Annotated in this window: 25 protein-coding genes; 3 read left to right on the top strand and 22 right to left on the bottom strand. The window is 39.7% G+C overall.

Annotated features, from left to right (window positions below; translation table 11 throughout):
* Positions 1-604 precede the first annotated feature (604 nt).
* The 8 genes from MTBBW1_RS19675 to MTBBW1_RS30430 all read right to left on the bottom strand — a co-directional run bounded on the left by MTBBW1_RS19675 (position 605) and on the right by MTBBW1_RS30430 (position 7,693).
* A complete protein-coding gene (locus MTBBW1_RS19675) occupies positions 605-787 on the bottom strand; it encodes a hypothetical protein (RefSeq protein WP_080806310.1) in 183 nt (60 codons plus the stop codon).
* 147 nt (positions 788-934) lie between these two features.
* Positions 935-1,105, bottom strand: coding sequence for a hypothetical protein (locus tag MTBBW1_RS28545; RefSeq protein WP_186441530.1), 171 nt, complete (start codon positions 1,103-1,105; stop codon positions 935-937).
* A gap of 122 nt (positions 1,106-1,227) precedes the next feature.
* Entirely contained in the window at positions 1,228-2,637 is a 1,410-nt protein-coding gene (locus MTBBW1_RS19670) for a sigma-54-dependent transcriptional regulator (RefSeq protein ID WP_080806308.1), read from the bottom strand.
* Between the two features lie 498 nt (positions 2,638-3,135).
* The gene (locus tag MTBBW1_RS19665) at positions 3,136-6,378 is read right to left on the bottom strand and encodes a 6-bladed beta-propeller (protein WP_080806305.1); all 3,243 of its coding nucleotides are present in this window, start codon (positions 6,376-6,378) and stop codon (positions 3,136-3,138) included.
* A 30-nt stretch (positions 6,379-6,408) separates the two neighbouring features.
* A complete protein-coding gene (locus tag MTBBW1_RS19660; protein WP_080806303.1) occupies positions 6,409-6,813 on the bottom strand; it encodes a PD-(D/E)XK nuclease domain-containing protein in 405 nt (134 codons plus the stop codon).
* Positions 6,814-6,909: 96 nt separating this feature from the next.
* A complete protein-coding gene (locus tag MTBBW1_RS28540) occupies positions 6,910-7,050 on the bottom strand; it encodes a hypothetical protein (protein ID WP_186441529.1) in 141 nt (46 codons plus the stop codon).
* Positions 7,051-7,065: 15 nt separating this feature from the next.
* Positions 7,066-7,572 carry a P-loop NTPase family protein gene (locus tag MTBBW1_RS19655; RefSeq protein ID WP_245809479.1) on the bottom strand — a complete coding sequence of 169 codons (507 nt, stop codon included), beginning with the start codon at positions 7,570-7,572 and terminating at the stop codon, positions 7,066-7,068.
* On the bottom strand, positions 7,541-7,693 hold the full coding sequence (locus MTBBW1_RS30430) for an AAA family ATPase (protein WP_425430022.1): 153 nt from the start codon (positions 7,691-7,693) through the stop codon (positions 7,541-7,543). The genes MTBBW1_RS19655 and MTBBW1_RS30430 overlap by 32 nt, the downstream gene beginning before the upstream one ends.
* 578 nt (positions 7,694-8,271) lie before the next feature.
* On the opposite strand from MTBBW1_RS30430, the gene MTBBW1_RS19640 reads away from it, so the two are divergent.
* Both MTBBW1_RS19640 and MTBBW1_RS19635 read left to right on the top strand, forming a co-directional pair.
* Positions 8,272-8,538 carry a type II toxin-antitoxin system TacA family antitoxin gene (locus tag MTBBW1_RS19640; RefSeq protein ID WP_080806294.1) on the top strand — a complete coding sequence of 89 codons (267 nt, stop codon included), beginning with the start codon at positions 8,272-8,274 and terminating at the stop codon, positions 8,536-8,538.
* On the top strand, positions 8,539-8,988 hold the full coding sequence (locus MTBBW1_RS19635; protein WP_245809478.1) for a GNAT family N-acetyltransferase: 450 nt from the start codon (positions 8,539-8,541) through the stop codon (positions 8,986-8,988).
* A 95-nt stretch (positions 8,989-9,083) separates the two neighbouring features.
* Here the strand turns inward: MTBBW1_RS19635 and MTBBW1_RS19630 are convergent, their stop codons facing one another.
* The 12 genes from MTBBW1_RS19630 to MTBBW1_RS19575 form a co-directional block, all read right to left on the bottom strand.
* Entirely contained in the window at positions 9,084-11,321 is a 2,238-nt protein-coding gene (locus MTBBW1_RS19630) for a C13 family peptidase (protein WP_080806290.1), read from the bottom strand.
* Positions 11,318-14,053, bottom strand: coding sequence for a PKD domain-containing protein (locus MTBBW1_RS19625; protein ID WP_222424112.1), 2,736 nt, complete (start codon positions 14,051-14,053; stop codon positions 11,318-11,320). Before MTBBW1_RS19625 ends, MTBBW1_RS19630 begins: the two co-directional genes overlap by 4 nt.
* Positions 14,054-14,136: 83 nt before the next feature.
* Positions 14,137-15,120 carry a peptidase associated/transthyretin-like domain-containing protein gene (locus tag MTBBW1_RS19620; protein WP_080806286.1) on the bottom strand — a complete coding sequence of 328 codons (984 nt, stop codon included), beginning with the start codon at positions 15,118-15,120 and terminating at the stop codon, positions 14,137-14,139.
* A gap of 225 nt (positions 15,121-15,345) precedes the next feature.
* Positions 15,346-16,737 carry an OmpP1/FadL family transporter gene (locus tag MTBBW1_RS19615; RefSeq protein ID WP_186441525.1) on the bottom strand — a complete coding sequence of 464 codons (1,392 nt, stop codon included), beginning with the start codon at positions 16,735-16,737 and terminating at the stop codon, positions 15,346-15,348.
* Between the two features lie 23 nt (positions 16,738-16,760).
* A complete protein-coding gene (locus MTBBW1_RS19610; RefSeq protein WP_186441523.1) occupies positions 16,761-21,518 on the bottom strand; it encodes a 6-bladed beta-propeller in 4,758 nt (1,585 codons plus the stop codon).
* A 329-nt stretch (positions 21,519-21,847) separates the two neighbouring features.
* A complete protein-coding gene (locus MTBBW1_RS19605) occupies positions 21,848-22,285 on the bottom strand; it encodes a type II toxin-antitoxin system VapC family toxin (protein WP_080806278.1) in 438 nt (145 codons plus the stop codon).
* A complete protein-coding gene (locus MTBBW1_RS19600) occupies positions 22,285-22,536 on the bottom strand; it encodes a DUF6364 family protein (protein ID WP_080806468.1) in 252 nt (83 codons plus the stop codon). Before MTBBW1_RS19600 ends, MTBBW1_RS19605 begins: the two co-directional genes overlap by 1 nt.
* 90 nt (positions 22,537-22,626) lie before the next feature.
* Positions 22,627-27,303, bottom strand: coding sequence for a carboxypeptidase regulatory-like domain-containing protein (locus tag MTBBW1_RS19595; protein ID WP_080806275.1), 4,677 nt, complete (start codon positions 27,301-27,303; stop codon positions 22,627-22,629).
* Between the two features lie 164 nt (positions 27,304-27,467).
* Entirely contained in the window at positions 27,468-30,878 is a 3,411-nt protein-coding gene (locus MTBBW1_RS19590) for a beta-propeller domain-containing protein (protein ID WP_080806273.1), read from the bottom strand.
* Positions 30,879-31,014: 136 nt separating this feature from the next.
* Positions 31,015-33,393 carry a CsgG/HfaB family protein gene (locus MTBBW1_RS19585; RefSeq protein ID WP_186441521.1) on the bottom strand — a complete coding sequence of 793 codons (2,379 nt, stop codon included), beginning with the start codon at positions 33,391-33,393 and terminating at the stop codon, positions 31,015-31,017.
* A 93-nt stretch (positions 33,394-33,486) separates the two neighbouring features.
* A complete protein-coding gene (locus MTBBW1_RS19580) occupies positions 33,487-36,006 on the bottom strand; it encodes an adenylate/guanylate cyclase domain-containing protein (protein ID WP_080806268.1) in 2,520 nt (839 codons plus the stop codon).
* Between the two features lie 307 nt (positions 36,007-36,313).
* A complete protein-coding gene (locus tag MTBBW1_RS19575) occupies positions 36,314-37,930 on the bottom strand; it encodes a sigma-54-dependent Fis family transcriptional regulator (RefSeq protein ID WP_080806265.1) in 1,617 nt (538 codons plus the stop codon).
* Positions 37,931-38,943: 1,013 nt separating this feature from the next.
* Between MTBBW1_RS19575 and MTBBW1_RS19570 the strand changes: the two genes are divergently transcribed.
* Positions 38,944-39,555 carry a TIGR04211 family SH3 domain-containing protein gene (locus tag MTBBW1_RS19570; RefSeq protein WP_080806263.1) on the top strand — a complete coding sequence of 204 codons (612 nt, stop codon included), beginning with the start codon at positions 38,944-38,946 and terminating at the stop codon, positions 39,553-39,555.
* Positions 39,556-39,769: 214 nt separating this feature from the next.
* Here MTBBW1_RS19570 and MTBBW1_RS19565 read toward each other — a convergent pair whose 3' ends face one another.
* Together MTBBW1_RS19565 and upp are read right to left on the bottom strand one after the other, a co-directional pair.
* Positions 39,770-41,044, bottom strand: a complete 1,275-nt coding sequence (locus MTBBW1_RS19565; RefSeq protein ID WP_080806261.1) for a uracil-xanthine permease family protein — start codon at positions 41,042-41,044, stop codon at positions 39,770-39,772.
* 150 nt (positions 41,045-41,194) lie between these two features.
* Positions 41,195-41,821 carry a uracil phosphoribosyltransferase gene (gene upp / locus MTBBW1_RS19560; RefSeq protein ID WP_080806259.1) on the bottom strand — a complete coding sequence of 209 codons (627 nt, stop codon included), beginning with the start codon at positions 41,819-41,821 and terminating at the stop codon, positions 41,195-41,197.
* Positions 41,822-42,084 lie beyond the last annotated feature (263 nt).

Genomic DNA, 42,084 nt, shown 5'->3' with positions numbered 1-42,084 from the left:
CATAAGAGATAGGCTGCTTTTGAGGTGTTGGCGTAAAAATGCAATAATTTTAGGATGTTACTATAGGGGTGAGTTTTGTTGGGTTTATACGTATAAACTCAGCATATATCACCGAATGGGATTTATGCAATCCAACTGCATATACCCTATATAATAATGTTATCTTTTTGTCAATAGACAACATCAACATACTCTGTAAAATCAGCATTGTATCAGTTTAAGTGAGCAAAGCTGTATCAGTTTTGCTGAGCGCTATAGCATAAGTTCAGTAGATCACAAAAATTCATATGGCATAGGAAAAACCCTGATTCTAATTTATTTTTTGGCCATTGACAGTCAGGTCGTATAACCCGACATCGAAGTTGAAATCATGAGATTATGTAACCAATTTTGATGATAAACAAATCCGTTCAACTTGTGAACTGGAAGTTTGTGAACGAAAATCATCAGCATTCCCGGCACGATAGATGTTCCATATATATTTGGACAGAGACAAAAAAACATCTTTCAGATGTTTACCAGTCTTACGAATTTTAATATATGCGTGCAGGATGCATTCAATGCTTACAATCATTGGAAACAAGTTCAACCAGGCAGACTGAGTTTAATTCCAACCATCTGTATTGACTGTTTCCGGTGAATAGTCTGGTGACAACGATTGTGCCTCATCCTTGAAGTGCTTATAGGCTTCCGTAAGGTTTGCTGTGTCGGCACCAAGCGCAACAGATGCACCTAAAACACAGTCATTGCCTACTGTTCTTGCTACCGCAACTTTCTCACCGTTCAACCTTGTAATCTTCTCATCCGCTAACAGATGAGAAGGTAGTTTCTCAGGTAATCTTACCAATGCTTGTATAAAATTGTATCGTCCAAAATTGCCAAAAAAATAATTGCAGCAACCTATTCCCCGGTGGAGGTCTTTATTATTTCCGGTTCAATATACAGCATCCTGGCCAGCCTCCAAACGTGCCAGCTTTTCCGTAATCTCACGATCTGATATCCGTGGTGCAATATCTACAGCAAGCAGTGTAGCCGGCAACATAACATAAACAATTAGGCAGACACATATCCACATTGTCAATTTAATCATTACGCCGAATTTCATCTCCCTCCTCCTCCGTCTATCATTGCAATTTTAATATTAGTATAACCATCGGGACATAAAGTAATAATTAAAGCAATAGTATATTTTATGATAGGTTGCAAGGCGTTTCAAAAAGTATAATGTTACTGTTCAAGATCAAATTTCTTTATCTTCCGCCAAAGTGAAGCACGGTCTATTCCAAGGATTTCAGCGGTTTTTGTTTTTGCATTGTTGGTAATTTTAAGAAGGTGGGCAATGTAATCCCTCTCAAGCTCTTCAAGGGTCATCATATAATCTTCGGGTAGCTGAAAGCTGTGAAGCTCAAGTTCTGCAATATCCTGTGGAAGGTCACAGGCACGGATTTCACTTGAACTTGTTATGGCAGCAGCACGTTCCAGAATGTTTTCAAGCTCTCTGACATTGCCTGGGAATGCATAACCGGCAAGAAGAGACATTGCCCTTGAAGATATGCCTGTTACCCTTTTAAGCCCTTTTCTGTGAAAACTATCAATAATATGACATGCCAGAAGAGGTATATCCTCGGCTCTCTGGTTTAAAGGTGGAATTTTTATATTAACCACATTGATCCTGTAATACATATCCTTACGAAATGCACCGGCCTCAACTTCTGCCTTAAGATCCTTTGCAGTTGCAGATATTACTCGTATATCCACGGGAATAGCCTTGGTGCCACCAACCCTCAGAATCTCGTTTTCCTGGAGTACCCGCAAACACTTTACCTGCATTGAGTGGGGCATTTCACCAATTTCATCAAGGAAAATGGTACCTTTATCAGCAGCCTCCAGAAGCCCTGCCCTGCTTTTCACAGCACCTGTAAAAGCCCCTTTTTCATGACCAAAAAGTTCACTGTCAAGCAGGGTTTCATTGAAGGCTCCGCAATTTACCGCAACAAATGGCTGGCTGGAGCGATTGCTCAAGGCGTGAATTGACCTTGCAACAAGCTCTTTTCCTGTCCCTGAATCACCGGTAATTAGGACATTGCAGTCTGTGGGAGCTATCTGATGGATCAATGTCTGTATCTGGCGAATTTTTATATTTTTGCCTATTATGACCGGCGGTCGAGCAGTTTCCTGCATTGTTTGATGAATACAAGCATCGTTATTGTTTTCCGTGGAGCTGCTCTTTTTCCCTGTCTCGTTGCCTGCATTTAAAGCATTTTTCCAAAGTCTGTGGCGATCAAGAGCCTGTTCCACCCTTGCCATGAACTGCTCGGGGGTAAAAGGTTTTGCAAGATAGTGAAAAGCCCCTTCACGGGTGGCCTCAATTGCACTGTCAATGCTTGCATAGCCTGTCATGAGTATAACTTCAGTTTCCGGAAACCGGCTCTTTACAGTTACCATAAGTTCCATTCCATTCATCTCGGGCATTTTTACGTCTGTAACAAGAAGATCATAATGGGTTGATTCCATCTGTTCTAATGCCCCTGACGGAGATTTATATGAAGATACCTGGTAGCCGTTTTTTTCCAAAAGTCGTCTTAAACGCTTAAGAGTAACTGTTTCGTCATCCACAAGCATGATTTTGTGTTTCATGCAAAAGAACTCCATTTTATTTGAAATGCCATGATTGTTCACAGCTATAGTTTTAGCACCAGACTCCTCAATTTTGCTTAAAAAAAAACAAAAAATTTAGAAATGTTGGCATCCGTTTATATGAAAGTCTCTGTAACATCCTGTTTTTAAAACGACTTTCATCTCTTCGATTGTGGCGGTCATCAGCCATGTACGTTATATCAATTCAAAGTAGTGCATTGTCAAAGCTAAAAATTAGGGTTCGTTTAATTGTAGAGACAAGGCATGCCTTGTCTCTACGTTGCAGATAACCCTAAAATTAAGTCTTGACAGTACAGTAGTTTACATTTTTTTGAAATTTTGAACCATGATTAAAGGATTTGAGGATTAACATTATGAAAAATCAGGATAATCCCTTAATCATGAAAATCATAGTTCAAAAAAAGTGTAAACAGATAAATGAAAGATGCCGAGATGTTTATGGGTTTAATTGCCCGCGTTAGATTAAAAAAACACTACTTACATTATGATCACAGAGATATTTGACAATTCACTGCTGCCCGCACCATTATAGGCTCTCACTGCCACATAAAAACCAAGACCTTTTATCAAGTCGAAAGAGATAGTAGAAACATTTCCCATATCAATGGAACCAATAGTTTCTGCTCCTGGATATGGAGCATAAAAAAGCTCATAACCTGTTGCACTATTTGATATACTCCATGAAATAGTGACACTTGTATTATCCATCATTGTTGAGAGCACTGGTGCCGCAGGCGGAGTATCAGTTGCCGCTCCTTGCCTTTGAACAACTGATGTATTTTGAGGAAACGAAATAATTCCGCAGGTATCCATTGCAAAAACTGCAATTTCATATGTGCCTGTTACTGAAAAGTCGCCATAAGTTCCTTTATAAACTTCACCATCCTTTTGCAGGTCAATTGACGGAAGGGATAAAACAGGTTCATCTGGATCAACTGTTTTAAAGTCAGGCGGAGTAATTACTGCCCAGACCCTCACTATTCCATCGGCGTCAATTATATTTTCTGCCACAATGGATGCGCTTTTTTCGCCATTCAGAATCTGCATGGAAGAGACAGAGCCAATATTGGGCATATCTCCGGCTGAAATTATCCCTCTACCGAGATTGATATTTTTGGCAAGTTCACCTTCGTTATCCTCATTTCCCGTACCATTACCATTATCATCAATGACAGGATTTTGACTCTGGTATGTATATTCAATGGAATTTTTTGTGCCTAAAAATGCATCAAAAAGATTCATGCCATTCATAACAAAGCCCCAGAAAATATATGAAAAAGATAGAGACCCATGTGATGTAAAATATGCCTGCTGCCCCTCAGAAGAAGATGCAATTACAACCCTCTTTTTACCCTGGGGTGGCGTTAGTTTATCAAGAAAGCTTCCGGATTGACATGCATCATATACAACAATAACCTGTTCTGTTTTATTAGTCTGGATTGAGTCAAGCCACGAATCAAGATCTTCTGCACTCAAAATCTCTGTCTGGCTCATCCTGAAAGATGAATCCCCACCATGATCGGTTATATATACAAGAAGTTCGTCAGCATCAGATGCCCAGTCCGTGATTGCAAGGGAAAGATTCTCTTTTGTTGCATCAATGTCAACATCGTCATAAAGGCCGTTTCCATCAAGATCGAGTGTGGTATCAGAGGAAAGATAATGGATCTCATCCCTTGTATAACCCTGAAATGTCAGAACACGATATGCATAGTTTGTACAGAGCTGTGTGGCCTCCCATAAAACATTGCCCTCATATCCGCCTCCACCAGCAACAATAATTGCCTTTTTTATGGTGTTAGAAGTTTCATCAGAAGGCTTTGAAAAAATCTGGATTCTGTTATTGTCGTTTTCAGCAACATAGAGGTTATCATTGGAGTCAAAAGCAATGTTATCGGGACTACTCAACTGGTTCAAGTTAAAGCCCAGCTCTCCAAATGACTCCACACAAGTGCCATCTGAAGTAAATATCTGGATGCGATTATTTCCAGTATCTGCAACAGCAATGTTGCCTTTGGAATCAATTGCTATTCCCTGGGGAGAATTAAACTCTCCATCTCCATCACCCCCATTGACGTTTCCATACTTTCCAAAAGAGAAAAGAAATTCTCCATCTGAAGAAAATTTTACGACTCTATTGTTAAAAGTATCAAGAAGATAGATATTATCATTGCGGTCAATCTCTATATCAACAGGATAATTAAGCTTTTGGCCTGAATAAATAGAATCACCGAACAAGGAGATAAATTCACCTTTTTTTGAAAATTTTTGAATCCTGTTATTGCCGGAATCTGCAACCAGAATTTCATCTTTTGAATTTATTGCAATACCAAAGGGTTGATCCATCTGACCCCGACCTGAACCCAAACTACCAAAAGCTCTGATAAAAGTACCATTTGAAGAGAACACTTCAATGCGATGATTGTAGGTATCAGCAACATAGATGTTGCCGGAGGAGTCAACAGCAATTCCATGTGGAGCACTGAACTTTCCATTCTGACTACCTGTTTCTTCAATGGTGAACCTGTACTCCATCTGCGGAGAAAAGACCTGCACTCTGTCATTACCGCAATCCACCACGTAAACATTATCTGATTTGTCAATTGTTATACCAAAAGGAAAATGCAAATGATCATTATCTGTGCCTCCACTGCTCCATGACATTATAAAATCACCGTCCTGGCTGAACATCTGGAGTCTGTTGTTGTATGTATCAGCTACTATTAGCTCTCCGTTTTTTCCTGATGTCACGGCACCATAATTGTAGTAATAGTAATTGCCATCATCAGTCATACCTGCGGGAAAACTAAAGGAGAATCTTCCATCCTGATTTCCGATGTTTCCTCCCCACCTTTCAAGAAGATTCCCATCATTTGAAAATTTTAAGATTCCGCTCCAGTATGAAAATTCTTTTCCGTACATATAGGGCATATAGAGATAATCATTTTGATCAATATGGATATCTTCAAAGTGATAATAACGATCATCATAAAAAGAGCTTACAATCCACCAGTTGATCAGTATGCCACCTGATGTAAAAACCCTAATTGTTGTATTATCATTGTCAGCAATATAAAGATTATCATTGCTGTCAATTGCAATTCCATTAGGTCCTTCAAAGTGGTGTGGTTTGCCCCCTGTATTGCTGAAAACTTCAATAAATTCATTCTGACGTGAAAATTTCTGAACCCTGTTATTTCCCTTGTCTGCCACAAAATAATGTCCATCGCTGTCAAATGCGATTTGGCAGGGCAAATTAAAATCTCCTGGGTTGGAGCCTTTCTTTCCCACCGACTCAACAAAAATTCCATCAAGGGAAAATATTTGGATTCTATTATTAAATGTGTCTGAAACATATACAAAGCCATCAGGGCTTATGGCAATTGATGAAGGGCCTGAAAATTCGCCGTTATTGGTTCCTCTCTTTCCCCATCCCTTGATAAATTGACCTTCAGGAGAATATTTGTAAACATTGTCGGAAGAGTAGTTCAAAACATAGACATTTCCATCGTTATCCACCGCAACAGATGATGGAAGCCCCAAAAACCATTGCTGGGTGACAACCGGGAAAACGCCTGTGGATTGATATTGTTTGGCATAGGAAAGAGTAGTGCTTTGTATAGCAATTAATAAAAACGCCACTGTTATTACAAACAATAAAGATAATGATTTTAGTGGATTGCCGAGATTTGTTTTTGTGTAAAACATGGTTTCATTCATGGCAGTTTTTCCTATCGAAATATTATTTACTTAAGTATCGTTTAACAATGCTTCATGTTGCCAGTCATCAATATTTCCCGTGTTGCTGTTAAAATTGATACCCACAATAAATATCTTCTTTTTACCCTGCATATAGGGGAGATGATATTTTTTATCGACAATATGCTTCAATGCCACCTCAGCACTTTGATTGCATTTGAATTCAATGATAAACACTTTGTCATTGAACTCCATCACAAGATCTATTCTGCCGTCACAGGTGAGAACTTCACTTCTTGTTATCACACCTGATGCCGATACCATTAGATAAAAAGGCGTGTGAAAATAGGCTTCATCCCGTTTTATCTCCAGTGTATAGGGAATGAATGCGTAAATGGATCGTATTGTTTCAATAAATTTTTCCAGCTCCTCCTGCTTCAGATAACGGGAAAGCAAGGCAAAATGTGAACTTTTTTCATTTGTCCCTGCCCATTCATAAAACAGGGATTCTATAAAAGCACTTTTAACTTCCTGATTGGGATAGTCAAAAGTTTAAAGATTATCCTCGATTTCCTTTATGGTAACATATCCGGTCTGGAACAGAATGGCTTGAATTTGAAGGCTGTCAATTTCATAAACACTGAACAATGCTTCGGTTGCCTTCATATTTTCAATGACAGGAAAATGCGGCATCTTTCATTTGCCAGTTTACATTTTCCTGAACACAATGCCGATTTTTCTGGCAGCCTGTTCCGGAAAGTGTAAAGTACTTTCTGCATGATATGAAGGATGCCGAAAATGCCACTCTTCTTCCTTAAGCAGATTTATGAGAAAGGTTGGTGTGTCGGTCTCAAACCAGTATTTTTTAAATCTTTTTTCATCAAGTGATAAAATAACGGAATAGGGATTATAGACACGGATATCTTTTTCAGAAAAACGAATACCATCGTAATATAGACGCAATTTGTCAAGGATGCTATCTGAATCTTCGCCTGTTTCAATGGCAAATGCTTGAATATGATTATTAAAGAATTTTTCAAGCTCATTTCTGGTGTAGCCCATCATATCAGCATATTCACGGTGCATTGTAAGGTCAGTAAGATTGTTCAGCTCCGAGAATATTGATACCTGACTGAATTTGGAAACCCCGGTTATAAATACCAGGCGGAGCAATGGCATCACATCAATACCTTTTAAAACTCCAAAATTTTGCAATCCAAAGACCCTCAAACAGCTCTTTCTGACCCTGAAACAGGCATTTTAACGTGGAAACCGTAAGGGATTTGCCAAATCTTCTTGGTCTTGAGATAAAGTAAAACTCACCACTTTGAATCATCTGGAAAATATGGCTGGTTTTATAGACTTCCAGAAAAATATTTTTCCATCTCAACTTTGAAGGGCAGCTACATAGGGTTGCCCCTACGTTATGCTTGCCAATTTAATTATCTGGAAAACTATATCTACATAAACGGATTTGTTTTCTCTTATTTTTTCAAAGGAAAATTGTCCCTTAGGCAGATTTGGCAATTTTTTTTTCATAAGTATTTTGCTTTCAGTTTTATACTGGCTATACTTTTATATTTATTGCTTTTATTATTTTCCAAATTAAAAGAATCAATATGAAACCTCATTTAATGACATCATGTCAATTTTCCAGGAAAGCTCACCTACCAATGGGTTGCCGTTAAACTGAAATATAAAGCTGAATTGTGTTCCCATAAATGTTAAGGTTGATAATATTGCAATACATTGTGCATAAGGCGCACACACATCTGAAAAATTAAGCTTTGACAACGTACTACATACCCTTCCTTTGTAGGAAATTTGAATACAAAAGTCTAATAGTTGCACCTTCTTTATTGGGGTGTTAATATACAGCATACGCAATGAATCTTGCACATATGGAGGCAACTTATGGCAACTGCACACTTAAATCTTATGCTTGATGAAAAAATAAAGGCAAAAGCTGAAAAGGCATCTGCAATTTTAGGATTAAAAAGTTTAACCGAGTATATAGTCATACTAATGGATAAAGATGCAACAAGAGTTATTGATCAACATGAAAATATCATTATTGACAACGATATTTTTGACCAATTCATAACTGCTTGTAACAAGGTAAAAAAACCAGGCAAAGCCCTGTTTGAGGCTGTTGCTTTCTCTGAAGAAAATGGTTTTTAAATGAACTGGGCAAAAGATTTCAGTGAGTTAAACAAAGCAATCCATGATAGAATTTCATTTGATTGTGGAGAGCCGGAACTCAACACATTTATTAAAACTAAAGCGGCAAGCCACATGAAAGCTGGCATTAGCCGTACTATGGTATTGCCTGCAACTGACCTGCTTTCAAATCAAAAATACCCTATTTGTTCTTTTTATAGTGTGGCACCAGGTTCAATATCTCGTTGCACTTTACCTGAAAATATTGCAAAAAAACTGCCACATTACCCCATTCCTGTTTTTTTGTTGGCCCAACTCGCGGTTCATAAAAAACTCCATGGAAAAGGATTAGGCAAAATAACCTTGATTGAGTCGTTAAAGTATTTATGGAACGTCAACAGATATATGCATGCCTACTCTGTTGTAGTTGACTGCATAACAGATTCTGCACAGCTTTTATTCAAAATATGATTTTGAAGTATTGTGTGAACACAATAAACGTATTCGTATGTTTTTGCCTATGAAGACTATTGACCATCTGTTTTGTAAATAACAATATTCAACAATCAATCTGAAACCTCATTCACAGACATCATGTCAATTTCCCAGGAAAGCTCACCTGCCAATTGGTTGCCGTTAAACTGAAATATAAAGCTGAATTGTGTTCCCATAAATGACGCACAGGGTATGTTCAGGTTGAGATCCTGGGAAAGTGACGTACACAAAAGATCATCTGTTTTAATTCCAACCGATGCCAGATCCAGCTTCCAGGTAAAGCCCTCAACATAATCCAGGTACAAACTGTAGTCGTTACCGGCAAACTGTGCGCAGGGGATATCCAGCCCAAGGTCACTTGAAAACGCAAGGCATGAAGATGATATTGACGATGGAGAATATGTATATGTCAACCGGGCGGGAAAGGATGTGCTTCCATTAATATCTCTCACAAACAAGGCAATATTGTAGGTACCCTGTTTTAACTCTTCTGAGTAAATCTCCTGTGAGTAAATGCCCTCATATATGGAAGCACTACCTTCATTCTGAAACTCAATGACGGGCAAATCCAGCACAGGATCTCCTGAAGCTCCGCTATCCCAATCAGGTGGTGTGATAACTGCCCAGACTCTATCAATCGGAGTGCCGCTCACAAGTTTGTTCACTGTTATTAACAGGGAACTTTCTCCATTTTGAGTTACATTAATATCATCAGTGTTAATGCCAGGAATATCAGCAGCAGTTGCAACACCGTTTCCGATATAAATGTTGCGGGCAAGTTTACCGTCATCATCTTCATTGCCGATTCCGTTTCCATTGTCATCAATTAATGGAGTCTGGGAGCTGTGGGTAAATTGCGTGGAATTCTTTGCATTTATAAACGCATCCATCACATTCCCGCCATTAAAGATACCGTCAAAGAAAAATGACGAAAAGGAGAGCTGGCCAATTGATGTAAAAAATGCTACTTCATCTTCTCCTGTACTTGCAATGCTGATAATTCCATCTGATTTTATTTGAGGCAGAAAAGAACCTGAATAACATGAGTCATAAACCAAAACCACCTGACCGGAAACAGAGCTTTTAAGAGAGGAAAGCCAGCCCCCAAAGGCAGATGCTTCAACAAATTCATCCTCATTGATACGAAACAAACCGTCATTGCCATGACCTGTCATGAAAATGAGCACATCCTTTGCATCTCCTGCCCATTGGATTATGGCGTTTTCAAGGCGCTCTGAAGTGGCCTGATTATCAATCTCATTGAATTTCCCGTCTCCGTCAATATCCATGTTGTTGCTCTCATCAGCCGAGAGAAACAAGATGGTTTCGTGGGTATATCCTTGAGCCATCAGAATACGATATGTTTTTGCGCAGGAGGCAAGGGTTTGATCCCACAGCATGTTTCCCGGATATGGGCCGCTTCCGGCAACTAAAATGCCTTTTATAGGCTGAGTCACTTCAACAGGGATCAAAACGCTTTTACCTTCACTGTCTTGTACCGTAATGACAGCATTGCCCAAGGATTTTCCCGTGACAATAACCATATTATCTGTCAATGTATAGGAAGCTATATTTTTATCACTTGAAAACACCTTATAAAAACCTGTACCTCCTTCAATAGTTGTAAATGCATTGTTTTCCAAAGGAACTGTCAATTCAGAAGGCTGGGCTACAAGCTGATTATCAACAATTTCGCATACAATAGCCTTGATTGCTTGAGCTCTTATCTGACCCTCAAATACAGCTTCAAACCATTGAGATGACCAAGAATCAGAATAACGTCTTCCTACACTAAAACTATTATAAATATTATCGGGATCATATGTTGCACCAAGTGACGGATTGTTGCCAGGAGCACTTTCTGTCCAGCGCATACTGATATAAAAGTTGCTATCTGAAATTTCTATAGGAGTGGGTAACTCAACATCAACCCACTCATCACCAGTTGTTGCAGATGCGGTTATTAATTCCTTCGTAAGTTCATTTCCAGGATAACCAGCAGGTCCTGTGTCATCATAAACATGGACTGTAAAAGGCATATTAAAAATCCCATAAGTGTCAATATAGAACTGAGCTCTTTTTATTATAATCGAATGTGCTTCAGGGAAAAATTTTACAGCGATTTCCGAGACATTTGTCTCATCAGAATACTCTGAACCAAAATGATTTCCTCTATCAATTCTATTCTCATCACCTCTGAACAGTGTTGTTTCTCTGCAATCGTTCAAGTCAACTTCAGCATGTGTCTGAACCACAGTTATAGCCATATACATAATTACAAAAAATGACGATAATTTTTTTAATTTCATTTTACCTTCTCCATAATTGAATTTATATCAATCTCCCAGGAAAGCTCACCTGCCAATGGGTTCCCGTTAAACTGAAATATAAAGCTGAATTGTGTTCCCATAAATGACGCACAGGGTATGTTCAGGTTGAGATCCTGGGAAAGTGATGTACACAAAAGGTCATCTGTTTTCATTCCAACCGATGCCAGATCCAGCTTCCAGGTAAAGCCCTCAACATAAATAAGGTGCAAACTGTAGTCGTTACCGGCAAACTGTACGCAAGGAATATCCAGGCCAAGGTCTCTTGAAAACTCAAGGCATGAAGATGATGTTGACGATGGAGAATATGTATATGTCAACTGTGCGGGAAAGGACGTGCTACCATTAATATCTCTCACAAACAAGGCAATATTATAGGTACCCTGTTTTAAATTTTCTGAGTAAATCTCCTGTGAGTAAATGCCCTCATATATGGAGGCATTACCTTCATTCTGAAATTCAATGACAGGCAAATCCAGCACCGGGTCACCTGAAGCTCCACTATTCCAATCAGGTGGTGTGATAACCGCCCAGATTCTATCGATCGAAGTACCGCTCACAATATTGTTAACTGTCATTATCAGGGAATTTTCTCCGTTTTGAGTCACATTTATATCATCAGAGTTAATGCCAGGAATATCAGCAGCAGTTGCAACACCGTTTCCGATATAAACGTTGCGGGCAAGTTTACCGTCATCATCTTCATTGCCGATTCCGTTTCCATTGTCATCAATTAATGGAGTCTGGGAGCTGTGGGTAAACTGCGTGGAATTCTTTGCATTTATAAACGCATCCATCACATTCCCGCCATTAAAGATACCGTCAAAGAAAAATGACGAAAAGGAGAGCTGGCCAATTGATGTAAAAAATGCTACTTCATTCTCTCCTGTACTTGCAATGCTGATAATTCCATCTGATTTTATTTGAGGCAGAAAAGAACCTGAATAACAGGAGTCATAAACCAGAACCACCTGGCCGGAAACAGAGCTTTTAAGAGAGGAAAGCCAGCCCCCAAAGGCAGATGCTTCAACAAATTCATCCTCATTGATACGAAACAAACCGTCATTGCCATGACCTGTCATGGAAATGAGCACATCCTTTGCATCTCCTGCCCATTGGATTATGGCGTTTTCAAGGCGCTCAGAAGTGGCCTGGTTATCAATCTCATTGAATTTCCCGTCTCCGTCAATATCCATGTTGTTGCTCTCATCAGCCGAGAGAAACAAGATGGTTTCGTGGGTATATCCTTGAGCCATCAGAATACGATATGTTTTTGCGCAGGAGGCAAGGGTTTGATCCCACAGCATATTTCCAGGATATGGGCCGCTTCCGGCAACAATAATTGCTTTTACTTTTTCAGTGACAGTAACCGGAACGGACAGGATTTCCCCGGAACTGTCCTTAATCAGGATTTCAGTGTTTCCAAGTTGTTTTCCTGTTACAGTGACAATAACTTCTGACTCTTCATTTTTGGATTGGGAACAGGTTGCAATGTCATAATCTTCAGGAGAAGAGTCATAAAAACCGGAACCGCCGGAAATCCTGAAAGATGCAGTGTTATCAATCGGGACTGTAAGTGTCTTGGGAAATGCAGTGAGGGTTTGAGATGTTCCAGTCACTTTTACTGTCATACTGGCATCTGTTGAAGCACCCTGGTCATCTGTTGCTGTCAGCGTAACAGTATAAGTGCCTTGAGTGGCAAAGGTGTGGTTGACAGACTGGGATGGTGATTCAGTCTCTACATCAGAACCGTCCCCGAAATCCCATTTGCATTGTGTTACATATCCATCTCTATCCGATACTTCAGGAATAAAGGTGATAAAAAGAGGGGCGGAGCCGGTGGTGGGATTGTTTACGCTTATGTTTGCATGAGGGAAAAGGTTAATATTATTATCTTCACAAGGTTTTGTTATTTTGATTTCCGCTATTTCTGCATGATAACCAAGTATTGTTCCCTGCTCTTCGTTAAAAGCAGTTGCTCTAAGGGTTAAATACATATTGTCTTTAGTTGCATTGTCAAAACTGTGCAACAGTGTATCACCCATATAAACCTTAACATTGTCTTTAATACGCACTACTTTAATACTGTCAGTATCACCAGATACATCAGACTTATCCCAACAGCAATTTGTCCCATTATCATAATAACAACCAATATCTTGTGGCACACCATTCTTGAAATAACCTAAACCAAATACATTAAAGTCACCATAATGTTCATTTCCTTCTCCAATTCTCAAATGAATTCGTTCTCCTTCCTCCCATATTGTGCTTGTTCCTAACCATAGATAGAAACTGGCATACCATCCCTCGCCTGATATGATTCTATCTATTGTAAAGTCTTTTATATTGACGATCATTTCAAAATCACCAAAAACAGGAGAATTGATTGAGTGAATACTTATAGAAGCCGAGTTGTTATCATCAAGTGTAGGAAGGTTTCCATTGTCTTCAATAATCAAATAACCATTTGAGGTTTTCAAATTTTCAAAATACTGTGTGGTATCAAGATTATTTTGGTTCCACAAACTGCTATAATCCCATTTTGAAAAATCCATAATATCAAAACTATCATGAAAAAGAATTTCACCGCATTCTATATCAGACTGAGCTACTGAAATTGGCCATATAAAACTGACTATTAGTATGCTGAGAAAAAATAGGCCTTTTTTAAATTCATAATCGTATTTTGTGTTTGTTGCCTTTTGTTTCATGAGGATGCCTATAATGGTGATTATTTTGTATTTTTTTATAGTTGAAAAAAAATTGTAATTTTTGCAATAAAGGAACGTCCAGATCATGGAACCGTAATAAGCCCCTCATAACCATCTCCGCCATAACCAGATTCAGAGCGAACCTTCCACATGAACGTCAATCCGCTAAATGCTGAATCCGGCAAACCAAGGGTGATGTTGACAAAATCCTGTGCAGACCATGCATTAAGGTTTTCGCCGCAGGCAACGGATTCAAGAATCAGATTACCGTTCACGTCGCAGATATCCACACAGTAATATAAATCATCACCCCTTAAAGCCCATTGTGCCACTTCATAGTCTGAAATGTATTCATAGGAAGGGGTAAGTTCGATGTTAATCTGGATTCGTTGATCTTGCCCCATATCAACTACGGTTTTAAACTTTTCATATCCAATTTTATACGCAATAAAAGATATTTCACCTGCTGGACATTTAAGGTAGTAAAAGCCTTTTTCCTGGCTTCGAACCTCATCAAAAGGAGTTGAGAGTAATACTCCTTCAAGACGATCCTTTGAATAATCGTCAGTTACAATACCATCTATCCTGCCATCCACAGTACTCATGACCGGTTTATATATCCAAAGTTTGTAATATGCATTTCTACCATAAATAGATTCATTTTTATTGGCAATTTTAACATAATATGTTCCATCCGATACTGGCCTCCATGAAACAAGATGTGTGCCGTCACTCAAGGAATGCCTGGACTCAGGAATCATCAATGTTTCACCATCTGTATCATACAGGCCAATAACAGTTTCGCAATCCGGCCCGGGATCAAAGGTTTTGATCTCAATAGATTCATCAGATTTAAGAGCTGAAAATGAAATCCAATCTTCATCACCACTTTTATGAAAGGTATGCATTTGGTAAGAGATAGCGTTATGATTAAAATATACGGCATCGGCAGGGCTATCATCTATTTCAAAGACATCTGGAAAAGCCATTTCAACATTTGGATTGGCGTGCAAAAAACATGGTGCAAGTAGCATTATACCTATAAAAAAGAATCTTATCAGTCTCATTTAATTACTCCTTATTTGAATTCGGCATCATCATTTCCATTTTTTAATGGGATTATAGACATTATTCATTTACATTTTTTTGAACCATGATTTTCATGATTAAGGGATTACCCTGATTTTTAAATCATGTTAATCCTTAAATCCTTTAATCAGTTCAATATCTCCCCAAAAGTGTAAACTACTTTTGAGTTGATATGAAAGATGCCTATATTTTGTATGCATTTATCAAAAATGATAAATCAAAGATGTATAAATCTTATGCTCCTTAACATCCTGTGTTGTATTTTCATTAGGAAACGCCACACCTCTAACATCATCACCGAAACGATATTGCCATGCTATATCAAAAACTATTTTCTTATAAAGGAAACCTGTGCCAAGAGAGACTCCCCAAAATTCATCTGAATGCCCATTTGCGGGTTCAGGGTCATAAAAAAGGCCACATCTAAAAGGAATAATTGTTTTCTCAAACATCTTTAGATACTCCATCCCAAGCCTGATCTGTGTCGTTGCCTCAATATCGGAGTCATCTTCAGACAGCGAAGTAATGGGGTTTACCTTTTTTCCGGACGGTGTATTGAGAAGATAATCTTCCCAGTGGGTGGTATATGCATCAATAGCAAACGTCAACACATCATTTGCCCTGATGGCCATTGCAAGGCCGTATGACATTGGCATATCAAGAGTTTCATCCCACTTATAGGCATCTAAATCTTGTTCCTCATCATATCGTTCATAGATATGTTCAATATCAGCTTTAAAAGGAGATTTAAAAACCCCTCCTATTGTTAAAAAACTGTTTGGATTCCATAAAAAACCGACATGAAAATTTATACCTGAAAAACTATAGCTGTCATTATATCTATTATATGTAAGATAATTCAAATCTCCCGTAGCATTAGTTTTAATTATATTTATTGTCTGCCACTGATTATCCACCAAAAAATTTTCCCAAAAATTAAGAGTCATTCCCATACTTAAAGTGGGAATAATTTGTACAGCAAAAGCTGGGGATATTGTGTATAATGAACCATCCTGATCATATTGCCTAATGTTAGTTTCAATATATTGATAAGAACCTGAGTCATCGGGATTATTACCACTATAAATTTCTTGGTAATTCAAATACACTTTTTTATCAAACTCATACATGTGCTGATAATTCAAAGAGACAACCATGTTTCTATTAAATATTTTAAAAGGCAACGCAGCACTTAAATAGTTGAGAGCAGTTGCTGAAATGCTCTGGTCTGAGGGGGCATCAGGATGGGATTCATAGTAATATTGATCATTTCGTGATGTATAAGCACCGACAATAGAAACTTCCGGAAGCTCAAGCTGAATAAGACCTGCAGGATTCCATGAAGCTGCTGTTGCATCGTCTGCAATACTGATAAATGCTCCACCCATGCCCATTGCCCTTGCACCTGAACCTACAGGGTTAGGGCTGGATCCAAATTCAATCATTTCATACTGTCGAGGCACATCATGATCTGGGTCATCCTCACTACCTGTAATGCCACAGTATCCCACACCACCAATAAAAAAGACACAGACACAAACCAAAATTATCCCGAAAAATCTTCTAACCCCATTGTTGTTAATAACATAAGCCATGACTCCTCCTCCCATGATTAACATCACTTTGCAAATACAATCACACAGTTGTGAAACACCACATCAAGATCAAAGATATCTGTAACATCCTCCTTTAAACTGTACGCATAGGCATAAGCAAGGAACTCTCCGGAAGCAATCCCTATGGAATTCAGGGTCAGGGTAGCAAAATTTGTGTAATTACGGAAGTGATCAAAGGGAAAGGCGTGATCTGAAAAAATCCCATTGCTTAATGGTACTGAAGCAATACCGGAAGGAGAAAAAAGATAAAATGAGATATTGCCTTCAAGATTACCTGTTGCCAACACAAGCCACTCATGCACCACATTTTTCCTGATTTCCGGTTCAAGATATGTCATCAGATTCAGAGTCACAAGCTCATCTGCATCAACATATGCTGTCACCAAAGAATCGCCTCCCTGAACAACCTGAAAAGAGGTGGATTCCGGTACCACTGTCTGACTGATTATGCTTCTGCCGATGAATGAGACAGTTCCTGATGAATCAAGAAGATAATAGTCTGTATAGTATGTCCCTGCAACATCAAAACCGCTGTACATCCATTGATATTTGCCATTTCCGGCAGGCAGAAGATAGACAATCGGAAGAGAAAGTGTTTCAGATATCTCCTGATTCTGCTGCATCATGGCGGAATCAACTGGCGGAGTTATAACTGCCCATACTTTTATGACATCTGCGGTTGTATTTATTTCATCAACAGCAAGCATTGCAGATATATCACCATCAAGGATAATTGATTTCTCAATATTACCTGTTGCAAAGTGATCAGCTCCTGTAATTATTCCAAGGCCAATATGTTGATTTTTTGCATTAAGCCCTTCATAATCTTCGTTGCCTATACCATTGCCATTATCGTCAATCAGAGGAGTCTGGATTTCATTGGAAAGGCCAAGGATAACAAGAGATTGGCTAAGGTAGGAGACAGCATTCATTGATGATAAAAAAGCATCCCAAAGATTGGAGCCTTTAAGTACAGAATTCCAGAAATAGCTGCTGAAGGATGAAAGCCCCTGACTTTCAAAAGAGGCTTTACCTGTTTCGGTTGTGCTTGAAACAATAATCCTTTGCAAGTTACCGGATATTTCTGAGGAATCTGCAACTCCTTTTAAAAATTGACCTGAAAAGTCAGCATCAATAACCACATTTACATTACCTCCAGTTAAACTCTGATATTGATCCAGAAGACTTTTTAAGGCTGACGGAGATATGTTTTCCCCATCCACCTGAGATTCATCGTTCCCATCGTCATCGTCATAATTTTCTTCGTTTTCACCGACACCTTCATCTTGAGTTCCGGATTGAAGAGAGCTGTTAAGGTTTACTCCTGAAGCAGTGCCATCTCCCACAATAAATATAATAAGATCATGGGTGTCAGATGCCCAGGATGTAATTGCAGATGTAAGATCACTGTATGAAGGGGCGTGCATAGAATAGATTCTATCTTGGGAAAAGCCCTGTACCATAAGTGCATTTTCAGCCTGATCTCCAAGGGATTTATAGATGGAAGTACGGGATGGATTATCCGAATCTGTTGTGACAACCAAAGCCTTTGGAAGTGATTCAGTATCGGTTACAAAAGCTGCTGTAACAGGAACTGCACTGTTCCCCTTTACATCCCTTGCATATATGGTAACCCGATATATTCCTGATTTTGTAAACCCATTGTAAAGTGCCTGCCAGCTTCCTGATGTATATCCTGTTCCAGAGCCCTGGTTGCTTCCTGATGTATATACTGTTGCCCTATCCTGGCTGCCTCCTGAAGTACTATCAATATCAGTCAAAACAGGCAAAAGTTCAATTTCCGGCAGATCCGTGACAGGTATATCAGGATCCGAAGGTATATAATCCGGCGGAATGATGGTTGCCCAAACCCGTTCAATGCCATCATTATCAAAAACTCCGCTGGCTTTAATAATTGCCTGACCTGACTTATCAACAAGGGTTACGGTATCAGCATCCCCTATTACAGGAATATCACCTGAAGATGAATTTGCAGTGCCCTGGCCGTTTTTTCCACTGAAAACAGAGTCAAGTGCAAGGCAAAAGGTATAATCCTCATCCTCATTTGAGATACTATTGCCATTGGCATCAAGTTCCGGAGTCTGGGAGAGATCAAGCAGGGTTATTCCGCCTGATGCCTGCCTGAATGAGGTGGCAAGATTATTTCCATTGAAAATTGATGACCAGAAATACTCTGAAAAGGATATTGTTCCGGCACTGACAAAATAGGCATACTCATCCTGGCCTGCACTTGTTATAACCGTTCTGCTTCCGGTGGAATCGGGTGTCATTTTCGAGATAAAACTTCCTGACTGGCAGGCATCGTAAACAAGTGTTGATTTGCCGGAAGAGCCAGATTCATAGGTGTCAAGCCACTGATCAAGGGATTCTGCCACAAGATTTGTTGTGCCATCTAAGGAAAATGTCAGGTCACCTCCGTGATCAACAAAGTAGATAAGAAACTCATCAGCATCAAGGGCACTCTCAGTTATAATGCTTTCAATGATATCATTTCCTGGTTTGGCGTAAATATCATCAAAAATTCCATTCCCGTCCAGATCAAGCCCGTCATCATCGCAAAGATAGTATATGTCTTTTTTTGCAAATCCTTTATGGCGAAGGGTTCTGTATGCAAAGTTGGCACAGCTTCTTGTGGTGTCCCAAAGGGTGTTTCCGGTGTATGGACCGCCACCTGCTACAATCAGTGCCTTTTTTTTGATTACAGGAGAGCCATCTGATGCAGAAGGAGAGGCATCAGGTGCTGTATCTGGAGCTGTTGAATCATCATAGGTAAAAGTATCAAACACCTGTACTGTGTTTGTAAAAGAGTCCACAACAAAGAGTTTGCCATCTTTGCCTGTGGCAACATCATAGGGGAGCATAAATTGTCCCGGGCCTGCACCGAACTCTCCCACAGTTCCCAGAAATTCACCGCTGGAGCTGAATTTCTGTATCCTGTAATTACGGGAATCAGCAACATAGATATTTCCATTGTCGTCAACATCAATGCCAAACGGGTAGTTTAGTTGACCGTCATCGGAGCCATAAGCGCCAATGGTGGCAAGAAGTTCCCCGTCAGGTGAAAATTTTTGAATTCTGTGGGCATGATCATATGTATTACTATTATCAAATTCATCACTGGAATCAGAAACATAGACATTGCCTGAAGAGTCAACTGCAATATCTTCTATATCGTAAAAACAGATATCATCCATGCCATTATCATGACATGCGGTGCCCCATTGAGAGACAAACAGACCATCTGAAGTAAATTTCTGTATCCTTGCATTTCCAAAATCCGCAACGTACAGGTTATCCATTGAATCCGCTGCTATACCAACAGGAGCTTTTAACTCTCCATTCCCTTCTCCGAAGTGTTCATATATATTGCCCCATGTGGCAATAAAGTTACCTTGAGAATCAAATTTTTGTATTCTGTTGTTCCAGCTATCTGCCACATAAATATTACCTGTTTGATCAACATCTACGTTGGACGGGGAATTGAATTTTCCGTTTTCTTCTCCCTTTTCGCCGATAATCATCAGAACATTGCCATTTGCATCTAATTTTTGAACCCTGTGATTTTTTCTGTCTGCTATAAAAACATTACCGGCGATATCAACGGCAATCCCTGAAGGTTTATTAAACATTCCAGGTTCAGTTCCATTGCTTGACCATGAATTGACAAACAGCTTTTCCCTGCTGAATTTTTCTATTCTGTTGTTGTCCCTGTCAGCAACGTAAAGCTTTCCATCTTTTCCAAAACAAAGTCCATAAGGAGCATTAAACTGTCCCTTTCCTGAGCCTTTACTGCCAATTGTGCCAAGATAAAGACCTTCGGAGGAATAAGAGAGGATCCTGTGGTCGGTAGCATCTGAGATATATAAATTATCATTTTCATCAATTGCCATTCCGGCAAGATTAGCAATGGATGACGAATCATCAGAATAGACTTCAGAGTCAATGTCAGACTCAATTTCAAATGATAATATATATTCATCTGATGAAGATAGTTTCACAACAATATTTTTCTCTTTTCCAAACGAATTTCTGTGAAGCACAAAAAGATTACCGGAAGAATCAAAAACCATGCGGGATGGGAAATAGAGTTGACAATCAGAAGTGCAATTTCCGGAAAGGGTGTCAATATATCCCAGAAATGAACCATCAACCGTAAATTTCTGAATCCTGTTGTTATTTGTGTCTGAAATATAAATTATATTATCATGGGAAACAGCAATATTGCTGTGACTGGATGAAAAAAAGAATTTTCCCTGGTCAGTACTTTCTCCTCTGTCCCGTGAAAAAATAAAATTTCCGTACTGATCAAATTTAATAAGCCTGTTTTTCTCAAAAGCGCAATCCAGAACATAGACATTTCCATTACTGTCAACTGCAATGGCCGAAGGAGTATCAAATTCACCATCACCATGACCATATTTTCCCCATGTGGTAATCATCTGGCCATCAGGGTTGAACTTTACAATCCTGTTATTGCCGGTATCTGCAACAAGAAGATTGCCGTTGCCTGTTGCAACTACAGACATTGGCTGCTGGAAATACCAGGGTTGCTGAAGTGAGGGAAACATGGATTGATATTGATATAATTCCGATGCAAAGAGGGGGGATGGCTGGAACAGGCAAAAGGATGAAAAGAGCAGAAAATGGAGGATAGAAAAGTGCATAAAGATAAAAATAGCTTTTTTGTAAAAGCCGTGATCATTTTTTTCAGGGATATTTGAAAATAGTCTGCTTTTCATAATCATCCTCCCTTGCTGTTTTGTGGTTATTACTCAAAATTGACATTCTATTTATAGTATTCCAGATAAGTAAATTGAGAATGAAAAAGTATAACCATCTGTTATCTATACTAATTTATTTGAGCAAAAAAAATACTTTTCTGAAAAGTTATACTTTTTGGGGATATATTGAATCTGGTCTGAATCTGAGAGCCAGGATTTTTTATCCCGTAAAGCCTGACCCAGACGATTTCCTCTTTTTTTTTGCTATTTTGAAAGAGATTCCATCTCATAAGTATATATTGATTTGGTGGCTTGAGTGACAAATTATTTTCGTCTAATTTCAAAAATCATGTATTTTGTGAAGCATCTCTAATTTTTATATAATCATCTGCTGTACAAATAGTTACAATAGATCTGTCAGCGGCTTTATAATCTTTGATGTTTCGAGTGATTAAATGAGTTACGCCATTTTGTACAGCAGTATGATACTGTATTGCATCTTCAAAGTCGGTAAAATCAGATTGCAACGCAAATTCTATATTCTTTTTTTCAACAGGCAAAATATGAAGCAGACCATATAATTTCTTAAGTGACCTGATAGCTATTGTCTTATCACGTAATCGGCGAAGAACGTAGTAAAGATTTGAAAAGATGAGGGATGATGTACATCCAAAAACTTGCTTATTTTCTATAATAGTCAAGAGTGCAGCAGCAGCGTCATAAAAAGGGTCACGTTCTGCAAATACATCCATGATTATATCAGTATCAAGAAACAATAATGTCATCAGTTGTACTTTTCCAGCAAGTAGTCAGTGTACTCTTCACGAATATCATCTTTGGAGTCAAGGTTAATAATTCCAGATAATTCTTGGACAGTTGCTGAAATTTCAGAGGCTTTTACAGAATCTCTCTTATGGATCAAAAAACGAAAATAATTTTCAACAAGCAGTGATAAACTCTGTTGTTTGGCGTGTGCATACTGCCTTGCTTGCTCTATGACATCTTTGTCTAAGCTTAAGGTTAATTTCGTATTCATTTGTTTATCCTCCCACATAAATTTTCATTACAAATAAACATATCCTTTATGTTCTGGAACGATGTGAAAGATGTCAAATTATCCACCCTTTTAATCTGACGTTAAATCAAGGGTAAAGTAACGCAGGTCAAAGGTTGGCATTCCATCTGGTTCTGCCGTAACAAGAGAATAAAAAACATAATTTCCCTTGGGAAGTAGATCCACAGGAAATGTCAAAATTTGATCATCCTGCTGCCATTTACAGCACCCTGCACCCTCACGCCAGGCAACCGGAGTGCCGGTCATTGGGGCAAGGCCGTTATTGCTGTCAAAAAGAAATATATATGAGTTCAGTCCCGGGAGATCGGTTGTAATTCCAAGATAAATCCATACACTTGATTCATAGGGTGGAAAATTTGCTGAAAGAACAAGATTGGAATCAATAACCCCTGCTGCAAATGGCTGGTAATATGGATCCGGATATGCCAGTGGAGAGGATATTTCCTCCACAGCCGGTGTATCAGGAACACTTTCATTAGATGAGTTTTCAGGAGCAATTGTTATCTGAATTTTTTTTGTCTCCCCTGATGTGAGAACAACCCTACTTTTAAGGTTTGTAAGGTAATCTTCAAGTGAAGTTGTAATAAGTCCTTCTCCTGCAACAACAACAGTAGAAAAATAGCCGTCATCAGATGAGTATGTCTCTCCTCCAAGATTCCATTGTACCCTTGCATCTGCAACGCTTTTACCACTGCTTGAATCCCTTACAATTCCTGTAAGAACTGCTGTATCGGCTCCCCTTGTCTCAATTTCAACATCAAGGGATGATGCGCAGTGGCTTGTGGTTTCGTATGTCCAATCACCTGATTCAGCGTTTTCTATGGTGATATCCTCGGATTCACAGATAATATAGGGTTCTGTATTATAGAGAGTGTCGTCCGGCTTGTAGATCATCACCTCAACATAGCAGTCTCCGCATTTTTCGGCTCCTGGAGTTACAGGTGTATCTGTCCGATAGAGAAAATCTGAAGAGTCAGAAGCAGATTCCGCATTGGATAATCCGTATGCAGACGCAAATGTATTAGACGTAGATGTAGTAGATGCAGATGAACCTGATTTTGTTCCGGCAGACCTTGTTGACGAGGTAATGCCAAAAAGATTCTGAGCAACATTAACAGATATCACAAGTGTCTGATTTTCAAATGTATTATTAACATTTTCTAAAAATGACTCAAGATAGGCAATGGTTTCCCTTTTATTCTGTATCACGCTGAAATCGACAGTTTTAACTCCATGAAAACCTGATTTGTCCTGGGCAACAACATTGAGAGGATAATCCCGTGGAGGCAGAGAAGATAAAAGGGTTGTTTTGAACTGATAATATGCAATTTTGGTTGTAGCATCACTTCCCAATTGCACACGGGTCATTTCAACTCCGGCTGTTCCAAATATGTTTTTCAGAAGCTCATGGCCAAGGAATACCCTTGTAATGTCATTTGCACCGTCAGGGTCGTAAACTGTCACATTAAAGGTGACTTCCTGATTTGCTCCAGCTTCAATTTTTTCTGGTGTCACTTTAATGGGATCTATTATTTTAGGAGCACTTGATTCAAGCTCGACTCTGTGAGTCTCCGATTCTCCGGGGACAAGATTTATGCGATCCACCTTTTTTGTTGTATATCCTGTTGCTGAGACCTGTGCGGAGTATGCTCCAGAAGGCAATCCATTCAAAACAAAAATACCGCTGGATGAAGTAGTTGTTTCTGCAATAACCGTACTCTGGGACATAATCTTGATTGCTGCACCGTCAATAGGTTCATAGGTTGCAGCATCTACAACTTTTCCCTGTACAGAAGATGAAAGTGTGGCCTCTTTTTCCATCTGAAAATTAAGTGTGAGAAGTTGATCTGAAGTTATAGAGATATATTTTGTTTGTAAGGAGTATCCTGTTAGAGATGCCTTTACAGAATAATCTCCAAGGGGAATTCCCTGAATCAGATATCTTCCCTGGGCAGACGTTTTTGCAGAAAGTGTTGTTCCATCAACAGCAACCTCTGCTCCTGTCAGTGGCTGACCCGTTGTATCATCTGTTATGGTTCCGCTTATACTGCCTGTAACAGGGTCGGTTGATTCTTCTGGTTCCAGCCTGAAATCAATGGCGACAAGCTCTTCTGTAATAGTCACCTGTTGAGTTCCTTTTTTATAACCATCAACAAAAACCTCAACAAGGTATGTTCCTGGCGGAAGTTCCTCAATAATAAAATATCCTGTATCAGAAATCATTGGATAATCATTTCTATTGAGGGTTACTTCTATCCCTGAAAGAAGCTCTTCTGTTTCATCATCAACAACAGCTCCCACAATTATTCCGGTGTTTATATCAACTACCGGTTCAAGAGTCACATTAAGTGTTCGCTCCTCTCCGGCTTCAAGGGTAAACTGCCTTGTAGCCTTATTGTAATCCTCAAGGTCAAACTCAAGAGATATCTGTCCTGGCTGGACATCTTCAATCTGGTAATAACCCTGGGAAGATGTAAAAGACGAAAGTTGAACTCCGTTCATTGTTATCAAAACACCTGCAAGGGGCTGACCTGTTACTGAATCAGTTACATTACCTCTGATACTGCCTGTGTCAGGTTCGGTTATTCCTTCTGCTTCAAGCCTGAAATTTATTGTAACAACCTCGTCTGATATTAGTGAGCGTTGTATAGAGCCTTTTGCATAACCATCAACATAAACCTCAACAAGGTATGTTCCTGGCGGCAGCTCCTCAAACATGAAATAGCCTGTATCAGAAATCATGGGATAGTTGTTGCCATTTAGGGTTACCTCCATTATTTCAAGAGGCTCTTCTGTTGCAGCATCCATAACATTTCCCACAATTATTCCGGTATTTATATCAACTACCGGTTCAAGAGTCACATTAAGTGTTCGCTCCTCTCCGGCTTCAAGGGTAAACTGCCTTGTAGCCTTATTGTAATCCTCAAGGTCAAACTCAAGAGAGATCTGTCCTGGCTGGACATCTTCAATCTGGTAATAACCTTGGGAAGATGTAAGAGGGGAAAGTGCAACTCCGTTCATGGTTATCTCAACCCCTGCAAGGGGCTGACCTGTTACTGAATCGGTTACAGTGCCGCTTATTTTAGCAGTTTGTGGCTGGGGATTATCAGGCTCAAGGATAAAGTCAACAACAGGATCTCTGTCTGTTGCTTTTAACTCAACTTCCATGTAGCCATCTGAGTACCCATCCTTGAAAACCTCAACAGTATGAAGGCCAAGTGGAATATCCTCAATAAGATAATAGCCCTTTGATGTGATAATTGTAACCCCAGGCAACTCATCATCAACTAAGTAGTGTACATATGTTGTGGTTGAATATTCATAGTTATCCACAGATATTTCGGCACCTTCAAGCGGCTCACCTGTATCTGAATCTGTAACAGTACCACGGATACTTCCTGTTATGACAGGCTCAATTTCGCGGTCAAGTTCAAAGTCAAAGGTTGATGTTGCTCCTTCTGTCAGAGTCACCTGTCTTGTTCGCTCGGTATATCCATCAAGAAAAACTTTTATAAGCACAATCCTTGAGGTTATGCCTTCAATTACGTAATAACCCTGGTCTGATGTAAGTGTTGAAAGAGTGCCTCCATTGATACTCACATCAACACCTTCAAGGGGTAAACCTGTACTTTTGTCTGTAACAATGCCATTAATGGTGCTTGTTTGTGGCTCTATAGGTTCAGGAGTAAGGGCAAAATCAATTATAAGTGGTTCGCCATTATCCTGTACGGGTTCTTCCTTTGTTTGGGTTATGTAGCCATCAGCAATTACCTCAACAGATACAACAGTTGATGAAAAGCCTTCAATCCAATACTCTCCATCTTCTGATGTAATGCCCGATAAGATCCCACCATTAACAAGTACATCTGCCCCTGCAATGGGCAGGCCTGTTTCGGCATCAGTCACATAACCTTTGACAATATCTGACGGGGATACAGATTCCGGCTCCAGAATGAAGTTTACCTCTGTTGAGCCTGGAGCAAACGGCAACGTTATCTCTGTGCTTTTGTAACCATCCTTGGAGGTTTCAATGGTAAGTGTTCCCGATGGAACATTTTCTATAAAATAATCTCCCTGTGACGATGTGATTGCAACAATAGCGCTTCCAGCAGGAATAGAGCCGCCAGTCACAGATACGGTTGCTCCTTCAATGGGCAATTCAGTTGTTGAATCGCTGACAATACCATATATCGTTACGAATTCTTCTGTCTGGGTCTGGGGCGCAGGCCCCACAGAGTTGCCGGCAATTTCAATGTACTGAAGATCATAACCTGGAGAATCCATCTGACTGTTATTAAAGCCTTCAATTTTTACAGCAACCACTGACTGAATGCCAAGCCTTCCGATATCAAACGAAGTTGTCCCCCTTGCAGAGCCAAAAGAGATGGCCTGTGAAAAGTCAACCCATGTCATGCTCTCATCCGCATATTCGGAAAACACAAATACTTCGGCAAAGCCATAATCTGCTGATGAATGCACAATCAGATCATCACCTGTAGAGTCAACAATGGTTTTATCTGTAAAACCCAAAACAACATAGGTATAATCAGATAATCTTACAGATTCCAGGTTGGGAGGTGAGCCTGTAAGTGATTCCTCCACTGATGACTTACCTAAGCTCTCTGCGCCATCACTACCAATAAGCGTGTCTGCGTAGTTATGTGCAGCAACGACTGTGGAATATAGTAATATGGAAAGAATAGTTGCCAATTTAATAATGATTTTCATTATACAATCTCCCGAAAACAATGTAAAAAATGCAATCCAAATCAGGATAAGGCAGGATTATCTAATCCTGAACATCCTTTTTATCCTGGTTATCCTGATTCAGACAAATGCAATTCAGGCAAGTTCAGCAAGCGGAAAGCAACAAAATATCAATTTTGCGTCTTTTATTCAAAAGGAATCATGGAAATCCCCTTATATCCATTTGCCATATAAATCTCGGTATCAGTTATACCAACATTTTCCTTTGAAATATAGTAATCTGTTGAAACATTCAAAAGCTCTTCTGCACTGCTTTCAGAAAGGTCAAACACCCTGATCTCCTGGTTGTTCCAGTAAGGGACACATAAATCATATGCAACTTCCCAATAGGGATAAGAGACGCTTTCTGTAAAAACCACAATACCGTTTGATGCCTTGACCGGTGATAGGTTACCGCTTATGGAGTATTCACTTACAATTTCAAGGGTATCAGGATCAAGTTTTCTTACAGTTGTATTTTCATTCTGTTGCGATACAATATAAACATTTTCTTCATCACATATAACCTGTGAATAGCCGTAGGTTTCCTGATCAAAGAATAGTGTTACATCAAGCACGGCAGCATCCCTTGAAAGATCAAGTGCATTGATTCTGATACCAGGAATATACTCATCCATGCCATCTGTATCATTAGATATAGTTGAATCGGAACTATAATCGTAAAGAGGGTAAGGGTAGTAGTAATAACTGTTTTCCACAGTAATAAGTCTGTCATCGTCAAAAATTGCCACTGGTTCACCAGGAATAGAGAGTTCAGGCAGTTTCTCAGGGGTACTGCTTCCATTACAGTCATACACCCTCAATGTTGTAGCCATGCTGTAGATTTCTCTGTACAAAGATGGCTCAGGCTCTTCATAAACGTCAGTGGAAGTGTAATTTTCTGAATCATAAATAACTATTGAGTCATAATCCCTAACTGCAAAGTAGAGCATCTCATTTTGATAAATGATATCTGAAACCATCCAGCTATATTCATTGTCAAATTTTATAATTTTTTCTGTTGTCATTGTTCCGGGATTGAAGCACCTGAAAGCAGAAGAACTCCAGGAAAAGAGCAGTCCCTTATCTTCCTTACTCTCTGGCATTACAATGTTGGGATACAAGAGTTCAGAATCAACAACCTCCACCGGAGTTATAACACCTGACTCCTGACCTGAAACAGTTGTCCCTTGATCCTGGTTCTTTATCGCTGTCATGTCAAAACGCATCAGATCAGATGTGTTGTTGTAGTAGTAATCTCCTCCAACAGCAAAAATGGAAGTGTCATTTTCTGACAATGCTATTTTTTCAACATTATAGGCAAGCCTTAACTCTCCAAGCACCACCGGTCTTGAGGACGAGATATCAATGGTGTTAAGTGCCGCATCTCCCATACCCACCAGAAGATCACCACTTGAGTCTGCCTCAGCTCCTCTCTGCATATAAAACCTTGACTGCACAAAATCGTTCCATTGAAAAGAGTTGTAATCAGAGTCTATCCTTACAATCCCAAGGCCGGAATAGCTTTCTGAGGAATAGTATTGTATTGGCACGACCACAAGAGCTGATTCACTGTTAAAGTAAAAAGCTCTGTCATCGCTTATGGCAACTGAACTTGTGTAATCTGCAATTCCCTGCAAAGGAGTCACCCTGTCAAGAAGTCGCGGCTCAGACGGATCTTCAACTGAAAAAAGAGCTATTGAAACAAGTCTTTTGCCATTACTGTCATCATATCCAAGGGCAATGAGGCGATTATTATAAAATCTTATATATTCAGACCATCCTGGAACTTCAAGCTCACCTGTAATCATGGGAGAGTCATGATCGGAAATATCAACCACCCACAGAGGATCCTGTCTCTCATAGGTTACTATATATGCTCTGTCTCCTGTAAATGTTGCTGCATATAGCTCTTCGCCCTGGGCAATCCCCTCAACAGACCCTTTTTCAACAGGCTGAAGTGAAGCCTTTTTCACAGAGTGTTCTGTCTCTTTATCATTATCATCACCGGAAGCTGCAAGATCAAATATTTTCAGTGTACTTCCTTTATTTATATCTTCATTACGATAAATAACAAACAGAGTATCATCGGAAACATTTACATGATATTCCGATGGTACCTGCCCGGGAATTTTTATCTCTGTGCTACTGCTAAAAAGATTGGTTTTATCATTTAAGTCAAACAGATAAAGTATGGTTGTCTGCCAGCTCTCCCTTGCTATCTGAACCATATAGTTCTGATCAAGATATATATCGGAATCATATCCGGAAAAGCTTTTTCTTGCCAGAATCTGTGGTTCTTCATGATTCTCAACATCCACTGCAACAACAACAATACCTGACTCATCAGCATAATCTGTTGTCTCTTTTTCTGTAGCATCAGCAGTCTCTTTTTCTGTACCATCAGCAATCTCTTTTTCTGTACCATCAACAGTCTCTTTTTCTGTACCATCAACAGTCTCTTGTTCTGGACCATCAGCAGCATCTTGTTCTGTATCATCAGCAAAAGCAGGCTCATCTGCCATGGCATAATGGTACACCTGTGTGGCTGAACTTGCTGTGATAAATATATGATCTCCTGATTTCCTCGAATTGATATAATAGAGATTGTCATATTTTTGTTGGGCCACCTTTACTATATTTGAGCCACTGTCATGGAAAACCTTTAGGAGAACATAGCTTTCATTTTTATCACTTGCCTGTTCCAGAAGCATGATATAACCGCCATCAACATAGAGATCCAGTGGCATGTTTTCCAGGGCTTCAGAGTGAATTATAACCGGATTTTCAGGTATGGATATGTCCACCACCTGAAACCTGTCAGCACTGCCATTGGCATAATAGATGCGCTTTCCGGATATTTTGTAAATGTCAGGCTTCTCAACATCACCATCGTTTTTTTCATCATTGTTCTGGTCAGCATCTTCTGAAGCGTCAGGAGCCACAACAGGAGCATCAACATACACCTCTGAATCATCCCTTCCCTGCCATTGATCTGATGCAAACTGGGTTTGTCCGGGGACCCGAACCTGGGGATCTGTTACAATGTAAGTAAAGCCCGCATCAATCCAGAGAGAAGGATCATAGGGGTTACCTCCGTTTTTAACAAGCAACGCAATTAAAAATGTATCTTGGATACGGGAACTAAAAACAGAGTAGTCAACATTGGAGAAGGTTACCCAATCGCAGCTTCCAAGCGATTCATTATTTCCGGATGTGTCAAACATGGAGACACCCTGAACCCATTGAAAATCTGTGGATTCCGAACTGACTGCCTGCAACGAGAAAAGATCCCTTTCAACCATAAGGGTTTGAGACGGTAAATAGGCCAGCAAATAGATGTCTGCATCCAAAGAGTCGCTGCAATCAGTGTTGATTTTTATAGAAAAGGTTCCTGTAAATCTCTTTACATCTGTAAGCTGAGCACCAATCATGACTCCACTGGCTGAAGCCCTCTCTGTTATGGTGATGCCCATAACAAAAACAAAAATGATACAATGGAAGATCAAAATGCCCTTTTTCTGGGGCAAAAAATAGTTTAACAGACCCTTTTTCATTGTCGTTCTCCCCGTTTTTTTTAGATAAGTATCTACGCTTTTTCCAGGAGTATGCCTGGAAAAAGTGGCCCATTAGGGGGCAGATATAAACCACCAGATATCGACAAAACTTTGTCAATATTGCGGTGATAAGCACTTATTTTGTAATTACAAGATCTTTGTCAACAATTGATAAGTTTTCATCACCCATGCCGACTTCGCCTTCAACCAGAGAAGCAATGGATATCTTTTCCTGTACGTTTTTCAGAACAAGGGTACCAAGCACAGTTATATCCTCCCCAAGAACCATACCATCCACAACAAAAGGTTCACTTCTGTATGCAATGCATTTAAGACCCTCCTGAAGGTTAACATGTTTTGTTTTTCCAAGGTCAAGGAAAAATTTATCTCCTTTTGCCTTTAGCACCTTTCCCTCAATAAGGGGGACAGAGTAGATAAACTTGGATGAAAGTCCCTGCATGAGGAATTCAAGCTCGTTCCTTCCTTTTCTCTGATCATAAACATCGTGGGATGCCATTATCCTTGAGGTTTCAGTATCAGTTAAATAGACAAAAAGTTCAACAGAGTCCGGAGTTTCAATGATCTTGCCAAACATTATGGTTTCACTTCCCACAAGGCGACCTGCCCTGACAGCTTTTTCCTTGTCAACAAGATCTGTCTGGCTTAACTGCAATTCCCTCATTATAGCTTCAAGCCCTTCACCACGTCCCACAACATTGAATCTGCCGTCATTTATAACCCTGTCAACAAAAAGGTTATATACAGATTCGGCCAGAGCTGGTGAAATACACTCATTCTTAAATGGCATGATAGAAAGTGAAATTCTGGATTCGTTCATGTCAATTTTCTGTATTTTTCTGTTAACACGAACTTTTTTTGTAACACTATTTCCAACACTATCAGTTGCTTCAATGGAGAAAACATTCTCGCCCTCCACAAGTTCAACAAGACGGTTAAAAAAGATCTCTTTTCCTGCAAGGGATTCCACAACAGGTCGTCCATTTATTAAGATGCCCTCAATACCTCCTGAATCAGAGGCCTGCCCCTCAATAAGAAACCTGTTGTCCTTCTGACGGCCTGTCATGACAATTCCGGAATCTGTGCCCATATCACGAAGAAGACCCCGAAATACTATTTCCGGCGGATACGAATCTTTTGTTTCTGCATCTGAAGCAACAGATGTGTTGCTTGCAATGTAACCTGTCGGATCAGCATCAGAAACAACAACACTCTTCATCTCACCTACAGCATAAGCACCATTTAAGTCAGAATATTCATCATTGAGAGAAGCATAACCATTAAAGAGCAAATAATCATCATTGAGAGAAGTATAGCCATTAAAGAGCAAATAGTCATCATTGAGTGCCAAATAAACATCCCCAGCAGAATTTAAAGAAGCTGCTTTGCTCTCTGAGCTTCCGTAAAAAAGATCAATCTGGCCACGGGTTCTGTTGCCTGCCCTGTCCAGAGCTTCCATACTTATTGTGTTTTTTCCTGGCTGAAGAGAAACCACCTTTGACAATATTCCATTTTTTCTGTTCTCTGAAGTCAACCTGTCATCATTGATAACAAGATAATCAACACCTGAATCATCATAATAAGAGATGGTGAGTTCCACAGAGGATTGATCAACTTTCTGCCCGTTCATATAATTGAGAACTGAAATCTGGGGGCCTACGTCATCTGCAATAACATCAATGGTTTTTCGGGTTTTGTTTCCCATGAGATCTTCAGCCTCAATAATAATGGAGTTTTTACCTGGCACAAGGTTAACACGCTGTTCAAAGCGGATCTTTTTTTCCGCAAGCTCCATAAACTGAGGAGTATTATTCACAGTAACACAATAAACATAATTCTGATCTGTAATTGCCCCTGAAATGTCAATAACAAAATTATTGGTCAGAACAGAAGAAGAAGATAAAAGCCGGTCTGAAGCAACCTTGGCAGAAGATGATGACATAGAAGGGGCAGAAGATGGCAAAGTTGGTTCTGAGGAAGAAAGGGATGAAGAGGAAGAGAATAAACTTGTAATATTAATTTCAGGCGGAATGACATCCCCAGGGCCTGACTGAGACATCAGAAGCATTTTACGTGCTCGGTTGAGGTAAAACTTGGCCTTGGCACTATCCTCTGCTGCAAGTGAAGTTTCAAGCTCGTCAATTGCTTCAGAAACCCTTCCCATGGAAAGAAGAACAATACCAAGCTCCCTGTGGGGGAAATAATCAACAAAATGCATGCCATAGGTTCTTGCTCTGCGCTGATCAGGGTCTCTTTGGTTTAAAGCCACCCTTAAATCCCTTTCAGCATCTTCCAGAAAATCCCCTTCTGCAAAGGATAATGCTCTTTCATAATAGTTCCACCATTTTCCACGAAAAAGTCCTTCGGTTACGCCATAGAGCTTTCCATCCTTCAGCTTTCCCTTGTCCTGCACCGGAGCGCAGAACATCAGAAAGGGAAACAGGAAGAAAAGAGTGCAGGCAATAACTGTTTTGATTCTGTTTTGTTTTTTTTTCACAACCATGTCCCCCTATTTTTTCATGATTCAACAATCTTCACGAAATTCAACTTTTTCCATTATTCAACATTCTTTATGAAATTGAACTTTTTTTCATGAAGCCGCAGCCTCAACAATGTGGGTTGAGTCAATAACCTCTGTACCTTTTACAATCTCTCCTGTTGAGCCATCCTGACCCACAGAAATTATTTTAATTGCACCAACAGCTTTGCGTTTAAGTGAGTTTGATGCAGCTTCACCAGGAAAAACCTTCATTATCATCCCTTCTGTTACGCCATGCACTGCTCCAATATTTAACAGAACATCATTGTCACCTGTCTGCATGATTTTTCCCCTTACAGGAAATGAAGAGAGAACCTTTTGTGAAATCTCCTGTGCAAGTTTCTGAGCTGCTGAATCCGGTGTAAAACCGTTCCCGACATTTCCTGAAAGGCTTATTTTTACAGAAGATGTCTCTGTTTCTATAAGTTTGAGGTAAACCTTTGTTTCACCGGCATAACCCAGAAATGTGAGGTTTCCTATTAGCCTTGCAGAGAGAATTTTGCCAAGCCTTAGTGCAGTATCAGGATTTGCAAGGTCAGTGCTGCTAAGCTTCAGCTCTTCAAGAAGCTTGTCCATTAATGCCCGCTCCACAATTTCCACATTTGGTGAGGCCCCAAGGGATTCCATCAGAGCAAGCTCAAAAAAGAGATCCTCCCCCTCCCTTAATGAAATGGAACCTTTTCTCTGGTTTCCTGCAAAAAAGAGCGTAACTGGCCGTGATGTCCATGTGTCAATTTTAGTTGCACCATCTTTTACATCAGCAGTATCTGTGCCATCCCCACCATCTACTCCATCTCCAAACTCTGTTCCATCCTCAGAGCCTGACAGATCTGATGCAATTGCACCTGATGCAACTGCACCTGATGAACGGGACTCCTTTTTATGCATTGCTTCAAGAAGTTCCTGAATCAATTTGTTGACCCTCTCCTGTTTCTCCTTGTTTTGTGCTGTCTCCATATTTTGTTTGATCTGGCGATAAAATGTAGCAGCCATTACATTGTCAGGAGCAATTTTAAGAGCTGCGTCATAGGCATTTAAAGCCTTCTGAAGATCTCCCATCTTTTCAAGGATAACTCCTCTTGCTGTCATTATATCAACATTGCTTCCATCAAGTTCCATTGCCTGATTATAATACTCAAGTGCCTTTTCAGGGTCGCTTTCAAGGGAACTTATCCTTCCCATGCGAAAAAATAATTCTCCCTTCTGCCAGTCAAGGGGTGAAGGATATTTTAAAACCTCATTGTAAGCCTTTTTTGCTTGATCCACTTTACCTGTGTCAAAAAAGATATTCCCTTTTATAACTCTTGGATAAAAAGTTCCAGAATCAGCAGCAATGGAATTATCACAATATTTACGGGCTTCATCATAGGAGTTCTTACGATATGCAATTGCGGCAAGGCCTTCCTGACATTTGCTGTCATTTTCACCAAAATCAAGAAAAAGCTCTTTTGCATCTTCAATATTTCCGGAACGCAGAAGGCTAAATGCCTGTACATACTTATTTAAAAGATTGCCTGAATTGCCAACGGGCATGATCTGGGGATAAAAATAGACAAAAATTCCAAGTATCACCATAATGGGCAACGAGAGTTTCCATATAAGATCAAAACGATGCACAGGCATTGATGAAAAATCAGCATCCCTTTCAGTAACTTCTCTGTTTTTCTCAAAAGGAGATCTATTATTACCGGATAGAGGAGTATCACTTCTTGAAGGCTCTTCATTATTGACGGAGGATTGTTGTACATTTTTTGAAGAATCGGAATAGCTATCTGAATCTGGTCTATTTTTATAACTTCCTGAATCTGGTCTATTTTTTACACTTCCTTGTTGTTTTGAACGGTCTTCCTCTTCAACAGTTTTGACAAGCTCTTCATCTGCCTTTTGTCCACCTACATCCTTATTTTCTACAATATCTTTAATTTTTGAGCCGGAATCCTCTATTATCCTGTCAGGTGGTGGTGTTTCTTCTGCATCAAATTCTTCTTTATCAATAAAAACCCTGTAAAGATCAAGGGGTCTTGATTTTCCCTTGGCCATTTTTCTTCCATGGAAACGGATAAAAATATCAGTACATGATTTTACAGCATCATGGACACTTTGGGAGACCATGATCTGCCCTGCTGAACCGGCAGGTTCTATTCTTGCCGCAACATTGACAGCATCTCCGAAATAGTCACCCTTGTCCTTGAATGCATTGCCGGCATTGAGTCCTATTCTGATGTTGATTTTTTTCTGTTTTGCCACACCAGAGTTATACTCTTTAAGTGCCTTCTGTATTGCAACCGAAGCTTGAACAGCATCAAGGGGCTCTTTAAAGGATGCCATCACAGCATCCCCGATTGTCTTTATTACAGTTCCGTTATTCTCTTTTATTATTTCAAACACAATTTTGTTATGGCAAAAAAGAAGGGATTTTGCAGCAAGGTCCCCGTGTGTTTCAACAAAACTTGTGTATCCGGCAATATCAGTAAACATTATAGTGACATATTCCATAAATTTTTCTGATATGCTTTGCTCAATTTTCTCTTTTTCACGGAGGTAATCCTCCATATCCTTTTCGATATCCATGTTCAGCCCCCCCCTTCTTATTTTTTTACTATGTGCCTCTCTTTAGCTGTTTTAAAAAGAGTTTCAGCTCTTCAATTGTGGCGGTCATCCGCCATACACGTTATGCAGTAAACGGGCATGATTGATTACGTATCAATCAACCCCAAATATAAAAATGATAGTCATTTTCATGGTAAACATTCATGCTTGTGTATCAATCACCCCAAGTATAAACATAATAGTCATTTTCACGGTAAACGGTCATGGCCGGCATTCAGCCACCCCCGATCATGGAAATAATGTATCTATTTCCACGGTAAAAACGGATTTATGCAGCATTTTCCGAAAGCGCAAACTGATTCATCTTTTTGTAGAGTGCCTGCCTTGAGATTCCAAGAGCTTCGGCAGTCTTTGTTTTATTGTTTCCACACTCTTCAAGAATTTTTTCAATGTAAAGTTTTTCTGATTTTTCGACAAAGTCCTTTAAATTCAAAGAGGTATTCACCAAGTTATTATCCTGAGAGGCACAAATGGCAGAATGGCTAATGAGTGAAGAACTGACAGATGAGCAAAAAGTGTCATTATAGTTACCCTCTCTAAATTCCTGTATATGGGATGAACAGTTTTCAATGGAGAGATTTTCACCTTCAGGAGTCAAGGCAATAAGACGTTCAATTTCATGTATAAGCTGCCTCACATTGCCTGGCCAGGGAAAACGCTCAAAGAGTTTTAGTGTCTCCTTGTCAAATCCTGCTGTTTTGCGCTTAAATCTGGTGGATATTCTCGATGAAAACATCAAGGCAAGGGGAATTATGTCATCTGTTCTTTCCCGCAGGGGTGGAATATGAATCTCCACGGAAAAAAGGCGAAAATAGAGATCTTCTCTGAATACCCCTTCATCAACAAGCTGTTTTAAATCACGGCATGTGGCGCTTATAAGGCGAAAATCATACTGTTCAATGGTGTTGCTGCCTATGCGGCTTCCTTCATTCTCCTGAAGAACCCTCAAAAATTTGGGTTGAATCATAAGCGGCATCTCACCAATTTCATCAAGAAAAAGAGAGCCTTTATTTGCCTCTTCAAACCTACCTGCTCGATTTGCAATGGCACCGGTGAAAGCACCTTTTGTATGCCCAAAAAATTCGCTCTCCATGAGGTTCTCCGGAATAGAAGAGCAGTTGACAGGAACAAATCTGCCATTATATCTCTCACTGCTGTTATGAATAAGGCGGGCAATCACCTCTTTTCCGGTACCGCTTTCTCCTGTTATAAGCACATTGACAGGAACACGACTTACACGGGAAACTGTATCAAGAAGTTTTCTCATGGATGCGCTCTTTGCAATAAAAGTTACATTTCCTATGCTCTCCTGATTCAGGTAATCAATATTGTTGGATATCTGGTTTGAGATACTTTTGAGTCGATTGTTGATTACAGAACTTTCCAGTGCAAGTGCAAGATATTTTTCAATGGTGAGAAGTAGCTGAAGATCCTCATTGTCAAAATTTTTTCCATCTTTTTTGTTAAGAACCTCTATTGCTCCGATACGCTCTCCGCCCACAAGGCTGTTTATGGGGATGCAGATAATATTACGGGTAACAAACTGTGTTTTCATGTCTGAAATATTATGAAAGCCATTACGACTGGCAAGGTTATTTTCAATGAGTACAGTACCATTGGATATTGACTCACCGACAATACTTCCTTCACGGGGGGCTTCAATTTTTTGATGTTCAAGGCCGCTTCCATATTTCAGCCAAATTTTTTCCATACCAGGCTCTGCAACAAAAATACTGCACCGTTCCGCCCTGACCAGTTCGGGAATATGTTTTACAAAAAATTCAAGGGTCACTTCATGATCAGTAATTGTCCAGGCTGATTCAATCTGATCAAGACGATTTTTCAGATCTGAAAGCCGTTGATTCAAGGCAATTGTTTTTTCCATTGTTGAACCTGTTCCTTCCTTTGTTTACAGTATTGCAAGATTGAGAATCGATATAATGTTTAGTATAAGTTTTATTCCTGGTTATCCTGATTCAGACAGATTCAATAATTTCTGAAAAAGAAATAAGATGTCGATTTTGAATATATGAAAAAAGATGTTAGTAAACAGGCATGATTGCGTATCAATCACCCCCCAATATAAAAATGATCGTCATTTTCACGATAAATGATAGTCATTTTCACTGTAAACGGACATGGCTGTGACTCAGCCACCCCCGAATATGAAAATATGTATCCATTTTCACGGTAAACAGACATGAATGATTACGTATCAATCACACCCAAATATAAAAATGATAGTTATTTTCACGGTAAACACTCATGGCCAAATGAGATTTCGGCCACCCCCGATCATGAAAACAGAATGTGTTTTCACGGTAAACAGACATGGCTGTGATTCAGCCACCCCCGAACATGGGAATAATGTATCTATTTCCACGGTAAAAATAATATTATAGCATTTATCATACCATAACGATTTTTAAGTGCTTTCAATTGCGATTTTTTAAGTGCTTTATCTGGCTGAAAGTTGTTGTTTTTCAAATCTGGTTACTGTATCAGCACACTTGAATTACTGCGGCACCTTCATCAAAAACGCTATTGTAAAGTCATTTTGGTGAAGCAAATGGGCAAATTAATTCTAAACGTACATGACTGTAATACAGCCACCACCAAAGATGGAAATTTTATCCACTGCCACGGTAAAGTTGTTCCTTAATATAAAAAAAACAGTGGCAATCGTCAACCAAATTCAACACTGGTGTAAATCAAAAACAACAACAACCGAAATGATCAATCTAACACTGTTATCATGCCTTGCAGATAATTTTTTAATATTGCCAGACAGTATATTAGCAGGTTTAAAAGAAAGGCAATTTTGTATTGATCAATTTTCTCTGCAATGTTAGTAATGGGCACATTTACTTGGAATTTGTCATTGAAAAGGTGAGCTAAGTGAAAGCCATAATAAAAATTATAATAACGGTTATCATAATTTTATCAATCAACAACAATGCCAGTGCAGAGCAGTACTATGTAAGTGAACTGATGAAAATTACCATGAGGACAGGCCCGGGAGTCAGTCACAAAGTCATCTCAATGGTATCATCCGGTGATATTCTGACAATGCTGGAATACTCAAAAGAGTGGTCAAGGGTAAGGGCTGCCAACGGTAAAGAGGGATGGGTGCTTACCCGTTTTATAACAAAAAACAGACCTCTTGCACTCATTGTTGATGAACTCAGAGAGAAGAACCAGGAGCTCTCTGTAATGCTGGATAAAATGAAAACAGACAATCTTGAACTCTCGGAAACGCGGGAAAAACTTATCAACCTTGAAAAATCATACAACATTCTCAAGGAAAAATCTTCTACATTTCTGGTCATGGAACAAAAATACAATGAAGCTGCACGTCAGCTTGAAGAGCAGAAAGAACGTGTGTCAACCCTTGAAAGTCAGTTGAAAAATGAGGATATGATATGGTTTATAAGTGGCGCAGGTGTCCTTCTTGTTGGGATAATTCTCGGGGTCAGTGCAAAAAAGGAGAAGAGAAATTCTCTGCTTTGACAAAAATATGAAAGCCGGATAAAGAACAGCAGATCTTTTTCATATGCCGCCCATGGCAGTCTGATCTGCCACAATGAAAGATGAAAGTCATTTAAAAAACAGGATGTTATAGAGACTTTCATATAAAAAAAATTTTCTCGGTGGCCACCATATATTGCAATTTACATAAAACCCAAAATACAATAGTATGGTGGCAGATTTTTGAAGAATTCCGCTATCTCTTATCAGAGGGAAGCAAAAGATTCATAGCAACTCCAAGAATTCCCGCAAGTCCTATTCCCTGAAGCGTAAAATCCCCTGCTGAAAAACTCATCCCTCCGATTCCGAACACCAGAATTAATGCAACAATGCTTAAATTTCTGGGGCTTGTAAGATCCTCGCCTGACTGAACAAGGGTATTCATACCTATAACCATTATTGCACCAAAAAGAAGCAGCATGATGCCACCCATGACAGGTGCTGGGATGGTTTGGAGAATGGCACCAACTTTTCCCACAAAAGCAAGAAGGATGGCAGTAATGGCAGCCCAGGTCATGATCGCTGGATTAAAAACCCTTGTCAGGGCAACAGCACCTGTAACCTCGGAGTAGGTGGTGTTGGGAGGGCCACCTAAAAATGATGCAAATGATGTTGCAAGGCCATCTCCAAGCATGGTGTTCTCAACACCGGGGTCCTTTAGATAGTCCTTGCCTGTTACACCGCCTATGGCAAGCACATCTCCAAAATGCTCAATGGCCGGTGCAATGGCGATGGGAACTATGTAAAAAATTGCCTGAAAGTTCCACTCCGGCAATACAAAAGACGGAACAGCAAACCATGCGGCATTAGTTACTGGTGAAAAATCCACAATTCCAAAGACAAGTGACAGTATATAGCCCACAATTATACCGCATAGTATGGGAATAAGTCTCAGGATGCCTTTTCCCATAATTGAAACAAGTATTGTTGTTGCAAGGGAGATAAGGGAGATTACCATGGCTGTGTTGCGTGGAAAAAGTTCAAATGAGCCGTCTCCGGTTTTCCCCATTGCCATGTTAACAGCCACAGGAGCAAGTATGAGTCCGATAACCATTATGACAGGACCTGTTACAACAGGAGGCAATATCTTTTTTATTATCTCACTGCCCTGCCATCTTATGAGAAAGCTTAATACAACATATACAAAACCGGCAGCGCACAGGCCACACATGGTTCCCGGGATTCCCCATGTTTTAACGCCGTACATGATGGGTGGAAGAAACGCAAATGACGAAGCCAGAAAAATAGGGATTCTGCCGCGGGTCACCACCTGAAAAATAAGTGTTCCTGCTCCTGCCGTAAAAAGAGCAACATTTGGGTCAAGTCCCGTGAGCAGCGGAACGAGTACCAGAGCGCCAAAAGCCACAAAGAGCATCTGGGCACCAAGAAGAGCATCCTTGGGCCTTAAATGATATTCAGTCAAGCCAGCATTATCTTTTGTTGACAGGGATGTTGATGAAAAATCCGACATGTTTTATCTCTTCTCCTTTTTACAGGGTTATCCTTTTCTTTTGTCAGTGCAAGGTAATTTGAATGAACGGCAAATGACGAGGCCAGAAAAATGAGAATTCTGCCGCGGGTCACCACCTGAAAAAGCACATCACACAATACTTACAAATATTTATTTTGTTCCAAAAATTTTATCTCCGGCATCCCCAAGTCCTGGAAGTATATAACCAACCTCGTTGAGACGATCATCAATTGCAGCCACATGTATATCTACATCAGGATGCTTTGCCTCTACTTTTGCTATTCCCTCGGGAGCAGCAACAAGGAAAAGCCCTTTGATATTTTTGCAACCTGCTTCTTTTAACAGGTCAATTGTGGCAATCAGGGTGCCGCCTGTTGCCAGCATGGGATCCAGAATCAGGGCTGTTCTTTCGGACATGGCGCTTGCAGTCTTGACATAATATTGCACAGGCTGCAGGGTCTCTTCATTTCTGTAAAAACCCACAACACTTACTTTGGCTGAGGGGATAAGGTCAATGACCCCATCCATCATTCCAAGTCCTGCCCTTAGTATCGGAACAATGGTAATCTTTTTTCCCTTGATTCTTTCAACCTCAACATCCCCTGCCCAACCCTGAATAACCTGGGTTTCGGTTTCAAGATCCTGCGTTGCTTCATAGGTCAGAAGCCTTGCGACTTCAGATGCAAGATCCCTGAAATCTTTTGTTGATATATCCTTTTCTCTCATCAAACCAAGTTTGTGACGTATAAGCGGGTGATCCTCTACATAGACGGGCATGTTTTTCTCCTTTTTGAATTTGAAGCACATTTTGTTCAATCTCACTGAACATCTTCTCAGTCTAACCTTAAGACTATTTTACGATTCCGCGTTAAGATAGCCTTGTTTGAGAGCAAGGTCAATATTTCTCTCAAGAGTCGTAAATTCTGAACTATTACACCATATATTGTGTTTTCAATTTCTTTGGAAATACTATTTTTGGGTGGTAGATTAGAGAAGTTGTGGATGATAAGATTTTTATCTATATACTCAAAGTTGACTCA

The organism is Desulfamplus magnetovallimortis (genome assembly GCF_900170035.1).
GTDB lineage: Bacteria > Desulfobacterota > Desulfobacteria > Desulfobacterales > Desulfobacteraceae > Desulfamplus > Desulfamplus magnetovallimortis.
This window is presented reverse-complemented; position numbering and strand designations above follow the sequence as displayed.

What these genes read in the sequence shown, in the direction of transcription:
- MTBBW1_RS30430 (WP_425430022.1), bottom strand. Translation starts at nt 7,693, where the DNA reads ATGATTCAAAGTGGTGAGTTTTACTTTATCTCAAGACCAAGAAGATTT.
- MTBBW1_RS19630 (WP_080806290.1), bottom strand. Translation starts at nt 11,321, where the DNA reads ATGAAATTAAAAAAATTATCGTCATTTTTTGTAATTATGTATATGGCT.
- MTBBW1_RS19615 (WP_186441525.1), bottom strand. Translation starts at nt 16,737, where the DNA reads ATGGCTTATGTTATTAACAACAATGGGGTTAGAAGATTTTTCGGGATA.
- MTBBW1_RS28540 (WP_186441529.1), bottom strand. Translation starts at nt 7,050, where the DNA reads ATGCCGCATTTTCCTGTCATTGAAAATATGAAGGCAACCGAAGCATTG.
- MTBBW1_RS19580 (WP_080806268.1), bottom strand. Translation starts at nt 36,006, where the DNA reads ATGGATATCGAAAAGGATATGGAGGATTACCTCCGTGAAAAAGAGAAA.
- MTBBW1_RS19610 (WP_186441523.1), bottom strand. Translation starts at nt 21,518, where the DNA reads ATGAAAAGCAGACTATTTTCAAATATCCCTGAAAAAAATGATCACGGC.
- MTBBW1_RS19575 (WP_080806265.1), bottom strand. Translation starts at nt 37,930, where the DNA reads ATGGAAAAAACAATTGCCTTGAATCAACGGCTTTCAGATCTGAAAAAT.
- MTBBW1_RS19625 (WP_222424112.1), bottom strand. Translation starts at nt 14,053, where the DNA reads ATGAAACAAAAGGCAACAAACACAAAATACGATTATGAATTTAAAAAA.
- MTBBW1_RS19605 (WP_080806278.1), bottom strand. Translation starts at nt 22,285, where the DNA reads ATGACATTATTGTTTCTTGATACTGATATAATCATGGATGTATTTGCA.
- MTBBW1_RS19665 (WP_080806305.1), bottom strand. Translation starts at nt 6,378, where the DNA reads ATGAATGAAACCATGTTTTACACAAAAACAAATCTCGGCAATCCACTA.
- MTBBW1_RS19620 (WP_080806286.1), bottom strand. Translation starts at nt 15,120, where the DNA reads ATGAGACTGATAAGATTCTTTTTTATAGGTATAATGCTACTTGCACCA.
- upp (WP_080806259.1), bottom strand. Translation starts at nt 41,821, where the DNA reads ATGCCCGTCTATGTAGAGGATCACCCGCTTATACGTCACAAACTTGGT.
- MTBBW1_RS19590 (WP_080806273.1), bottom strand. Translation starts at nt 30,878, where the DNA reads ATGAAAAAGGGTCTGTTAAACTATTTTTTGCCCCAGAAAAAGGGCATT.
- MTBBW1_RS19600 (WP_080806468.1), bottom strand. Translation starts at nt 22,536, where the DNA reads ATGAATACGAAATTAACCTTAAGCTTAGACAAAGATGTCATAGAGCAA.
- MTBBW1_RS19595 (WP_080806275.1), bottom strand. Translation starts at nt 27,303, where the DNA reads ATGAAAATCATTATTAAATTGGCAACTATTCTTTCCATATTACTATAT.
- MTBBW1_RS19640 (WP_080806294.1), top strand. Translation starts at nt 8,272, where the DNA reads ATGGCAACTGCACACTTAAATCTTATGCTTGATGAAAAAATAAAGGCA.
- MTBBW1_RS19670 (WP_080806308.1), bottom strand. Translation starts at nt 2,637, where the DNA reads ATGAAACACAAAATCATGCTTGTGGATGACGAAACAGTTACTCTTAAG.
- MTBBW1_RS28545 (WP_186441530.1), bottom strand. Translation starts at nt 1,105, where the DNA reads ATGAAATTCGGCGTAATGATTAAATTGACAATGTGGATATGTGTCTGC.
- MTBBW1_RS19565 (WP_080806261.1), bottom strand. Translation starts at nt 41,044, where the DNA reads ATGTCGGATTTTTCATCAACATCCCTGTCAACAAAAGATAATGCTGGC.
- MTBBW1_RS19635 (WP_245809478.1), top strand. Translation starts at nt 8,539, where the DNA reads ATGAACTGGGCAAAAGATTTCAGTGAGTTAAACAAAGCAATCCATGAT.